This is a genomic window from Bacillus pretiosus (assembly GCF_052947655.1).
In genome coordinates this window covers 32,501-82,500 of sequence record NZ_CM129593.1, presented here as the reverse complement: position 1 = coordinate 82,500, position 50,000 = coordinate 32,501, and the positions used below count along the sequence as shown (strand labels likewise).

Genomic DNA, 50,000 nt, shown 5'->3' with positions numbered 1-50,000 from the left:
TTTTACGACCCGAAAGCCTTCATCACTCACGCGGCGTTGCTCCGTCAGACTTTCGTCCATTGCGGAAGATTCCCTACTGCTGCCTCCCGTAGGAGTCTGGGCCGTGTCTCAGTCCCAGTGTGGCCGATCACCCTCTCAGGTCGGCTACGCATCGTTGCCTTGGTGAGCCGTTACCTCACCAACTAGCTAATGCGACGCGGGTCCATCCATAAGTGACAGCCGAAGCCGCCTTTCAATTTCGAACCATGCAGTTCAAAATATTATCCGGTATTAGCCCCGGTTTCCCGGAGTTATCCCAGTCTTATGGGCAGGTTACCCACGTGTTACTCACCCGTCCGCCGCTAACTTCATAAGAGCAAGCTCTTAATCCATTCGCTCGACTTGCATGTATTAGGCACGCCGCCAGCGTTCATCCTGAGCCAGGATCAAACTCTCCAATAAAGTTAGTTTGTCTAGCATCTAAAAATAAAAATTGACGTTTCACGTTGTTTGTTTCGTTCAGTTTTCAAAGAACTAATCTGCCGCTCATAAGCGACTTTATTAATATAACATTTCGTTATATTTTCGTCAACAACTTTTTTCAATAAGTTGTTTTTCGTTTGTTTTGCTTGTTACCTTTCGTGGCAACGAATATAAATATACCAGTTTGATTATTAAAATGCAATAGTTTTTCTAATAAAATTTTTAACTTAGTAAAAAAGTATAAAAACAGCACATTTCTTCTATATAAATATAATTTCTCGCACCATCAAGAGCTACTATCCCTACGTAGCTCATACTCAAATAAAAAAAGCTTTGGAGAAATCTCCAAAGCTTAGTCTTGTTTATGACGCATAGCAGGGAATAATAATACATCACGAATAGATGGTGCATTCGTTAACAACATAACAAGACGATCAATACCAATCCCTAGCCCACCTGTAGGAGGCATACCGTACTCAAGAGCTTCAATATAATCATCATCCATCATGTGAGCTTCATCATTACCTTGTTCGCGCTCTTTTAATTGCGCTTCAAAGCGTTCTTTTTGATCAATCGGATCATTTAGCTCAGTGAATGCATTTGCATGTTCACGTGCAACGATAAATAATTCGAAACGATCTGTGAATCGTGGATCTTCGTCATTCTTTTTCGCAAGTGGCGAAATTTCTACTGGATGACCGTAAATAAATGTTGGTTGAATTAATTTATCTTCTACTTTTTGTTCGAAGAATTCGTTTATAATATGACCAACTTCCATCGTATCCTTAATACCTACATTATGTTCTTTTGCAAGTTCACGCGCTTCTTCTACACTCATTGGATTCCAGAAATCTGCTCCAGAATGTTCCTTGATTGCATCTACCATATGAAGACGTGTCCATTCTGGTTCTAGATTAATTTCATAATCACCATATTGGATTGTTGTTGTACCTAGTACTTGCTTCGCAATATGCGCAACCATATTTTCTGTTAGTTTCATAATATCTTTATAATCAGCATACGCTTCATATAATTCAATCATTGTAAACTCTGGATTATGACGAGTTGATACACCCTCATTACGGAATACACGACCGATTTCATAAACTTTTTCTAATCCACCCACAATAAGGCGTTTTAAATGAAGTTCAATTGCGATACGCATGTATAATTCCATATCTAACGCATTATGGTGCGTAATGAAAGGACGCGCAGAAGCTCCACCTGCAATTGCATGCATCATAGGTGTTTCCACTTCAAGATAACCATTGTCATCTAAGTATCTTCTCATTTCACGAATGATTTTACTGCGAGTAACGAATGTTTCACGGCTTTCCATACTTGTGATTAAGTCTAAGTAACGTTGACGGTAGCGTTGTTCAACATCTTTTAATCCATGATATTTATCCGGTAATGGACGAAGAGATTTCGTTAATAGTGTAAAGCCCGTTGCCTTCACCGAAAGTTCTCCAACGTTCGTTTTGAACACTTTACCTTCAATACCTACTAAATCACCTAAATCTGCTGTTTTAAATAATTCGTACTCTTCATCTCCAACAGCATCTTTACGAACATAAATTTGAACTTGTCCATGTAAATCTTGAATATGTGCAAATCCAGCTTTTCCTTTACCGCGTTTTGTCATAATACGACCAGCGATAGAAACAGAGATTTCTTTCTCTTCTAATTCTTCTTTAGAGAACTCTCCATATAAGCTTAATAAGTCATTTGTTGCATTTGTACGTTCAAATCGTTTACCAAACGGATCGATTCCTTGCTCACGTAAGTTATGTAACTTTTCACGACGAACAAGCAATTGGTCGTTTAATTCTTCGTGGTTCATGTTATCCATGGTATTGATATCACTCCAGCTCTATTAATTTTTACAATATATACAGTATAGCATTTTCTACTCAACTAGAAAAACTGCCAGCAACTAGCTGGCAGTTCTTCTTTCTTTCACGTAATTATAGGAAGTGTATAGAAGAATGTCAATCTTCCCTATCTATTATTAACCAACGTGAATTGTTTGTTGTTTCGCTTCTACTTCTTCTACAAATGCACCTAATACATTCGCAAGGTCCTCACGCGTATTACAAGCATTGATACCATTACGTACAGTTGCATTACCACGAACACCCTTTAAATACCAAGCTGCATGCTTTCTCATCTCTCTTACAGCGACATTTTCGTTCTTTAAATCGATAAGACGATCTAGATGCAACATACATACGTCAATTTTCTCACGCACTGTCGGTTCCGGCATTAATTCACCTGTTTCCAAATACTTTACCGTACGATAAATCATCCACGGGTCCCCAAGGGCAGCGCGACCAATCATAACACCGTCTACACCAATTTCATCAAGCATACGCTTTGCATCTTGTGGCGTTTCGACATCACCATTTCCGATAACCGGGATATTTACAGCTTGCTTTACTTGTTTAATAATATCCCAATCCGCTTTCCCTTCATACATTTGTACTCGTGTACGTCCATGAACCGCTACTGCTTGTCCGCCAGCACGCTCAACAGCTTTTGCATTCTCAATTGCAAAAATATGATCTGCATCCCAACCAATACGCATCTTAACTGTAACCGGCTTTTCAACAGCATCTACAACCGCCGCTACCATTTCATATATTTTATTTGGGTCTAAAAGCCACTTTGCTCCCGCGTCACACTTAATGATTTTCGGTACTGGGCAACCCATATTAATATCAATAATGTCTGCTGTCGTATATTTATCTACGTATTTCGCAGCATCTACAAGAGTTTCTTTCTCTCCACCAAAAATTTGTAAACTTAATGGCTTTTCTCTTTCATCAATATATAACATATCTAATGTTCTTTTGTTATTAAGTAATATCGCTTTATCACTTACCATTTCAGCACAAACTAAACCTGCACCAAATTCTTTTACTGTCAAACGGAATGCAGAGTTACACACTCCCGCCATCGGTGCTAATACAACCGGGTTTTTCATCTCAATATTTGCAATCTTTAACACTCGACTTACTCCTTCCTTCATAGTCACTTCGGCATTAATTCCTCCACTGAAACCTTTAATGCCTTAGCAACTTCCACTACAAAATCTTGGGAAGGCGATCGATTCCCTCTCTCAACTTCACCTAAAACAGATACAGATACCCCTAACTCTTTCGCAAAACCTTCTTGTGTATAACCTTTTAGCTTTCGAAAAGCACGAATGCGTCTTCCCCATTTTTCTGCTTCCATACCGTTACTCCCTCTCGCCTTTTCATTTCTTCTACTTGTGAACGTGAAATGTTTTGTTTTATATCTTGATTAATCTCTAACAACGGAACGATAACAAAAGCTCTTTCGAACATCCGCGGATGCGGAACAATAAGATTCTCTGCTTCAATATTTTCTTGATTATATAGTAAAATGTCAAGGTCGATGGTCCTCGGACCCCATCTAATTTCCCTTTTTCTTCCTAAATTATTCTCTACTCTTTGTGTGATTTTCAATAATTCTTGCGGTGATAAATTGGTAGAAATTTTTATAACTAAATTTAAAAAGCAACTTTGGTCAGTATAGCCAACTGGCTCTGTTTCATATACAGATGAAATATCGTTAACTTGGATATACGGGTTTTTGTTTAAAAACTGAATCGCTTCAGTTAAATACGTATAACGTTCTCCGATATTTGAACCTAATGCAATGTAAGCTATATTATTCATGGACGTTCTCTCGTAATTTCCACTGCTACAGCACGATAATGCCCAGGTATCGGCGGATCTGGTTTAATTACTTTAATTGTACAACGGAAAATACTCTCATATTGTTTTAATATATCTGCAGCAATATTTTCAGCGATACTCTCTACAAGCTTATACGTTCTATCTTCAACAACTTTTCTACATAACTCGAAAAGCTCTCCATAATTGACAGAATGCTCTAAGTCATCACTTTCTCCTGCCTGTTTCAAATCCAACTCCACCGTTAAGTCCACTTTAAATCTCTGACCCAATTTATTTTCCTCTGGGAATACACCATGATAACCGTAAAACTCCATATCATGAACATAAATTTTATCCAATTACTTTACCCCCTTACCAATCATCGCATCCATCATCTTAGCCATACGTGCCATTTCCTTCACATCATGAACACGAACAAACTCACAACCCTTTTCAATGCCGAGACAAACGGTAGCTCCTGTTCCCTCAAGACGTTCCTCTACCGGTAAATCTAACACATGTCCAATAAAGGACTTTCTTGAAGTACCTAAGAGAACTGGATAACCCAGTACGTTTAACTGTTCTAAATTACGCATCGCTTCTAAATTTTGTTCAGGTGTTTTAGCAAAACCGATGCCTGGGTCTAAAATGATATTCTCATCTGGCACGCCAGCATCTTTAGCAATTTTGATGCTTTCATATAAATCAGCAATCATATCAGCCATTAAATTGCGGTAATTCATGTTATCGCGATTATGCATCAAGATAATAGGTACATCATAATGAGCTGCAACTTCAGCGATTTTCGGTTCCGCCTTCGCTCCCCAAACGTCATTAATAATATGAGCGCCAGCTTCGATTGCTTGTTTTGCAACTTCAGCTTTATACGTGTCGATAGAAATAGGCAATTCCACTTCTTTTGCAACCGCCTGAATCATCGGAACAACTCGCTTTATTTCTTCTTCCACCGATACTTTAGCAAAACCCGGGCGAGTAGATTCACCGCCGATATCAATAATATGAGCACCTTCATCTCGCATTTCTTTCGCATGGCGCACCGCAGCCTCTACCTCGTTGTAACTCCCACCATCAGAAAACGAATCTGGTGTTACATTTAAAATCCCCATAATTAAAGTTTTTTCATTTAAGTTCAATGTATATTCGCCGCAGCGCAAATCATAATCCCACTTCAAACTACACATCTCCTCTTCGCAATTCATTTCTGCTCCACAATTTCTCTCTCTGCATTTCATAAAGACTCATAAATCTTTTTGTAACCATACCTACTTTACCCGGGAAATCTCGTCCCTCTATATGATAAAGCGGGACAATTTCTTGAATCGAGTTTGTTACGAAGACTTCATCAGCTGAAAGTAATTCATCTTTTGTAAAGAAACCTTCCTTTACTTCGATGCCCAGCTCTTCAGCAACCTTTATAATAAACGCACGAGTGATACCATTTAAAATCCCTGTTTTTAGCGAAGGTGTATACAAAATATCACCTTTCACGAAAAAGAGATTCGAAACAATACCCTCTGCAACATAACCTGTTTCAGTAAGGAAAATACCTTCCTTGTTCACAACATTTCCAATTTCACGTTTTCCTAAAATGTTATTTAAATAATGATGAGACTTTAAGCGAGACGCACCCTCTGGTGTATTTCGCACTTGTTTTAAAACAACCCCTTCTTTTTCCACTACACCTTCGGGGGCTGCTAAAGGTTTTATAAAAACAATAACAGACGGCTCTTCATACATTTCCGTTTGCAATCCAATTTCATCTATACCCGCTGATACATTAAAACGTACATATGCATGCTCTAATTCATTCTTAACGAGTAAATTCTTCAAAATAAGCAGTACTTCATCTTTCGTCATTGTCCATTTAATTTGCAATGTATCCAGCGCATCTATTAAACGGTCATAATGATCATCCAATAAGAAAGGATGACCATTATAAATACGAAATGTCTCAAAAACTCCAAGACCATATAAATAACCATGATCATAAGGAGAAATTCTCGCTTCACTTGCTTCTACATACTCACCATTTACGTAAATTAACACGATGTCACACTTGGGCTGTATTTACGAATGAAATTCTGCAACAACTCTTTCCCATGGGAAGTCATAATTGATTCTGGATGGAACTGTACACCTTCAATCGGTAATGTTGTATGACGGAGCGCCATAATTTCCCCTTCTTCTGTCCAAGATGTTACCTCTAAGCAATCAGGTAACGTCTCTTTCTTAACGATAAGGGAATGATAACGTGTCGCAGTAAACGGATTAGGGATATCCGAAAAAATCGTCTTTCCGTCATGATGCATAAGCGACGTTTTCCCATGCATTAAGCGCTCCGCACGTATAACCTCTCCGCCAAACACTTGTGCAATGGATTGATGTCCAAGACAAACCCCAAAAATCGGAATCTTTCCAGCAAAGTATTGAATAACCTCCATACTAATACCTGCTTCATTAGGACTACACGGACCTGGCGAAATCATTAAAAAGTCTGGTTTCATATTCTCAATATCTGAAATAGTCACTTCATCGTTACGTTTAACAACAAGCTCTTGTCCAAGTTCTCCAAGAAACTGCACTAAATTAAATGTAAAAGAATCATAATTATCAATCATTAATATCATTTCTCTCACCTAACCGTTTCTTCGCTACGTTCTTTTGCACGCCATAAAGCAATCGCCTTTTTTAACGACTCTTTATATTCATTTTCCGGATTCGAATCAATTACAATTCCCGCTCCTGCTTGTACATGCGCTTTTCCATCTTTAGCAAGCAGTGTTCTAATTACAATATTCAATTCTGTATCTCCAGAATAACCGATCCACCCGATTGAACCTGTGTAAATCCCTCGGCGAACAGGTTCTAATTCTTCAATAATTTCCATCGTACGTATTTTCGGGGCACCAGTAATTGTTCCCCCAGGGAATACAGCCTTCACTAAATCAAAAGCATCTTTATCTTCTTCCACCTCACCACGCACATTAGAAACAATATGCATAACATGTGAGTATTTCTCAATTACCATAAATTCATCTACTTCTACAGTGCCATATTTACAAACACGCCCTAAATCATTTCGCTCTAAATCCACAAGCATGACGTGCTCTGCTCTTTCTTTTTCGTTCTCAATTAACTCTTTTGCTAATTCTTCATCCTCTTGCTCATTCGCCCCTCTAGATCTCGTTCCAGCAATCGGTCTTGTACTTACTTCGGTTCCCTCTTTCTTAATTAGCAACTCTGGCGATCCACTAACAATTTGAAAATCCCCGAGCTCCAAGTAACCCATATATGGAGATGGATTAATCTCACGAAGACTTGTATAGATTTCTAGTGGGTGTGTTTGTAACGTTCTTTCTTGCCTTGTCGACAAGTTTACTTGGAACACATCACCAGCCCCAATATATTCTTGAATACATTCAACTGCCTTCATAAAACTTTCTTCTGTAAAAGCAACTGTTTCTCTTTTCTCTTCAGGGCATGCAAAAGGTATATTCACTTCTGGCGCTTCTGTCGCCCAAAGAATCTTCCATTCATTTAATCGCTCTTTTGCCTCTTCATGCTTATCTACATAATGTGTAATAATCCATAATACTTTTTCTTTTTGATCATAAACAAACACATCATCAAATAATAAAAAGAATATATCAGGTATATTAATGTCATCCTCCGCATGGGAAGGGAGTTTTTCAATATAACGGATGCAATCATAACTAAAGTAACCAATTGCACCACCTTGAAATGGAGGGTATTCCGGATTATAGTCCGTTTTCCATCGCTCCATATATTCCTGCATTAAATCTAATGGGTTTCCTTGTTTTATTGTTTCCTTACCACTTTCGCTTATATGTAACGTTTCACCCTTCCCTCGGATTACCGCTACTGGGTTCAACCCCACAATGTTATAACGACCGCCACGTCCACTCTCTAACAAAATATGTTGCGGTTTATCCTTAGAAAGAAATTTATACTGCTTAAAGAAATCTAACTGATATGGAATAGAAAGCGCTAAAGATTTTCTTCGTTGCATATCAACACCCCGTCTTCTTTTATCCCACCCTCTTAGATTAACCACCTCAAACTACATTCGTTATATATATAAAGTGGTTATACTCGAAGGCTAGTGAAAATAAATTAATTATACTACCTCTTATTTTACATGAAGTTTTCTAGTCATTCACTCTTTTCCTATTTCCAATCCAAAAAGAAAAAGCATCCTTTTCAAGGATGCTTTTTCAATCACATATAATTAAGACTCAAATTGATAAAGCGGTGTACTTAAATAACGTTCACCGTTACTTGGGATAATAACAAGTACCTTTTTCCCTTTACCTAACTTTTTCGCAATTTCTGTTGCTGCATAAATAACCGCTCCAGAAGAGATACCCACTAAAATACCTTCCTCTTTAGCCACTCTTCTTGCATATTCAAATGCTTGCTCTGCTTTTACTTGAATAATTTCATCATATACCTCTACATCCAATGTCTCTGGGATGAATCCCGCACCGATTCCTTGGATTTTATGTGGACCCGGTTTCCCACCAGATAGTACTGGTGAATCCGCAGGTTCTACTGCATAAATTTTAATATCTTTATACGCTTCCTTCAACACTTCACCAGCACCAGTAATCGTTCCACCTGTACCAATACCTGCAATAAACGCATCTAATTGGTCACCCATTTGTTCAACAATTTCCGGCCCTGTTGTTAAACGATGAATTTCTGGATTCGATTGGTTTTTGAACTGTTGTGGTATAAAGTAGCCATGCTCTTTTGCTAATTCAGTCGCTTGACGAATCGCTCCACCCATTCCTTCAGGCCCTGGAGTCAATACTAATTCCGCACCGTAAGCACGTAATAAATTACGACGCTCAATACTCATTGTTTCTGGCATTACTAAAATTGCCTTATATCCTTTAGCGGCCGCTACCATCGCTAAACCAATTCCTGTGTTACCACTTGTTGGCTCAATGATTGTATCGCCTTCTTTTAATAATCCTTTTTTTTCAGCATCTTCAATCATAGCTAATGCAATACGATCTTTAACACTGCTCCCTGGATTCATAAATTCTAATTTTAAGTATATATCTGCGCTGTTTGATTCTACGATGCGGTTCAACTTAACGATCGGCGTTTTCCCGATTAATTCTGAAACTGATTGTGCCACTCGCATTCCTGTCACTCCTAACACCGAGTATTTTTATTGGTTTTATCTATATTTAGATTTTGTCAGAAAATTCCCTGTTTGTCAATCTATTTAGAGGGTGGATTCCCTCACTTCCCTTATTACAAACTCTCAATTAAATTTGTAATATCTTCTTTAGAGAACTTGTATCGCTCATTACAGAAATGACAATGAACTTCTGTCTCTTCTTCTTCTTCGCGAATTTGCTCTAACTCTGTTTTACCTAAACTAATTAACACACTCTCAATACGTTCGCGTGAGCATGTGCAATTAAATTGAACATCCATCGTTTCTAACACTTTCACTTTATCTTCTCCAAGAACTGCATACAGTAACTCTTCTGGAGAAAGCCCTTGTTCAATTAACGTTGATACAGGAGGAATCTTCTGCAAACGATCTTCAATGAATGAAATTGTTTCTTCCTGTGCACCTGGCATAATTTGAAGGATAAATCCACCTGCCGCTAATACGCTGTCATCTCCATTTACAAGAACGCCAACTCCTACAGAAGAAGGTGTTTGCTCAGAAACTGCAAAATAATACGTGAAGTCTTCCCCTAATTCTCCTGAAACAATTGGAGATTGACCAATAAACGGCTCACGCATACCAATATCTTTAATTACTGTTACAAATCCCTCAGTACCTACCGCTTGATATACACGTAATTTCCCTTGTTCCGTTCCTTCAAAATCAACATGTGGATTCGTTACATAACCACGTACATCCCCATTTGCATGAGCATCTACTAAGATAGGACCAATCGGACCATTACCTTCTACCTTAATCGTTAACTTTTGGTCACCTTTTAACATCGCGCCCATCATTGTACCTGCAGTTAAAGAACGACCAAGTGCCGCCGAAGCTGTTCTCCATGTATCATGACGTCTTTGCGCCTCACTTACTGTGTTTGTAGTACGCACACTATATGCACGCACTTCTCCATCAAATGCTAACGCTTTTACTAAATAATCTTTCATACTCATTTATTCACCTTTCTCATGCTGTAAATTTGCATTACGCTCGTATAACATATACAAACCTTTTAATGTTAAAAATGGATCTACAACGTCAATTACATTCGATTCTTCTGAAATTAATTTCGCCAATCCACCTGTTGCAATAACTTTCGGTTCTTGTTTAGCTTCCTCTTTCATACGCTTAACAATACCTTCCACTTGTCCAACATAACCATAAAGAATACCAGATTGCATTGCACTTACCGTATTCTTTCCAACAACACTGCTTGGTTTTGTAATTTCAATACGAGGAAGTTTTGCCGCTCTACTATATAAAGCCTCTGCTGAAATCATAATTCCCGGCGTAATAACTCCACCCATATAATGCTTTTCTTCGTTAATATAACAATATGTAGTAGCCGTACCGAAATCGACAATAATAAGCGGACTTCCATACAAGTGGATTCCTGCTACCGCATTTACAATTCGGTCCGCGCCTACTTCACGTGGATTTTCATATTTAATATTTAGCCCCGTTTTTATTCCAGGACCTACTACAAGCGGTTTAATTTTAAAATACTTTTCACACATGCGCTCTAATGCAAACATAATTGGTGGTACGACTGAAGACACGATAATACCTTTCACATCTTCAAACGAAAGACCTTCATGCTCAAGCAACTGCTTTACAAGCATTCCATATTCATCTTCTGTCTTATGACGATCTGTTTCCATGCGCCAATGTTGACGAAGTTCCCCCTCTTCAAACACGCCTAGTACAGCATTTGTGTTCCCTACATCCAATACAAAAATCATATTCTCACCACTTATCTTATTTAATCTATATTTGTGCAGTATGTATAAAACTTATAAAAACATCATATCACACATACTTATATAATCAGCTTTTCTATCCTCATCATTTTACAAAAAGATTAAGCTCTATTTCAATTTTTAATACCAGATTTACTTAAATTTTTTTCTACTTCATTTCGTTCCACAAATAAAAAAGGAGTGACTATCGTCACTCCTTCATCTCTTACTTATCTTCTGATTCTTCATCGTCCTTCTTCATATTGATGTTTACTTTCACATCATCTGAAGATGTTGGACGCTCTGGCAATCTGCCGTAATCATATAAATGATTGATTTGCTCTGCATCTAACGTTTCTACTTCAAGTAACGTTTTCGCAATAATATCTAGCTTATCACGTTTTTCAGTAAGAATTTGTTTCGCGCGAGCATAACATTCTTTTATAATAGTTTGCATTTCCACATCGATTTCATGTGCAATTGCATCACTGTAGTTTTGTTCTGAATGGAAGTCTCTTCCTAAGAACACTTGACCACCTTGTGAGCTACCGAATTGCATCGGTCCAAGCTTATCACTCATACCGAATTCCGTAACCATACGTCTTGCAATACCAGTCGCACGTTGGAAGTCGTTGTGAGCACCTGTACTTGCTTCACCAAACACAATCTCTTCAGCTACTCGACCACCAAGTAAACCAGTGATTTTATCAAGTAACTCTGGTTTTGTCATGAAGTAACGATCTTCTTTCGGAAGCATTACTGCATATCCACCAGCTTGACCACGAGGGACAATTGTTACTTTATGAACGATATCTGCTTCATCAAGGACAACACCAATTACAGTATGGCCAGCTTCATGGAATGCAACGATATTACGTTCTTTTTCAGAGATAACACGACTTTTCTTAGCTGGACCTGCAATAACACGATCCGTTGCTTCATCAATGTCACTCATATCAATTTTCTTCTTATCTTGACGCGCAGCCACTAAAGCAGCTTCGTTTAATAAGTTTTCAAGATCCGCACCAGAGAACCCTGGTGTACGAGTTGCAATTGCTCTTAAGTTGATATGATCATCAAGCGGTTTATTACGAGCATGTACTTTCAGCACAGCTTCACGGCCATTTACATCTGGACGATCTACTGTAATTTGACGGTCAAAACGACCTGGACGTAATAACGCTGGATCAAGAATATCAGGACGGTTTGTTGCAGCGATGATAATAATACCTTCGTTTGCACCGAATCCATCCATTTCAACAAGTAATTGGTTCAACGTTTGCTCACGCTCATCATGGCCACCACCAAGACCTGCGCCACGTTGACGTCCTACCGCATCAATTTCATCAATGAAAATGATACAAGGAGCATTTTTCTTTGCATTTTCGAATAAATCACGTACACGTGATGCACCGACACCGACGAACATCTCTACGAAATCAGAACCACTGATAGAGAAGAATGGAACGCCTGCCTCACCTGCAACGGCACGTGCTAGTAAAGTTTTACCTGTACCTGGAGGTCCTACTAATAGAACACCCTTCGGAATACGGGCACCAACTTCAGCGAACTTACGAGGATCTTTCAAGAATTCAACTACCTCAACAAGCTCTTGTTTCTCTTCATCCGCTCCAGCAACATCTCTGAAACGAACTTTTTTCTTTTCGTCATTATATAACTTCGCCTTACTTTTCCCGAAGTTCATAACACGGCTACCGCCGCCCTGAGCCTGGTTTAATAAGAAGAAGAATAAAATGAAGATAATGACGAACGGAATGATAGAAGTAAAGAACGTTACCCAAGCACTTGTTTCTTCTGCTGGTTGATACTTAACTTCAGCACCTTGCGCTTTGTCATTAATTTTCTTTTGTAATTCCTCAGTATTTGGTGCATAAGTAACAAATTGTTCTCCTTGGCTAGAGTTGTTAAATTGTCCTTTTACCTCAAATACACCATTTTTCGGTTGAAGTTGCACATTACGCACTTCACCTTTTTCTAGTTTAGTAATGAATTTATCGTAGCTAACTGATGTCGTTTTTTGTGTCGAACCATTAAAATAGCTCACGATTCCAATTACTACTAGGAATATCAGTAAATAAAAGATGGTATTACGGAAGATACGATTCATTCCTAACCTCCTCTCACGGCATAAACACTATAGTAAATCGTAACATAGAAAAACTTTCCTATACAATTGTGACGCCTGTATTTAATTAATTTGAGTAAACACTTGGTTTTAATACTCCTACATAAGGAAGATTACGGTACTGCTCTTTATAATCTAATCCATACCCTACAACAAATTCATGTGGAACAGTAAACCCAACATAATCCGCTTTCAAATCTACCTTACGGCCTGTCGGCTTATCTAATAACGTAACAATTTTTACAGACTTCGCTTTACGATATTTGAATAGGTCTACTAAGTAACTTAGCGTAAGACCGCTATCAATAATATCTTCAACGATTAAAATATCGCGACCCTCTACAGAAGTATCAAGGTCTTTTAAAATTTTCACTTCGCCTGTTGAAACAGTAGAGTGACCGTAACTAGATACAGCCATAAAATCCATTTCAAGATATGTATCTGTTCTCTTTAATAAATCTGCCATGAATGGCATTGCGCCCTTTAATACACCAATCGCAAGAGGTATTGTGTTTTTATAATCCTCTGCAATAACCGCACCTAATTCGCGCACCTTTTCTTGTATTTGTTCTTCAGAAATTAATACTTTTTCGATATCTTGATTCATCATTTCATTATCCTCCCGGAAGACTCCTTGCTTTTGTAGTGAATAATCATATATTTATCCTTCTTTGCCGCCTCTTTCGAGATAGCAAATGCAGATCGCTTCAACAAGGGTACCCAAATAATATTCCCACTTGCATCACAAACGACCGGCCATTCTTCTCTTTTTTCTCTTGGTACTTTTGCTTCAATAAAAATAGTTTTTATCTTTTTTGTGCCATTCATACCTTGTATTGACATGCGATCTCCATTTTCTCTAGAACGAATACGAAGTGGATATGATATATCATTATACTTAGCAACAAATACTGTTTCATTCATGTTACTTGGTATGTCTTCGCTCACCTCTGTTACAAGCTTATCCCCGTTCGATAGCGTAATTGTCCCGGGCACTGATAAATCTTGTAAAAAAGGAGAAACAATTTCTTGTTTAAATCCAAAGCTGCACTCCTCGTATGCGCGAACAATTTTTAAATCACCTGGGAAATCAAGTGAACCCGAAGGTTGTGTCCGCTTAAAAAACTCGATCACTTTGTCAATATGTATAGAGGAAAGAGAAGATGGAATCTTATATTCATAAAGATAGTTTAATATTAGTTGAATCCCTCTTCTTTGTAAAGGCATAGACATGGATTCAAAGGCAGGAATTGATAAGCTAATTTGTTTATCACTTTTTTTTGTAATTACTTTATTCATTTTCTCAAAAGCTAATTCCTGCAAATACGCCTCATCCTCTTGCATCTGCATGCTAAATTTTTGGAATTTCTCATGCACTTGTGAATTTTCTTCTTTCAAATGAGGAAGAACATATTTGCGTAATCGATTCCTTGTATATACTTCCTTTTTATTACTTGGATCTATACGGGGAATTATTTTTAGCTTATTACAGTAATCAACAATCTCTTCCTTCGTTACTCCAAGTAACGGCCTAATTAAATATCCATTATGAAAAGGACGCTTCACTGCAATTCCTGCATATCCTTTCGGAGTACTCCCTCGTACAAGGCGCATTAAAATCGTCTCTACTTGATCATCACCATGATGTCCAAGAGCTACATATCTCGCATCATATTTCTTCATTATTCTTTCCAAAAATGCATATCTGCATTCTCTAGCAGCAACCTGTGCATTCATTCCGTGTTGCTGTTGATATTGCGACACATTAATCCTTATCGTTTCGCAAATAACTCCCAGCCCTTTACAAAGGTCCTGCACAAACTGTAGGTCCTCATGAGATTCATCACCTCTAAACATATGGTCCACATGTGCCACTACAATTTCGAACTGTTTTGCTGCTCTTTTTTCTAACAAATAATATAGAAGAGCCAAAGAGTCAGGACCACCAGAAACCCCTACAACAATTGTTGAACGTTCCTTTAATACATCATGCTGCTTTACAAAGTCATCTACCTTTTCAACAAATGTATCTTTCAACTTCGTAATCACCTTTCATTAAACAAGAACAGCAACGTTAGTTACCTTGTTTATAATGGTACAACTTTTACAAACATTGTGCAAAAAAAAGATATACAAAAATTACATTTTTATCTTACATCATCCGTACATATTCACAAAAGTAATAACATTATCTTTTAAAGTAAAAAAACCTAGGCATCCACCTAGGTTTTTAGAAAGAAACAGTGATAAAGAAACATCACACTTAAAATTTATTGTGCCTGCATTCCTACAATTGGAATCGTAGCCCACTTCGGCATATTTTTCTTCACTTTCGCCACAACGATAGTCATATCATCATTTATATAACCATCACAAGAGCGAATCACCTCTTCCATAATGATATCAGCAATTTCTTGCGGATCTTCGGTTTGTAATTCTTTAATTTTTCGTTTCATCCATAGTTCATGATTTTCTACATGTTGCGCTCCCTCGAAAATCCCATCGCTCATCATAATAAGGATATCGCCCGTTTTTAATTGTTCACCTACTACATCAACTTCAACATCCTCAATAATGCCCATCGGCAAATTACTTGCCTCAATTTTCAAAATATTATTCGCGCGTTTAACAAAACTCGGCGTCGATCCAATCTTTAAAAATTTCGCACTCGCATCCCGCAAATCCACCATAGCTAAATCTAACGTCGTAAACATCTCTTCTGTTGTTCTTAAAGAAAGAATAGAATTGATAGATTTAATCGCTATTTCCTCATCAATGCCTGATTGAAGTATTTTTTGTAATAATTTTACCGTTTCTTTACTCTCCATATGAGCTCTTTGCCCATTTCCCATACCATCACTAATTGCAAGCGCATATTTACCAACACTTAAATCCATCATCGCATAAGAGTCACCAGAAACAAACCCACCGCCTTTTGCAGCTGTGGCCAACCCAGTATCAAGAGAATACGTTTTTGCCGAACCAAATGATATTAAGCTGTGGCCGTTCGGATAAGAAGATTTTTCTTCATGTTTAACAACAATATTTTCCTTTAGAATGTCAGAAAGCATCGGCGCAACTAACTTTTCACATTCTCCATGTTCATTAGATGCAACTGGAATCAACATTTCAATATCAATACTTCCTCTATCTAAACAATATATATCAACATGCTCTACTTCTACGCCAAAATCACGAAACGCTTGCATAATCTGTTCTTCCTGCACTTGATGATTTTCTCGTTCTCTTTGGATCTCCTTAGCAAAATCCTCCATAACTTTTGATACACCTAATAGTTGCTCCGCTACTATTCTACGGTTTTCTTTCATTTGTTTTCGTAATTTTTGTCCTTCATAGAAGTGATCTAATTCACCCGCTACTAAATCCGTCACTTTCTTCCCTCTCACACAATGCTTGTCCCATTCACGAACTAACTTCCGATTATGCTGCAACGTCCCCTCTTCCGTTTCACTCATTATTTGTTTCATATAATCGTACGTTTTGTCGAAATTAACTACCCAGCATTGGTCCTTTTTAAAGCATGTTTGGCATGTTTTTGCAGTAATTGTACTTAAGAACAAATCCGCTTCTGTCTCTTTATCTTCCTCCTCCACATATCCATATACAGAAAAGCTATTAGATAAAGCAGCAAATACATTGGCAAATTGATTAATTTTATTCGCTGTAACATCACGCATCCTTCTTAAATACTGTTGTTGATCTTGCGAATGTTCCTGTGTGCCTGGCATGAATTTAGCAATACGATCCATAACAAGTTTCGGTGTTAATAAGAAGAACATAATCGCCACACCAGATTCAATTAAAGTTGTCACAATGTTTGTTTGCTTGTCTACATATAGCGTAATCAAGCTCGTCCCAATTAATAAACCTAAACTAACACCTAAACGCTTCCCTTCTTTTAACAAACCACCAAGCAACCCAGAAAAAGCAAGTAGACTAAGTTGAGACAAACTGGAGACATTGGCTAAACTTAATATTAATCCAGTGACGACCCCCACTGTAGATCCTGTAGCCGCCCCCGCAATAAATGCAAACACGAGCACTAAATACCTAGTAAAAATATGTTGAATAGAAGCGTCATATACAAACCAATCTGTTGTCCCTGTTAAAACAGATGCTAGTAATATAATTAAACAAACAATTTCTTCTGTCTCTAGCGCTTGTTGTTTACCTTTTCGTTCTACTAAAAGCGGAACACTTTGTAAAAATATCATAGTTAATACGAAGCTAAGCCCTGCCTCAATCGTACTAACGAGTAAATCGTACATGGTGACAGTTTGTTGCGCGAAATATACGACAACTAAATGTGCGGTTAATGCGGAGATAAATACTTGGAATGGAACAAGTCCAACAGTTTTACGTGTAAACCGACTAAAGAAGATATTATAAATGAAGAAAGTAAAAATAGATGCAAAGGTAAAGAATAAATTATCTATCGAAACTGAAAGTGCGCCCCCCATAAGAGCCAAGAACGCGAGCGGCATTTTATCCCGCTTCATAACATAAACAGCAGCAAAAAACGGCAGTGCAAACGGTAAAATATTTGTTAATATATATGCTCGTCCCAAAAGAAAACCAATAACAACAATAATAAATCCCCATCTAAAGAAAACCTGTTCAAACTTCATTCGCAACTTACTCGTCCACTTTACTGCTCCAAGCTGACTCTCATTCATTGCCAATGCACTTGTATTCATAGTATTCCTTCCTGCTTTAGGCATATTTTTAACACCACCTGCATAGTTTAATTACTGTCATTATAAAAGATGATTATTGGGATTTTTGTCAAAACAACAGTTTTCACTTTTATAATCGTTCGACTTTTTATTCGAAATAACTCTACATATATACACGGTATGTAATTTATTCTCACTATTTTAATTGAACATTCAGAAAATATAGGGTGATTTTGTAGAAGTGTTGTATGTCTTAATTTATTTAACAAAAAAAAGATCATGCAAATTTGCATGATCTTTTTAGGATGACCCGTACGGGATTCGAACCCGTGTTACCGCCGTGAAAGGGCGGTGTCTTAACCACTTGACCAACGGGCCGTTAAATTAAATATAGCGGCGGAGGGGATCGAACCCCCGACCTCACGGGTATGAACCGTACGCTCTAGCCAGCTGAGCTACACCGCCATGTCGTCTTATTTAACGGACAATTAGTATCTTACCTCAGATATATTTTAAAGTCAACACATCTTGAAAACTTTTTTAAAAATATATTTTCACATATAAAAAAGCACCCCGAGCAATCGCCCTGGGTACCTCTCTATATGCTAAGAATTAAACGTTCTTATTATCCGCGACGTGCGCCACGGCCACCACGTTTAGATTCTGTGTTACGCTTTAAAGAAGTTAAACGATCTTCACTGTCCTTTAAGAAACGTGCCATCTTTTGCTCGAATGTTTCTTTTGGAGCTCGTTCGTTACCGCCGCCACGGTTATCTCTGTTGAAAGAACGATTACGTTGTGGACGTCCAGAACGTTGTTGATCGCCACCGCCACCGCGTTGGTATTCACCACGTGGACGATCTCCTTCTGTTTTTTCACGCTCTTTCGCTTTTTTAATAGATAGACCGATCTTACCATCTTTTTCAACGTTAATAACTTTTACTTCTACTTGGTCGCCCACTTTTAAGTGATCGTTAATATCTTTCACATAATTATCAGCAACTTCACTAATATGAACAAGACCCGTTAAGCCTTCTGGCAGCTCCACAAAAGCCCCAAAATTTGTAATACCTGTTACTTTACCCTGTAACTTGCTGCCTACCTCGATTGACATAAAAAAAATGCTCCTCCTTAGTGGTTAAAAAGTCAAATTTTACTTTATTATATATAATCCTAAAATATAGTGTCAATAAGACATACTCTACTTAGAAACAGGAAAAATTATCTCCCCTTTTCCAGAGAAGAAATAATCCCTTCTAGCAATCTTTAATACGTACTCTTCATCATTCAACTTTTGAACTTCGTCTTTTAGACTCTTTTCTTTATTCGTTAATGAATCCAGTTCTTTTTTCATGTCCTTAACTTTTGCTTCTTTTGCTCTAATGGAACTGTTTTGTTGATAAAACGTTACACTAATACTCGCAATAATTGTAAAAGCAAAGACAAGAAAAACCGCTAAACGGCGATAAAGTCGCTTCCTGTTCTCATCCGTTTGTATTATATGCTCTTTAACAGGATTTGGACTCTGTTTTTCGATTGTTCTTTGTCTCAGTTCCCTCATTTCCGAGGTCCCCCTAACTTCTTTTTTATACGCCCCCATAATTGGAAGATGTGTCCCTTCAATTTTGCTATATATTGCAGGAACCCTACATGTTTCATTATAAAAAGTTTAACACGACTAGGGAGAAGTTTCCATATGAGCGAAGCAATAAATCGAACAGGCCAGAAAAAAACTTTCCATATGAAAAGTAATATCCAAATCACCATTTTCCATAACACATGTCCAATTGAAAGCAGTATACGAAATAAGAATAATATAAATGCAATAAATAGCTGCGCTATAATAATAACAGGTTTTATCATGAGTAGCTTTATAATTTGAACAAAAAAGTGTGTTGTTTGCATAAAAATATAGATGAGAAAATTTAACAGTCTCATGTATATTGCTTTCAATAAGCTTTGATATGCCGCAAAACCACATAATAATGCCAAAAATACATATATACGTAGTTCAGCTTCATTTACAAGAAGCAGTACATAAAAAACGAATAATGCTTGGACAATCCAAAATAGTATATCATGAATAAATACAAGCCAACGTTTACGTTCTTGCCGCTTTAAAAATCGTTGGTATGTATCTAAAGACGCTCCAATCCAAGCACCCATTCCGATCATTGAGAGCATCGTATACAACTGAATTGTTAGGCTCATTTAAACAACTTACTAAAGAATCCTTTAGTTTTCTCCCCTTGATTCTCATCAATATACAGCATCTCATGAACTTTCCCTTTAATCGATACAACACCTTTTTCTACATCTAAATTTTTCATTTGCAAATTTTGACCACGAATTGTTAAAAAACCCATTACGGTCTCAAGTAAAAACTCCTCGCTATCAAAACTCTCTACCTGCTTTACACCGGTAATATCAATTACACGCCTGCCACGCATAATAATATCATGCTCTACCGAAACATTTTGTTGATTAGAAGACATAGGTGAGTAACCATTATCCACGTAAATCCCCCCATAGATTTATACTAGCTAATAGTAATGTATGAAGGGATAATTGATTTTAGAACAAGCCTTCTTCAGCCTTTACTTTTTCTTCGCGAACTAAACTATACATATTTGCTGCATCTTCTTTTTTAGTCGTTTCTTTCAATTCGTTTATTTTTACAGTTACTATTTTTTGACCAAAACGAATTGTTAATTCATCAGCTACTTTTACATCTGAACTCGCTTTTGCCACTTGACCATTAATTGATATTCTTCCTTGATCAGCTACTTCTTTCGCTAATGTTCTTCTTTTAATTAAACGTGATACTTTCAAAAACTTATCTAGACGCATATCAAATCCCCCTATTAACGCTCTGTTTGTTTTGCCTCTTCCCATAAAACGTCTAACTGCTCTAATGATAAATCTTGCATCTCTTTATTCATTTCAGCTACCTTTGCTTCCATGTATAAGAAACGACCGACGAATTTCTCATTCGTTGAACGTAACGCCTCTTCGGGATCTATTTTATAATGACGAGCTATATTCACAAACGCAAATAGTAAATCGCCAAATTCACCTAACATTTTCGCCTCATCCATATTTGTAACTTCTTGTTGGAACTCTTGCCATTCTTCTAAGGCTTTCTCTATCATCGGTTGTACATCAACCCAATCGAAACCAACTTTGCCAGCTTTTTTCTGGATTTCATAGGCGCGTAGTAACTGTGGCAAACTTTTTGGAACCCCATTTAAAACAGATTCTTTCACGAATCCTTTTTCTTGTTTTTTAATTTCTTCCCAATTGGCAATTACTTCATCGGCATTATTTACATCCGTATTCCCAAATACATGCGGGTGGCGGCGAACCATTTTCTCAGATAAAGTTCGAATAATATCATCTATAGAGAACCAACCTTCATCCTCCCCGATTTGAGCATGCAACATAACTTGTAATAATATATCACCCAGTTCTTCTACTAAGTGATCATCATCCTCTTCATCAATTGCTTCCAACACTTCATAAGCTTCCTCAATTAAATACTTCTTTAAAGATTGATGTGTTTGCTTTTTATCCCACGGACAACCATTCGGTCCACGAAGGTCTGCAATAATTTCTCTAAGCACATCAAACTGTTGATACAAGGACGCACGTTCTTTAACTGGTGGTACATATACACTCGTTAAATTATTCAACTCTGTTTCATGATCTAACATGTACAACGGCACCTTTTTAACTTGTTCAAATGAAGTCCCTGCAGCTGTTACGATATACACTTCATAATCATCTGATAGCATCTCCATTAATGTTAATTTCACATCAGATGCAACGAATGCGTCATATACTTGGCAAAAGATTAAATGTTGACGTAATTCTAATTGTCCTCTTTCAAATGATGTGGCGTCAATTAATTGGAATCCTTCAATCGGATCAATCTTTAGACTCGCAAACATAGGATCAAGGAAACTTTGTCCACCTTCAATGCGCACTTCAACATTCGCTACTTCACCTTTTTCCAACAGTAGCTGAACCGTTCTTTCCGCTACAAGCGGATGCCCTGGCACGGCATAGATGATTTCTGTGCCTTCAGCTTGTTCTAACAATGTATTCGCGATTGTTTCATATACAATTTCAAATGTATCATGCGCTTCATATACACTGTCAAAGGCTGTATATTGTATACCTTCTTTCTCCAACTCTTCTATAACGGGATGTTCCTTCGTTCTAACAAACATGTGATCTGCTTCTTTTATTTTTCGATATACACCCATCGTTAACTGATCTAACTCACCAGCACCTAATCCTAAAATAGTAATGATTCCACTCACAACCTGCCACCTCTATCCACTCTTCTTCAATGAACCTTCTTTTTTCTCTTTTTTCATAACGGTTCCTATTTCCGCTTTTGTAAATACACGTAATTTTAAAATTAAAAACACATATGTTAATCCACCGATAGCTACACCTAACAATGCCTCAAGTGTTGCAATTCCTCTATGCCTTGTATCAATTACTAATCCAGACATTTGCATCAAACGTATAAATATTATTAATACAAACCCCATACCGATACCACTAATAACTACACCTAACATATTACGCTTATCGATAAGCGATTCGGATACAGCTTGCATAAGTAATGCACTATTTAGCACAGAAATTACAATTAACGCAACTAGTGTTGCAATTGCAGCTCCCTTCACACCAAAATACGGCATTAATGTATAATTTAAAGCTAACTTTAAACAACCCCCAAATATAACGAATATTGCTGGTTTTAATGTTTGTCCTAACCCTTGCAAAATAGAAGCAGTTGTAATCGACAATGAACTAAATAAAATAGATAAAGATAAAATGGATAAAACATCTGACCCATCACTATTTTCAAACAACATAATATTCGTAGGCTGAATAATACAAGTTAATCCAATGGCAGCTGCAAATCCAATAACAAATGTTATTTTCATTGCTAACTTTACCTTTTCTCGAATAAAGGAAAGATCTCCTCTTTCCTTCGCCGCTGTAATAATTGGAATAAGTGACAATGAGAAAGAAGTTGTCACGACAGTACCTAATTGCATAAGCGGGATACTTCTGTCGTAAACACCTTTTAATACCTTTGCACTTTCAGCTTGCTCTCCTGCCCCAATAAGTAAGGAATAGAAGGAAATGGAATCAGCCATTTGTATAAAAATAAGTACTAAGTTACTAACACAAATCGCCAATCCCTGCCAAAACAGAATTTTAATGATCCTCTTTTTCCCCTTAATTCTCTTTACACTCTTGAAAAATATAGAACGAAAGTCATGACGCATATAAAGTACAAGTACGATAATCCCAATTAGTCCGCCTGCGATTGAACCTAACATAGCACCTGCACCGACTGTATATAAATCAAATCCGCGAGCAATTAGGAATAGAGATAAAAATACAATAATAGAAACACGAATTGTTTGTTCTATCACTTGCGAAACAGCTGTTGGCATCATATTATTGAATCCCTGAAAATATCCTCTTGCTACAGATAAAAACGGCATCAATATGAATGAAAATGAAATAACACGTAATAACTTATCTAAGTGTATATCACCCATGGCTGCTGCAATTGTTTCGGCACCAAAAAACAATGTAAAAAAGCCTACGAAACCAATTCCTAATAAAAACCAAAAAGATACACAGATAATTTCTTCTGCTTCTTGTTGTTTCCCTCGCTCTAATCGTTCCGCAACCATTTTTGAAATTATAATGGGGAACCCATAAGTAGCTAAAATTAAACAAAATCCATAAAACGGATAAATTTGTTGGTAAATATAAAAACCAATATCACCCGCTATATTTTGATATGGAATACGGTAAAAAGCGCTTAATACCTTTGTAACAAAACTTGCGATTGTTAATATAATAGCCCCACGCCAAAAGGCTTGATACTTCTTCGATTCCATACAAGAAAACTCCTTTTTCTATTCTCACCCCTCGTATTATATCATAAAGAAAAGGACAAGCTTCCTTGCCTACACGAGTAATAATACGTTCGTGCAACGCTAGAAATGTTCAACGAAAAAAGGTAGCAAAGCGCTACCTTCATTCAATATACATATATCTCCAAATATTTGATTTCTCAAAAAGAAATATCATAATTAGGAAAGATTGCTACTTCTAAAATTCGATATAGCCTTACTGCTCCATTTGTTTCGCTAAAAAGCTTGCAGCTGTATTTACTGACTTATGCTCTACTTCACTTATAATATCCTCTTTAGAGAAGATAACAACAGCTCCAATTGGATCCCCATTCGCAACAATCGGGCCAATTGTATAGGAACTCACTTTTTCTGTTACTCCATCAATAATTGAAATTTCGCTTTCATCTGTCATAATTACAGACTTACGCTCTTCCATTGTCTTCTCAATTAAATCGCCAACACTTTTATTTAAGTATTCTTTTTTAGATACGCCTGCTACCGCGATAACAGAATCACGATCGCATACAAGCACATTATGTCCTAAGCTATCGTATAAAGCTTCCGTATATTCCTTTGCAAAATTACCTAGTTCACTAATTGGAGAATATTTTTTCAAAATCACTTCTCCATCGCGATCAACAAATATTTCTAGTGGGTCTCCTTCTCGAATACGTAAAGTTCTACGAATTTCCTTCGGGATTACTACCCTACCTAAATCATCAATTCGACGTACGATTCCAGTTGCTTTCATTCTAATGCTGCCTCACTTTCTACTGATGATCAAAGTGGTGAATTTACCTGTTCATGTAAAAATCACCAACTGTTAGACATAGTATTTTACACATTAGTTCTTCTATGCACGCCGAATTGTATTTTTTTATCTTATATTAGGCATTTATGACTTCTTTTTTTACATCTGGTAGGCCTTTTAATAAATTTTCAGCAATTGTTAACCACTTCGATGTCTCTAAACCATTTGTTTTCATAACGATTTTCAATTGCGATCCTTCCATTCCTAGACCAATCATACGTCCAAAACTATTTCCAAGCATGAATAATTTTCCGCCATCAATATTTTGACTTGCTTGTTCTGAGAACAGAATTGTCACTTCAAATTTATTTTGCTTAATTAACTCAATTTGTTCTTTCATTGCCAATACTTTAATATTTGCAATTTGCAATAAGTAACCAACTTCTTGCGGGTAATCACCAAATCTATCTATCATCTCTTCCTGCAACTCTTCAATATCCTCAATTGCAGAAACACCTCTAAACTGTTTATACATCATAATCTTTTGTTTACTATCTGAAATATAAGCATCTGGTAAATATGCATCTACTTCTAAATCAATTTCAACATTAACTGTATTTTCAACCCCATCTGTTCCTCTACGCTGTTCAATTGCATCTTTTAACATTTGAGAATATAGATCAAATCCGACAGAATCAATAAATCCATGCTGTTCGGCTCCTAACAAGTTACCTGCACCACGAATGGATAAGTCTCTCATCGCAATTTTGAAACCTGACCCAAGCTCCGTGAACTCTTTAATGGCTTGCAGACGCTTCTCTGCAACTTCTGATAACACTTTATCTCGTTTGTATGCAAAGTATGCATATGCAACACGATTAGAACGTCCAACACGACCACGAAGCTGATACAGCTGCGATAATCCCATACGATCTGCATCAAATACAATTAACGTATTTACATTCGGAATATCTACACCCGTCTCAATAATTGTTGTACTTACAAGAACATCATGCTGCCCTTCTAAAAACGATAGCATAACAGACTCTAATTCACCTTCGTTCATTTTCCCATGTGCATACGTTACACGCGCGTCTGGAACTAACATCGAAATTTCATCTGCTTTTCTTTCGATATCCTCCACACGATTATATAGGAAGTAAATTTGCCCACCTCTTGCAAGCTCTCGTTCTATCGCTTCTCGCATTAACGCTGGATTATACTCTACTACATACGTTTGGACTGGGAAACGATTTTCTGGTGGTGTCTCAATAACAGATAAGTCACGCACACCAAGCATAGACATATGGAGTGTACGCGGAATCGGAGTTGCCGTTAATGTTAACACGTCAACATTTGCTTTTAATTGTTTAATTTTTTCTTTATGCGTTACACCAAACCTTTGTTCTTCATCAATAATAAGAAGACCTAAATCTTTATAAGTAACGTCTTTAGATAAAATACGATGCGTTCCGATTACGATATCTACCGTACCATCTTTTAAGCCTTTAATTGTTTCATTTTGCTGTTTTCTCGTACGGAATCTACTTAATAATCCTATATTGATTGGATAATCTTGAAAACGCTCTCGAATTGTTTCATAGTGTTGTTGTGCAAGGATCGTTGTCGGCACTAAAATTGCAACTTGTTTTTCATCCATAATTGCCTTAAATGCCGCACGGATAGCTACTTCCGTCTTTCCATATCCTACATCACCACAAAGAAGCCTATCCATCGGACGTCCACGTTCCATATCTTTCTTAATCTCGTCAATAGAACGTAATTGATCCTCTGTCTCTTGATATGGGAAAGAAGATTCAAATTCTTGTTGTTCTGCCGTATCTGGTGTATATGCATAACCTTTTGAAGCTTCGCGCTCAGCATATAGTTTAATTAGGTCATCCGCAATGTCTTGTACAGATTTTTCAACTTTCGTTTTGACCTTTTTCCAATCATTTCCGCCCAATTTATAAACTTTAGGATCCTTACCTTCAGATCCTACATATTTCTGCACTTGGTCAATTTGTTCAATTGGAACGTATAACTTATCATTACCTTGATATTTAATATTCAAGTAATCTTTATGAACACCATTAATCTCTAGTGTCTCGATACCTAAGAATTTACCTATACCATGATTTACATGAACTACATAATCTCCAACTTTTAATTCCGAATAACTTTTAATACGTTCAGCATTAGATAACTTCTGCTTACGTTGTGATTTTTTAACTTTTTTATGAAAAAGCTCTTTTTCAGTAATAACAACAAGCTTTTGCATCGGCATTTCAAATCCTGCATGTAAATCACCTACAGCAATTTGCAACCTTCCAGGCAATAATATATCTGTGCCCTCTACGATATCTGCCTCAATATCATAATCACTTAAAATATGTTGTAGTTTTTTTACACGTTCATCATCTGTGCCGAGCACAACAGTCGTAAAATGCCCTTCGTTCCATCTATCAATTTCAGTTTTCAACAACTGCATCTGCCCATGGAAATCTTGCATTGTTTTACATGTCACATTCACAATATTTTGCGGATGTGTATGTGCTATATGACGTAAAAATAACGTTAAATATACAAAACTTCTTTTTTTATGATGAAGAAATTCCTCAAACGAGTGTGAGAAAGATAAATCTTGAATAATTGTTCCCTCACCAAGAAGTGATATATACCATTCTGCCTCTTCCGTTTCAAGATGTGATGCCGTTTCTTGAATACGAGAAATCTCATCCAAAACCACAATACCATCTTCAGGTAAATAATCTATCAGACTAGCAGGTTCTTTATAGAAAATAGATAAATATTTAAACATCTGTTCTATACTTTGCCCGTTTTTTAACATCTCAATTTCATGACTTACCGTTTCAAGCACTGTAGTCTTCAATTTATCATCGGAAAGTTTTTGCATCGTCTTAGTCAAGCCTTCCTCAAGATGCTCAATTCCCGACTTCAATTCTTCCTGTGAAAATAAAAACTCTGTTGCTGGACCAAATCTAACACTTTCTTTTTTATCTTGAGAGCGCTGTTCATCCACATCAAATAATCGAATAGAATCAACTTCTGTATCGAAAAATTCAATACGAAATGGTAACTCTTCAGTTAATGGGTAAATATCTAATATTCCCCCGCGCAAACTGAATTCCCCAGGAGCTTCTACCATCGACTTACGCTCATAACCAATATGATGTAAAGTATGCAAGAATGTATCTAAATCAATCTCTTGCCCTAGATTGATTTCGATTTGCCTTTGCTTCCACAACTCTTTCATTGGTAAAAATCTGCGTAGTCCTGCAACTGGCGCTACAATAATCCCGTTCTCTCCTGCCGCTAAACGATTCAATACTTCAATACGTTGCGCCTTCAATTCTGGGCTTGCAACACCAATTTCTGATGCTATCAATTCATTTACTGGGTATAACCACACATCTTTTTCACCAAGTAACGCCACTAAATCTTCATGCACTTTTTGTGCTTGATATAAATTATGCGTCACAATAAGTTGTGATTTTTTTGTTTTTTTATATAAGGCCGCCATTAATAACGAACGAGAAGAGGTTGCCATACCTGATACAAGTTGTTCTTTTAAACCATCTTCTAGTCCATTAATAACCGATTGGATCTCTTCATTTTTATAAAATTGCTCTAATAAACCTATCATTTTCAAAACCCCTCTCAACATAAAGAGCAAGCCACTATATTTTATGCAAATATTTTGGAAAAAGAAAACAGAAAAATGCTTTGGACATGCCAAAGCGACAACATTTTATTGCAGAAATTTTTCATATTCATAATACTCAGGATAAGATGCGAGCGTTTCTTGACACGATTCACAAATCGTTTTTATATATATATTTCCATTCTCATGAAAATGAATCATCTCTACTACTTCTTGCTCTGTTAGTTGAAATAAAACGTCGCTATACACTTTTTCTGCAGTAACGGAGCCTACATTACTCCCGCAATGTCTGCAATAATAATACCCTTCCATACTAGCCTCCTAAAAATCCAATTACTACTAGTATGGGTAAAAACAAGACAAAATATTCCCAATCATACCCTTAACTATTGAAGGTATTCATGATTTGAAGAAAAGGTTTATTTAACCATTCTTCACATGCATCCGCTGCTTTTTCAATAGAATGACTCACATCAGGAATTTCTTCCGATGTAAAACGTCCTAATACGTAATCTACTACCTTCATGCCATTTTTCGGACGATCAATTCCCATGCGGATACGTTGAAACTCTTGTGTTCCTAAATGTGAAATTGTTGATTTCACACCATTATGTCCACCAGCACTACCTTTCATACGAAGGCGTAATTTACCTACAGGGATGTCTAAATCATCGTACAGAACAACGAAGTCCTCAACATCAATTTTATAGTAATCCATGAGTGGTCGAATACTTTCCCCAGATAAATTCATATATGTAAGTGGCTTTAATAAGATTACTTTTTCTCCATTAACAAATCCTGCACCAAATACTCCTTTAAATTTTTGTTCATTCAAAGAAATATTCCAACGCTTTGCAAGTTCATCAATCGCCATAAATCCAATATTATGCCTTGTTAATTCATATTCTCTACCTGGGTTCCCAAGTCCTACTATCAATTTCATTCTTGTACCACTACTTTCTTTTTTCGATACGAAAAGACGTAACCAATCTTGGTTACGTCTCATTCTATCCAATTAATTGAATAATACACTTACAGATTCTTCTTCGTATACACGAATGATTGCTTCTCCGATTAGTGGAGCAACTGAAAGTTCATGTACTTTGTCGATTTTCTTCTCTTCTGGTAATACGATAGAGTTCGTTACAACTAACTCTTTAATATTTGAGTTTTGGATACGCTCAATTGCTGGACCAGATAATACTGGGTGTGTACAGCAAGCATATACTTCAGAAGCACCGTTCTCAACAAGAGCGTTTGCTGCTAATGTAATTGTACCAGCTGTATCAATGATGTCATCAATTAAAATTGCTGTTTTACCTTCAATATTACCGATAATGTTCATTACCTCTGATACGTTCGGACGAGGACGACGCTTATCAATAATAGCGATTGGTGCTTTTAGGCGATCTGCCATTTTTCTAGCACGAGTTACCCCACCGTGGTCTGGTGACACGATTACGATATCTTTAAGACCTTTTGTTTCAAAGTAATCTGAAAGAATCGGTACACCCATTAAGTGGTCGATTGGGATATCAAAGAACCCTTGAATTTGTGGAGCATGTAAATCTAGAGTGATTACACGAGTTGCACCTGCTGTTTCAAGCAAGTTTGCTACAAGTTTCGATGTAATTGGTTCACGAGAACGCGCTTTACGGTCTTGACGCGCATAACCATAGTAAGGAATAACAATATTAATTGTTTTTGCAGATGCACGTTTTAATGCATCGATCATAATAAGTAATTCCATGATATGTTCGTTTACTGGGAAGCTTGTAGATTGAATAATGAATACATCGCAACCACGGATACTTTCTTCAATGTTAATTTGAACTTCTCCATCACTAAAACGATCAACAGAACATTTTCCTAGTCCTACTCCAATGTGCTTTGCAATTTGCTCAGCAAGTTCCTTATTAGAGTTTAAAGAGAATACTTTCAAATTAGAATTTAGATATTGAGTCGACATCTAGATTAACCCTCCACATTATGATTTTTTCTTATTCAGCAATTGATCAACATAGTCTTCTTTGTTAACTTGACGTGCACGTGCTACAGATAATGCTTTTGATGGAACATTCTCTGTAATTGTAGAGCCTGCTGCCACATAAGCACCATCTTCAACTGTTACAGGAGCGACAAGGTTTGAATTACATCCAATAAATACCCCGTTACCAATCACAGTTTTGAATTTATTCTTACCGTCATAGTTCACCGTAATTGAACCACAACCAAGATTCACGTCTTCTCCAACTTGTGCATCCCCGATATAACTTAAGTGTGAAGCTTTACTTCTATTACCAAAAACAGTTTTTTTGATTTCCACGAAGTTTCCAACGCGTACTTCATCTCCAATAACTGAATCTGGGCGAATATGTGCAAATGGACCAACCGATACTTCTGTACCAAGTTTACTATCATGTACAGTAGATTGTCGAATTGTCGTACGATCTCCAATTTCACTATCGCGAATTACTGTGTGCGGTCCAATTTCACAATCAGAACCAATTACAGTATTCCCCTCAATAATTGTTCCTGGATGAAGAACTGTATCACTACCGATAATTGCATCAGCAGAAATATACGTGTTACTTGGATCAATAATTGTAACACCATTTACCATGTTTTTACGGTTGATACGGTTTTTCATAATAATTTCCGCTTGCGATAGAGCGACTCTGTCGTTAACACCTAACGTTTCATCGAAGTGCTCTGTTTGATAAGCCGATACGATATGACCTTCATTTTTTAAAATCTCAATAACATCTGGCAGGTAATATTCACCTTGTACGTTATCATTTGAAACTTTAGAAAGTGAGGCGAATAAAGCTTTATTATCAAAACAATACGTACCTGTATTGATTTCTTTAATAGCTAATTCTTTCTCATTTGCATCCTTATGCTCAACAATCTTTTCAACATGACCATTCTCATTACGAACGATACGACCATATCCAGCAGGTTCTTCTATGTAAGCTGTTAGCACCGTTGCCATTGCCCCTGCTTCTTTATGTTGCTGAAGCAATGCTTCCATCGTTTCAGCAGTTATTAGCGGCGTATCACCACAAATAACTAAAGTTGTTCCTTCTTCATTTGCAAGTACACTTGCAGCTTGATCTACAGCATGTGCTGTACCAAGTTGTTCTGCTTGTAATGCAAACTCACTTACGTTTCCTAGCTGTTCTTGTACCATTTCAGCACCATGTCCTACGACTGTTACAAGTTTCTGCAATCCTAATTGCGTTACTTGATCGACAACATGTTGTACCATAGGTTTTCCACATACAGGATGAAGCACTTTGTATAGCTTAGACTTCATACGTGTGCCTTTGCCTGCAGCTAGAATCACTGCAAATCTGTTTGACATATAGACCCTCCATCGCAACCTATTTATCCATTAACGATATTATCCTAAATCATCATATATTTCAAGAAACACATTTTAACTATTAAATTTTACCATAATTCTTATACGATGTTTTACTCTTTAGTATCTTTTTTAAGAAATAAGCTATACTATTTAAAATGATTTTGAAAAAATTAGAAGTTTTCCTCTTCACTTTAATAAATTCAGAATTTTCCGTGCAAAATAGATAAAACCACACAAAAAAACAAACTCCTGTAAATGCTTACAGGAGTTTGTTGCAAAATTATAGGGATTTCTTTAAAAAGCCCTTTTCATTCGAATTTTACGAAGCACCCGCTTCTTCAAACTCAACCTCTTCTAACTCGCCTAAACGATGATACTCTGTTAAAACCGCATCTTGAATTTTAGAGCGTGTGTTAGAATTAATTGGATGTGCAATGTCACGGAATTCTCCATCTGGAGTACGTTTACTTGGCATTGCTACAAATAATCCATTATTACCATCAATTACACGAATATCATGAACAACAAATTCATGGTCTAGAGTAATAGAGGCAATTGCTCTCATGCGGCCTTCTGTGTTTACGCGGCGTAATCTTACGTCAGTCACTTCCATCTTGTGTTCACCACCCTTTTCTAAATAAGCGATATATTTGTATAAATTCCACAAAATTTCTATTTTCCCTTTAATTTTTTAAAAATTTTTAAGATAAAAATTTTTAATGTAATTGAATATAGAGATTAGTGGAGGTTATCGCTTACAAAAGATTACTTAACTAGGGCAATTACTTCGATTTCAATTGAAACATCTTTCGGTAATTTTGCTACTTGTACACAAGAACGAGCTGGCTTATGGGTAGAGAAATAAGAGCCATATACTTCATTAACAGCATTAAAATCATCCATATCTTTTAAGAATACTGTTGTTTTTACTACTGTATCAAATGAAGCACCTGCTTCTTCTAATACCGCTTGTAAATTTTGAAATACTTGCTCTGTTTGTACTGTCACGTCTCCTGCTACAAGCTCTCCACTTGCAGTTAACGGAATTTGTCCTGAACTGTAAAACATATTATTTACAATAATCCCTTGTGAATATGGTCCAATTGCTTGTGGTGCATTGCTTGTTTGAACAACTTTCATATTTTTCCACCCTTTTATTATTTATTTTTACTCTTTAAAAATAGTGCACGAAAAGCAGTTTGTCCATCTATTTTATAATTTATAAATAGAATAAAAAAAAGATAAAGCGATCTGCTTTACCTTTTTACTCAGCCTCTACAAGCCCTTCATCAAATGGTGCCAGTGAATAATTTCCCTTTTCCACTTGAATCGCTTTTTCTTTCACATCAACTTCTGATAGACGAATTAATGATACAAAATTATTAATTAGTCGTTCTTCAATATCCGTGGATTCTACTAATACACCAATACCAACAACATTAGCCTTAAACTCTTCTAACATACTCATCATACCTTGAATTGTCCCGCCAGCTTTCATGAAGTCATCAATAATTAAAACATTTGATCCCTCTGGAAGGCTACGCTTTGCTAACGTCATTGTTTGAATTCGCTTAGAAGAACCTGATACATAGTTAATACTAACAGTTGGGCCTTCTGTTACCTTATTATCTTTCCTTGCAATTACTACCGGTACATCTAAGTAATTTGCCACCGCATAAGCAAGTGGAATCCCCTTCGTTGCCACCGTCATAACCGCATCAATTGGTTGCCTAGCAAAAACAGAAGCAAACAAACGACCTGCGCCATTAATATGGCGAGGATTACTTAAAAGATCTGTCATATATAAGTAACCACCAGGCAAAATACGATCTGGATTTTCAAATAAGCTACAAAGCTCACCAATAATTAGATCTGCCTCTTCCTCACTTATATATGGTATATATTTCACTCCTCCTGCTGCTCCTGGTACCGTTTGCAATGTGCCGACCCCTTGTTGTTCAAACGTTTGCTTAATAATAACTAAATCTTCACTAATGGAAGACTTAGCTGATTGATACCTTTCAGCAAAAAAAGTGAGAGAAACTAGCTGACGAGGGTTTTGTAACAAGTAATACGTCATATCGACTAATCTTGTACTTCGTCTAATTTTCATACTCTCACCTCAAATCACGAATATTCTAAACAAATCATAACGTATTATACGTCTTTATTCAAGCGTTTCTCGCTCTCCTAATAAACGTACTGCGTATACTTGTTCACAAAATCCTTTTAATCCGTTATATATACGATGCATTCGCGAATCATGGTGCACAAGACCAAATACGGTTGGGCCACTTCCACTCATTAATACGGCATCCGCCCCAAATCGCTTCATCTGTGCCTTAATACGTGCAACTTCAGGATGCATCGCAAACGTTACATCTTCTAAAACATTACCAACAGTATCACAAATCCCTTTGTAGTCCCCAGCATTTATGACGTTAACCATTTTCTCTACATTTGGATGTGTAACTCGATTTAACTTTAAATTTCCATACACATCAGCAGTAGATACACCAATATGGGGTTTTGCTAAAATAACCCAACAAGAAGGTGGAGTTTTTATGTGCTCAATTTGCTCTCCTCTTCCAGTGGCAATTGCTGTCCCACCATATACACAAAACGATACATCTGATCCGATTTTTGCGCCAAGCTCTGCTAACTGATCAATTGTAAGCCCTAAATTCCATAATTTATTAAGGCCACGTAATGTCGCTGCTGCATCACTACTTCCACCTGCTAATCCAGCTGCTACTGGAATCGTTTTTTCAATAGTAATAGATACGCCTTTTTTCACATTAAACTTCTCTTTTAATAATTTCGCTGCTTGATAAGCTAAGTTTCTTTGGTCGTCTGGGACATACCGATTATGGGATAAAATTTCAATACGGTCTTCTGCTAATTCCATTAGTTCTAAACGATCCGCTAAATCAATTGTTGTCATAATCATTTTCACTTCATGATATCCGTCTTGTCTTTTTCCCAGTACATCTAACGACAGATTAATCTTTGCTGGTGCTTTCACTAGTAGCTTCAATCTATTCACCCACTCTATGTACTCAATCTTTTATCGTTTATTTTACCATAAATTTATAGTAAGACGATGACACTTCCCTAATTATAACGAAAAGCATTCAGAATGAAACTACTTATGTAAAATGATGGCACCTTTTCGAGTACAAAAAGCCGAGGAATCACTCCTCGGCTACCGTAGCATAGAAAGTATCTTACAACTACTGGTTTTGTTTCATTAATTGCTGTTCTGCAATTTCTATAGCACGTTTCACCATGTTACCAGCATCTTTCGCACGAATTCCGCCCCATCCTTCTTTCTGAACAACATCATAAAAGCCTAGCTCTTTTGCAAGCTCTTCTTTAAATTGATTTGACATGACACCTCTTCGTCTACTCAATGCAGAGTCCCTCCTTATTTTGCTACGGTATAATTAGTATGCAAAATAATATAGCTTTTCATTTGTGGGAATATATGTAACGATACATGAATTATAAAATCACTTCATTATGAGGTTCACCATAAAACGTTAGCTCTACTGTCTCTGTTAAAACATCCGCATAGCTATATGATACACGTTGCAACGCATCTTCTTGCTGATCCAATTGTACAACAAAAACAGAACGGTACGTTTCTGCAAGTACACCTGATTGTTCTACTGTTTTTCTTCTCCCACTATTCGCCTTTAACATCAGTCTCTGTCCAAGATGGTGATCTAATTCGCTTTTAATTTCATCTAAACGTTTTGACATATACTTCGTTACACCTCGCTGTAATTTAGATTGAACACTTAAAACACGATATATCTATCCCAATTATTAACCGCAACTCACAGACAATATCATTATAAAAGCATCATGCGTTCAAATAGATAGAAGAAATACTATATTGTAAAAGTATCATTATGTAGTCTGCGCGTTCTTGTCTCTTTTTATCCAAGCTGATTTAAATCCTTCCCATACAAAAAAGCAAGATACATATGTACCTTGCTTATTCTTCATAATGTTGAAAGGGTAATCCAGTTCGTAAAATCCCCCTCGTCTCAATCCCGCCAAGTCCCTTTTCGCCGGTAATCGTATTACGTACAACATCCCATACATTTACTCTTTCCATAAATGACGTAAAACTAATTTTACCAACCACATATACAGGATCTAGTGCGTGAATATTAATTCTAGATGGTGAACTAGCAAAGTTAGCACCCGCTCGAATTAATGCTTCAAAGTGTGATTGGCATGCCCCAGCAAAAATAACGAGTTGATCCAATGATGGATATTTTTTTCTCACTTCTCGAACAGCCTGTACAAAATGCCTTGAATGCCTATATGCTGCTAAATCTCCCTTTACCCCTTTTGATTTTGTATATGCATCGTGCCCCGTAATAACTAAAATGTCTGGACGAAAATGATCTATTAAATCTACTACCTTTTCATGCATCTCTGTTTCTTTACAATGAATACCTTGTACAGGAACACCAATTTTATTATATAAGTCTAAGCACTTGCGCAAATATAACGGGTCCCCATCTATATGCAATACACGTCCTGGCATTTGAAAATAATTCACCTCACTTGTATATCCACCCGTTGAAGTGTGTTCATGCCTTTGTTTCATTAATACATAATCTTGTTGAAACAAACGATACGTACGCTCCATCGTTTCTTTCTCACGCTTCGCTCTTTTTTTATGCTCTCGTTGATCTATACTAATTAAATCTTCAAGTGGCGCATCTGCCACCAGTCTAATTTCCTCTCCAAATAATATAGCTATCTCGCCTTTTATTTCTATAATACGAAAAAGGATATCCCTATTATGAGAATATCGTTCCACTAATTCTCCAACATGTAAAGCCATTCTCCTACCTCCAAACTCGTTAGGCCATCTTACCTGTTTTTAAAGTATGAATGTAGGAGAGGAAAGGTGACAAAAGGGACAGTTCAAGTTGAACTGTCCCTTTTCTATTCTTATGACAATTTATGAAGAACTAATGCATTACTTAATGTTGCAAACTCCTCGATAGATAGCGTTTCGCCTCTTCGTTTTGGATCAATTCCCACTTCTGTTAAAATTCGATCCAACAGCTCTTTATCTTTCGGGAAACCATTTAAATTATTTGATAAATTATTCATTAAAGTTTTACGACGCTGTGCAAAACTTGCTCGTACTACTTCAAAGAAGAATGTCTCATCTGTTACTTCTACAACTGGTTTCGGGCGCTTTAGGAGACGAATAATCGCAGAATCAACATTTGGTTGTGGCACAAACACTGTACGTGGTACAGTCATAACTGTTTCCACCTCTGTATAATACTGAATAGCAATGGATAAAGAACCATACTCTTTCGTTCCAGGTTTAGCAGCTAAACGATCTCCAACTTCTTTTTGCATCATAACAACAAATCCACGAACCGGTAATTTCTCTTCCAACAATTTAAATAAAATTGGCGTTGTAATATAGTACGGTAAGTTCGCTACTACCATTACATCTTGCCCTTCCTCAAATTGCTCACTAAACACCTCATGTACATCTGCCTTTAGTACGTCTTTATTTATAACTGTAACGTTGCTATATGGAGCTAACGTCTCATCTAAAATCGGTAATAACCTCTGATCAATTTCAAAAGCTACTACTTTTTTAGCACGCTTCGCTAATTGTTCTGTTAACGCACCGATACCTGGTCCAATTTCAATTGCACCACTTTCTGAACCAATTTCAGCGTGATCGACAATACGATTTAATACATTCGTATCAATTAAAAAATTTTGTCCTAAACTTTTTTTGAATGAAAATCCATACTTTTCAACAATGTCTTTCGTACGATTTGGCGTTGCGATATCCTTCATTTTCTTTCCTCCTGTATGACTTGCTTATAAGCTTCTGCAAAAGATTCTTTTGAAACTTGAAACATTTGTAAACGTTTATGTAACTGTTTTGCGTTTGTATAACCAATCTTTAATAGCTTACCCATTCTTTCTCTGCGACTCTTTGCCATTTCTCCGCCCACTAAGCCTGCATCGACTAAATCGCTCCAACTAATTTCACTTGTGTAAGCTTCCATTTCTTCATGTATATTCTCTAAAGCACGGCGAATTGATTCATTAGAAGCATGTTCAATCCCGACACCCTTTTTCCTTTTGGCAAGTGCTTCTTCCTTCGGTAAAAAAGCATGTTTACATCCAGGCACCTTATCAGAAATAATTTTTCGAATACGCTCTCCAGGATAATCCGGATCTGTGAAAATAATAACGCCCCGTTTTTGCAGCGCTAATTTAACTTGCTCAATAACATGATCACCGATTGCTGAACCGTTCGTTTCAATTGTATCCGCATCAACAGCACGCTTAATCGCAACTGTATCATCTTTACCTTCTACAACGATAATCTCTTTAATTTTCATGCTTGCCTCCACACTCGTTTCGTCTCTACTTAGTAAAACAAAAAAATGACGACTTTTCCATTATTATTTTCCCCATTCTTACATTTTAAAAAATAGAATGTCCAAAACTTTGTTCTCTCTCCTTATTGTAACACTTCCTCATTCGCCCTTATTTTTTCACAAAAATAAAAAAGAATGGGTTCTCCCACTCCTTTTTATTCAACACCAAATAAAGCTTTTGCATTTTTTGTTGTTATTTCTGCTACTTCCTCATAAGAAATTCCTTTTAAATTCGCAATTTCTTCTGCTACGAGTTTTACATAACTCGGTTCATTTCGTTTTCCTCGAAATGGATGTGGTGTTAAATATGGACAATCTGTCTCTATTAACAATTTCTCTAATGGAATCTCCACAGCAACTTCTTTCGGCTTCTTAGCATTTTTAAATGTAACTGGTCCGCCTAATGAAATTAAAAAGTTCATATCAACACATCGCTCTGCTACTTCTACGCTGCCGCTAAAGCAATGCATAATGCCTCCCACTTCAGCTGCATTCTCCTCTTCTAGAATATCAACAATATCTTGAGTTGCATCGCGGTTATGTATAATAATCGGCAATTTCACTTTTTTGGCTAATGCAATTTGTTTACGGAATACTTCCTTCTGTATTTCTTTTGGAGATTTATCCCAATGATAATCTAATCCCATCTCTCCAAGTGCAACGACTTTAGGATGAGAAGCAAGTTCTTCTAACCAAGCTAGATGTTCTTCTGTCATGTCAATTGCATCAACTGGATGCCATCCAACCGCAGCGTAAATAAAATCATAAGTTTCAGCTAATTCAATCGCCTTTTTTATCGTTACTTCATCAAAACCAACAACAACTGTATAGGTAACTCCCGCTTCTTTCATTCGTGCAATAACCTCTTGCAAATCTTCTTCAAATTGCTCTGCATTCAAATGTGAATGTGTATCAAACAACATAATACATAACTCCTTTTATATTGAAATCAAGTTTATTCTAAAAAATAAGCTCTTTAATAAATTAACGATAACAATACTATAATTTTAATGCAAAAATAGAGAGTGTAAAAAGAAAAAAGACGCTTCACACATGTTACACGTGAAACATCTCTTTTCTTGTCTTAATTACTTGATTTTTGTACCATTTGGTAGATTTTGGTCGATTGATGCTAATGACAATACGCCATTCTCTTCACCCGCTAAAATCATACCTTGTGATAATTCACCGCGTAATTTTACAGGTTTTAAGTTTGTTACACAAATAACCTTTTTACCTTTTAGGTCTTCCGGCGAATAGAATTTTGCAATTCCTGAAACAACTTGACGCTTTTCTGTACCTAAATCCAGCTGAATTTTTAACAACTTATCTGCTTTTTTCACAGGTTCAGCTGATAGTACTTCAGCTACGCGTAATTCTACTTTAAAGAAATCATCAATTGTAATTTCTTCTGCTTTCGGTTCTTCTTCTTTTTTCTCTTCTACTTTAGGAGCAGAGCTTTTCATTTGTTCTTTAATGTACCCTACTTCTACTTCCATTTCTAAACGCGGGAAAATCGGGTTTCCTTTTTCTACTTTTGTTCCAGCTGGAATACAGCCAATTGTAGATAGGCTTTCCCAAGATTTATGTGCCTCTTCAGTAAGTCCAAGCTGAGCAAACATCTTACTTGGTGCTACTGTTAGGAACGGCATAAGCATAATACCTGTTTGACGAAGCACCTCTGCTAAGTGAGCCATTACAGAAGCTAATTTTTCACGATCATTCTCATCTTTCGCTAATACCCACGGTTGTGTTTCATCAATATATTTATTTGCACGGCTAACCAATTGCCAAATTGAGCTTAGCGCTACAGAGAATTCCATATTCTCCATTGCCTCTTCTACTTTTTTCAATGTATCTTTTGCAAACGTTACTAACGTTTCATCGAATTCCGTTACATTTTCTTTAAATGCAGGGATTTCTCCGTTAAAGTACTTATCAATCATAGCTACTGTACGATTTAATAAGTTACCTAAGTCATTTGCTAAATCGAAATTAATGCGCTCCACAAATCCTTCTGGTGTGAATACGCCATCAGATCCGAATGGAACTTCACGAAGTAAGTAATAACGTAATGCATCTAATCCGTAACGATCGATTAAAGTAACTGGATCTACTACGTTTCCTTTTGACTTACTCATCTTTCCATCCTTCATTAAAATCCAACCATGAGCAAAGATTTTTTTCGGAAGAGGTAAATCTAATGCCATTAAAATGATTGGCCAATAAATTGTATGGAAACGAACGATTTCTTTTCCAACTAAATGTACATCAGCTGGCCAGAATTTCTTATACATCTCTTCATTTTCTGTTCCATAACCTAATGCTGTAATGTAGTTAGATAATGCGTCAACCCATACGTAAATAACGTGTTTCGGGTTACCTGGAACACGAACTCCCCAGTCAAATGAAGTACGAGAAACAGCTAAATCTTCTAGGCCTGGTTTAATGAAGTTATTAATCATCTCATTCTTACGAGACTCAGGCTGAATGAAATGTGGATTATCTTCATAGAATTTTAATAGTCTGTCGACATATTTACCCATTCTAAAGAAATACGATTCTTCACGAACAAGTTCTACATCATGACCACTATCTGGGCTTTTTCCTCCAACTACTTTTTCACCTTCCATAATTGGATCTACTAATTGATGCTCTGTATAGAATGTCTCATCTTGTACAGAATACCAACCTTCATATTCATCAAGATAAATATCACCTTGATCTACTAGTTGCTTGAAGATTTTTTCAACAACATCTTTATGACGATCTTCAGTTGTACGAATAAAATCATCATAAGATATATCCATTTTCTCCCAAAGTTCTTTAATTCCTGCAACAATGTTATCCACATATGCTTGTGGTGTAACATTTAATTCTTCTGCTTTCTTTTGGATCTTCTGTCCATGCTCATCAGTTCCTGTTAAATAATGAACATTGTATCCTTGCATACGCTTATATCGTGCCATCGCATCTCCTGCTACTGTTGTATAAGCATGTCCAATGTGTAATTTTCCACTTGGATAATAAATTGGGGTAGTAATATAAAAGGACTTATTTTCCTCTGTCATTGTTTTGGACCTCCCGGATAACCTCATATGTATTTATAAATAGTATATCAAAAACTTATATATAAAGTGAAACTTTAATCTGTGTGGGGGTGTTCACTCCTGCGGATTATTAGCCCGCACCAATCAGGCTTTTACGAGCAATCCGACTCCAACTTAACTTCTTTGCTCCACCCAAATTTTAAATTTAGAATCTTACTGCTTGGCAAATAGTGGGATAAAAATGAGTTAATACTTAATATCTTTATCATCTATTGCTCATATTTCAAGAAAATATACAGTCCTTACTTACAATCTATAAATTTTTCTGAAAATAAAGTTAAATAATAGTAGAAATTACTCTCATTCTATTATATATAAGAAGTAAGAAATCTATAAATCTTTTTAAAAAATATAGAATTAAAGAATTGACGGAAATGTAAATGATTGGTATCATATGTCCATAGGGTATTTTGTCGAAAAATGACGAATCTAGAAAATAGACTCGAAACTTATAAACTATTTCTTTAGGAGGAAAAGAATTATGAAATCTACTGGTATCGTTCGTAAAGTTGATGAATTAGGTCGTGTAGTAATTCCAATCGAATTACGCCGTACTTTAGGTATTGCAGAAAAGGATGCTCTTGAAATCTACGTTGATGACGAGAAAATCATCTTAAAAAAATATAAGCCAAACATGACTTGCCAAGTAACTGGTGAAGTATCTGATGGTAACCTATCTCTAGCTGAAGGTAAAATTATCTTAAGCAAAGAAGGCGCTGAGCGAATCTTAAACGAACTTCAAGATTATATCGAAACAGCAAAATAAGCTTCTCAATTATGAGAAGCTTATTTTTTATCGACATGATAGATTTGATATACATCGCGTTTCGACAAATCTCGATCTTTAGCGACTGTTTTTATTGCCTCTTTTGAATTCATACCTTTTTCGTTTATATAATGTTCAATATGATCATATACAGAAATAGATTCCCACCATTGTTCTTCTGGGGTAGGTTCTTCCGTTGAACCAGCTACTAAAATACAAAACTCGCCACGAACTTCATTTTGTTTCGTCCACTCAATTGCTTCCTCAACTGTTCCACGAATAAATTCCTCAAATTTTTTCGTTAACTCTCGACATAATACAATTTCTCTATTTCCCAACACTTCTTGCATCGAGATTAAAGTATCATCTAAACGATGGGGCGCTTCATAAAACATCATTGTAGTTTGTACATAACGAAGCTTCTCTAACTCCATTTTTCTTTCTTTTTTATTTCTTTGTAAAAATCCATAGAAATAAAATTGTTTTGTTTCAAGACCTGATGCAATTAATGCTGTAAGGGCTGCATTTGCCCCAGGAAGCGGGATTACATGATACTGTTCTGCTACAGCCTCTACAACAATATCGTAACCTGGATCGGAAATACAAGGCATACCAGCATCACTAACAAGTGCTACAGTCTTTCCTTCGTCTAACTTCCCTAATATTTTCTTACCACTTACTTCCTTATTATGCTCATGGTAACTCATAACGGGGGTTTCAATTTCGAAATAATTACAAAGTTTTTTCGTTTGTCTCGTATCTTCAGCAGCAATTAAATCAGCTTCTTTTAAAATTCGGATTGCACGAAATGTCATATCTTCTAAATTTCCAATAGGAGTTGGTACTAAATATAAAACTCCCTTTTCATTTTGTTGAAAGCTTTTTTGTTGCCACATAGCGTTCTCCTTTTTGCATATATTCTTCTTTTTGTTTTCTATTTAACTGCTTAAAATAATACTCTGCTTGCATAGCTGTACGCTTATCTTCATGAAATTCTATGTATTTTAAAACAACAGGAAGTCTAGCACGCGTATACCTAGCCCCTTTTCCACTATTATGGGTCTGGATCCGCTTCTCTATATGATTTGTATATCCTGCATAATAACTTCCGTCAGAGCACTCTACTACATAAAAACAATGCTTATTCTTCTCCATATAAAATTGAACGAATCTCCTTTGTATATTCATTATTTTCTTCATATACAAAAAGGGGTGGCAATATTTTCAAATCTGCGTTTCCATCCTTAATCCCTTCAATTAACAATGTATTCGCTTCTTTCCCTGCCTTAGGATAAACAAATCGTACACGCTTTGGTTCAATTTTGTATTTACGCATTAATGTAACAATATCTAGCAAACGACCTGGACGATGTACAAATGCTACTTTCCCGCCTTGCTTTACTAATTGACTACTTGCAGATACAACATCCTCTAATGTACACATAATTTCATGACGAGCTATCGCTAAATGTTCATTCATATTTTTCTCAGAAGTTGCAGGTGTTTGAAAATAAGGGGGATTACATGTAACTACATCATATTGATGACGTCCAAGTTTCTCCGGCATATCTTTCAAATCCCCATGTATTAAGTGAATTCTTTCTTCTAACTTATTGTATTGAACGCTTCTGATTCCCATATCATATAAACGTTCTTGAATTTCTACACCTGTAATGTTTCCCTTTGTTCTTGTACTTAATAAAAGGGGGACAACTGCGTTACCTGTACACAGATCAAGTACATTACCTTTTTGAATCGGCACCCAAGCAAAGTCTGCAAGTAAAACAGCATCTAACGAGAAATTGAATACTGATGGGCTTTGTACAATCTTCATATCTTGCGCTAATAAGTAATCTAAACGTTCATCTTCATATAAATTCATATGTTACTCCTTTTCTTACACTTAACCTACCCTATTTCTTCTTCTACTAATAAAAAAAAATATTTCATTCTACTCTCATGTATAAAAAATTACCTTTCCAATTATCATTGGAAAGGTAATTTCACTTTTTATTTAAAAATGACAGGCAGAATAAACAATCTCCCTCTTTACGTACACTTCCATAATGCAGATTACAAATATGAAAACCTTCTTGATATAGCCTTGCTAAATTATCGTAGCCTTCGCCAATATCAGTTGTCTTCGGCTTCACTTCTTTACGTTTTTGAGTTTTTTGTTTTTCCTTAATCTGCACTTCTTCAAAGCGGTGTCGCAAATTTTCATTTTCCATTTTTATATGTTGGTTCTCTTCCAACAACTCTGCAAGATGTTGTTTTAATTCTCCCAACTGTTTGTATAAATGTCCAATTTGCTCTTCCATACTAGAAACCGATGCAAAAATATCTTTTTTCTCCACAAGCACCCACCTCATTAATCTGTGGTTTGACTCGAAACGACCCCTTTATTCACTAACTCATCTAACGTATATTCTACTATCCGTTCCTTGTCTACTAGTTCCACTTGAATTAATCTTTCTAAAATATTTAATCCGATAACACGGCCAGTACCATGCGGGGTTTGTATACGTTGATCTAAATCAGGAAGTTGTTCCTTTGCTGCCTCATATTCATCATTCTCATATTTTAAGCAACACATTAAGCGACCACATAAACCAGAGATTTTTGCAGGATTTAATGATAAATTTTGATCCTTTGCCATCTTAATGGATACAGGTTCAAAATCTCCTAAAAAAGTAGAACAACAAAGCATACGACCACATGGACCAATACCACCAAGCATCTTCGCTTCATCACGAACACCAATTTGTCTTAGTTCAATTCTTGTCCTAAAAATTGCCGCTAAGTCCTTCACTAGTTCGCGGAAATCAATCCGACCATCCGCAGTAAAGTAGAAAATAATCTTATTGCGATCGAACGTATACTCTACATCTACAAGTTTCATATCAAGATTATGCTCTACTACCTTTTGCTGACAAACTTGATATGCTTCTTTCGCAGCATGTTTGTTCTCTTCAACAATGGTACGATCATTTTCATTTGCAATACGAATAACCTTTTTTAGCGGTAATACAACGTCGTTTTCATCAACTTGCTTTTTGGTAATAACTACTTTTCCGTACTCAATACCTCTTACTGTTTCTACAATTACAAACTCATTTTCAGAGATATCGAACTGATTCGGATCGAAGTAATACACCTTTCCGGCCTTCTTAAAGCGAACACCTACTACATCATACAAAACGGTCATCCCTCCTGCAACCGCAACACTAACTGTTCGAACACAAGCTGCGCATTTACATTAGCGTTGATTCTATTTTTTGCCTCTAATATATTAAAGAGAGCTGATACAATGCGCTTCTGAGCATAGGAGAAAGATTCAAACATCTCTTTCTGCTCATGAAAAACAAGACGATCTTCTTCTCCAAGTTGAACATATAATAAATCCTTATAAATAAGGAGCAACATATCTAAACCTTGCTGTAATTGTTCTTTCTCTCTAAAGTGTTTCCCCCATTTTTCTTGTACAAAAAAAATAGAGGCTTTATCCTTTTCGAGCGCTTCACATAATTTTATCACTAAAGCTCGTGCTTGTGCAAACCATTCATCACTACATAAAGCTAAAGCTTCATCAAAACTATTCGTGAGTTGCGCAGCAAGTGTCGATAAAGATGCCGTAATACCTTCATCCTGTAATCTTCTAATTAAAGATTCCGTAGGTAACGGTCTAAATGTAACAACTTGACAGCGAGATAAAATCGTATTTAAAATTTGATGACTTTGTTCAGTAAGTAAAATAGCTGTTGTATCACTACTTGGTTCTTCTAAAAATTTTAAAAGTGTATTCGCTGCATTTGCTGTCATACGATCTGCGTGCTCAATAATATATACTTTTTTATTTGCTTCTAATCCTGTTTTTGAAAACTCTTCTTGTAAATCATGAATTTGCTGCTTCTTAATAGATAATCCGTCTGGTTTTACAATATGTAAGTTAGGGTGGTTACCTGAATCAATTCGCTTACAATTTGTACATATGTGACAAGGCTCTACCCCATTCCGCCCAGAACAGAGGAAACTCTTTGCCATTTGAATTGCCGTTGCAAACTTTCCAGTCCCTTTCCCTCCCTCTAACAAGTAAGCGTGGGATATACGCTCTTTTGCAATGCTATTCATCAACATTTTTACACCGATGGGTTGTATAGCAGAAAGCTGCTCCCACGTCTTCGTCATAATGCATACCTCACTTATTTCATTCTTTCCTTCTATTATAACAATTTATCTTCTATAATCTGAACAACTTCTTCTATAAGTTTTTCCATTGGTTGATCAGCATTTACCAATACAATACGATCTGAGAAACGTTCTACAACTTGTAAATATCCTTCACGGACACGTTTATGGAAAGAGATATCTTCCATATCTAATCGATTCACTTCACGTCCTGCATCTTTTTCAATGCGAGCTAAACCAATCTCTGGTTCAATGTCTAGGTAAATCGTTAAACTAGGCATACAGTCCTCTGTTGCGAAACGATTTATTTCAAATACTTTATCCATACCTAATCCTCTTGCATATCCTTGATACGCTAAAGAGCTATCTATAAAACGATCACATAATACAAGGTAGTCCTCGTTAAGTGCCGGCATAACCTTTTCCACCAAATGTTGTCTACGCGCAGCAGCATACAGAAGCGCCTCTGTACGGGCCTCCATCATCGTATATTCTTGTTTATGTAAAATTGTTCTAATATCCTCTGAAATTGCAATGCCACCTGGTTCTCTCGTCGCCATTACCTTTTGTTCTTTTTGTTCAAAGTATGGCAATAAACTTTTAATTAACGTTGTTTTACCCGAACCTTCTGGACCTTCAATTGTTACAAATAATCCCTTCATTCTAAAACCTACTTTCTATATCATACACTTTCATATATTTCGTGTTACCTTGAAAACGAGCGCCTGATTGCTCTAAATACATAATTTGCTCTTTATGTTCTGAAGTAATTCTTTCTCCATACATAATCAATGGAATTCCAGGTGGGTACGGAATTACCATTTCTGCCGCTATCATCCCAACTGCTTCTTCTACAGATACTACTTTTGTTTCATATCCTTCCAGTTGTTTATATGTATACGGTAAAGGAGAAAATTCTCCTTTATAAGTATAACGAATAGATTCCTTCTTGTCTTTCACCTCATAATATTGCAATGCCTCTCGGATCATCTCTATAGCCTTCATATACTCCTTATTTACTTGCAAGGGCAAAATAAATAGGACATTATATGGATCCGCCATTTCTGTATATATACCGACCTTTTCAAATACAGACTGTAATTCGTATCCTGATAACTGACAACGTGTCTGTACAGTAACCTTTAACTCGTCTTGTAATGGATATTGTAAAATAGCTATTTGTGGAATAGAACACAATTCGTCTTTAAATCCCCGTAAAAACTCGACAATTTCATCATGTCCCTTTTCTTTTATACGTGCTATTGTAAAGCGTGCAATATCAAGAGAAGTCATAATTGGATACGATGGACTACTAGATTGTAGCATACTTAAATAGGTAGAAACTTTTTCTTCTTTCACTAAGCGACTATTTATATGTAAATAGGACCCCATTGTCATCGCGGGTAATGTTTTATGTGCAGAATGAACTACAATATCTGCACCATATGCTAATGCTGACTTTGGAAATGCTCCCCCTAAACAAAAATGGGCTCCATGTGCTTCATCTACTAAAACAGGGATTTTATGTGCATGTGCATAAGCGATGCTTGCCTCTAGATCCATCCCCATACCATAATAATTAGGATGCGTTAAAATGAGTGCTTTAGCATTTGGATATTTTTCAATTGCTTCCTTAATAATTTCATCATGAATTCCCACTGGTACATTATAAGCTTCATCAATCCATGGATCTAAAAAAATTGGATTTGCGCCCGCTAATTTTAAACCATTAATAATTGATTTATGACAATTTCTTTGTACAAGAACAATATCATGTTCTCCACAACAAGACAAAATCATTGCTAGGTTCCCTACCGTTGAACCATTAATTAAAAAATAACTTTTGTTCACTCCATATACATCAGCTAATAACTGTTGTGCCTCATCTATACATTCAAACGGACTATGTAAATCATCTAACCCTGACAACTCAGTTACATCGATAGATAGTATATCTTTAAACTCCCCTACAGCTTCCTGAGGGAAGTTTAAACCATTTTTATGACCTGGAACATGAAAGGATAACGGCTCTCTTTCTTTAAACCCTGTTAATGCCTCATATAAAGGTATGCGATTTTGATTCATTTATATCTCTTCCTTATTAGTTCATTCTTCCTCTATTATACAGAACAAAAAAAATAATAGGCATATGCCTATTTAAAAATATGATACTTCTAATTTCCGAAGCTGTTTTAAATAATATATATACTTCGGATCATTTGTCTCCGTATTCACCATATCCTTTTCACATTCATAACATATTAAATTATTATAAACATATATCCCTTCTTTTCTTTCTGTCTCACAAACAATACAAACTTCATTTTGTGCTTTCATAACCTTCCCTCCCTATTTAAATGGACATATTTTATACTTCTATTCCTTAACAATTTACAGAAAAATATACATCCATCTCTTATATAATATGATTAACCCTTGGGCAACGTGTTTGTATTACCATTACTTCTTTTTTCGTACTGTTTGAAAACAGAAAAAAACACAAGTCAAAAGACTTGTGTTTTTAGTTGCTTGGCGACGTCCTACTCTCACAGGGACAAGGTCCCAACTACCATCGGCGCTAGAGAGCTTAACTTCCGTGTTCGGTATGGGAACGGGTGTGACCTCTCTGCCATCATCACCAAACTATGAAGGCATATTCCTTCAAAACTAGATAACATTGCTACATATTATATGGTTAAGTCCTCGATCTATTAGTATTCGTCAGCTCCACATGTCACCATGCTTCCACCTCGAACCTATCAACCTGATCATCTTTCAGGGATCTTACTAGCTTACGCTATGGGAAATCTCATCTTGAGGGGGGCTTCATGCTTAGATGCTTTCAGCACTTATCCCTTCCGCACATAGCTACCCAGCTATGCCCTTGGCAGAACAACTGGTACACCAGCGGTGCGTCCATCCCGGTCCTCTCGTACTAAGGACAGCTCCTCTCAAATTTCCTACGCCCACGACGGATAGGGACCGAACTGTCTCACGACGTTCTGAACCCAGCTCGCGTACCGCTTTAATGGGCGAACAGCCCAACCCTTGGGACCGACTACAGCCCCAGGATGCGATGAGCCGACATCGAGGTGCCAAACCTCCCCGTCGATGTGGACTCTTGGGGGAGATAAGCCTGTTATCCCCGGGGTAGCTTTTATCCGTTGAGCGATGGCCCTTCCATGCGGAACCACCGGATCACTAAGCCCGACTTTCGTCCCTGCTCGACTTGTAGGTCTCGCAGTCAAGCTCCCTTATGCCTTTGCACTCTACGAATGATTTCCAACCATTCTGAGGGAACCTTTGGGCGCCTCCGTTACACTTTAGGAGGCGACCGCCCCAGTCAAACTGCCCACCTGACACTGTCTCCCGGGTCGATAAGACCCGTAGGTTAGAATTTCAATACAGTCAGGGCGGTATCCCACCAGCGCCTCCACCGAAGCTAGCGCTCCGGTTTCAATGGCTCCCGCCTATCCTGTACAAACTGTACCAAAATTCAATATCAGGCTACAGTAAAGCTCCACGGGGTCTTTCCGTCCTGTCGCGGGTAACCTGCATCTTCACAGGTACTATAATTTCACCGAGTCTCTGGTTGAGACAGTGCCCAAATCGTTACACCTTTCGTGCGGGTCGGAACTTACCCGACAAGGAATTTCGCTACCTTAGGACCGTTATAGTTACGGCCGCCGTTTACTGGGGCTTCAGTTCAGAGCTTCGCTTACGCTAACCCCTCTCCTTAA

The 50,000-nt window shown here is 36.8% G+C and carries 50 protein-coding genes, 2 tRNA genes and 3 rRNA genes (2 of these 55 running past the window's edge); 1 reads left to right on the top strand and 54 read right to left on the bottom strand.

Going from position 1 to position 50,000, the window contains the following annotated elements:
* The 43 genes from ACU8YW_RS00435 to metG form a co-directional block, all read right to left on the bottom strand.
* A 16S ribosomal RNA gene (locus tag ACU8YW_RS00435) occupies positions 1–441 on the bottom strand; it reaches 1,111 nt to the left of the window's first position.
* A gap of 373 nt (positions 442–814) precedes the next feature.
* Positions 815–2,314, bottom strand: coding sequence for a lysine--tRNA ligase (lysS, locus tag ACU8YW_RS00430; protein ID WP_000369672.1), 1,500 nt, complete (start codon positions 2,312–2,314; stop codon positions 815–817).
* Between the two features lie 159 nt (positions 2,315–2,473).
* Positions 2,474–3,472 (bottom strand): tRNA dihydrouridine synthase DusB, encoded by a 999-nt coding sequence (gene dusB, locus ACU8YW_RS00425; RefSeq protein WP_000912237.1) that lies wholly within the window; start codon positions 3,470–3,472, stop codon positions 2,474–2,476.
* Between the two features lie 23 nt (positions 3,473–3,495).
* The gene (locus ACU8YW_RS00420; protein ID WP_000387029.1) at positions 3,496–3,699 is read right to left on the bottom strand and encodes a helix-turn-helix domain-containing protein; all 204 of its coding nucleotides are present in this window, start codon (positions 3,697–3,699) and stop codon (positions 3,496–3,498) included.
* A complete protein-coding gene (folK, locus tag ACU8YW_RS00415; RefSeq protein ID WP_088061469.1) occupies positions 3,651–4,166 on the bottom strand; it encodes a 2-amino-4-hydroxy-6-hydroxymethyldihydropteridine diphosphokinase in 516 nt (171 codons plus the stop codon). The genes ACU8YW_RS00420 and folK overlap by 49 nt, the downstream gene beginning before the upstream one ends.
* Positions 4,163–4,525 (bottom strand): dihydroneopterin aldolase, encoded by a 363-nt coding sequence (gene folB / locus ACU8YW_RS00410; RefSeq protein ID WP_000358076.1) that lies wholly within the window; start codon positions 4,523–4,525, stop codon positions 4,163–4,165. The genes folK and folB overlap by 4 nt, the downstream gene beginning before the upstream one ends.
* Positions 4,526–5,386: a dihydropteroate synthase gene (folP, locus tag ACU8YW_RS00405; protein ID WP_142291659.1), complete on the bottom strand. Its 861-nt coding sequence runs from the start codon at positions 5,384–5,386 to the stop codon at positions 4,526–4,528.
* Positions 5,361–6,233, bottom strand: a complete 873-nt coding sequence (pabC, locus tag ACU8YW_RS00400) for an aminodeoxychorismate lyase (protein WP_048567316.1) — start codon at positions 6,231–6,233, stop codon at positions 5,361–5,363. Before pabC ends, folP begins: the two co-directional genes overlap by 26 nt.
* Positions 6,227–6,814, bottom strand: a complete 588-nt coding sequence (gene pabA / locus ACU8YW_RS00395; RefSeq protein WP_000602298.1) for an aminodeoxychorismate/anthranilate synthase component II — start codon at positions 6,812–6,814, stop codon at positions 6,227–6,229. The genes pabC and pabA overlap by 7 nt, the downstream gene beginning before the upstream one ends.
* Positions 6,815–6,819: 5 nt before the next feature.
* Positions 6,820–8,217, bottom strand: a complete 1,398-nt coding sequence (pabB, locus tag ACU8YW_RS00390) for an aminodeoxychorismate synthase component I (protein WP_088061465.1) — start codon at positions 8,215–8,217, stop codon at positions 6,820–6,822.
* A gap of 219 nt (positions 8,218–8,436) precedes the next feature.
* Positions 8,437–9,360 carry a cysteine synthase A gene (cysK, locus tag ACU8YW_RS00385; RefSeq protein ID WP_087983740.1) on the bottom strand — a complete coding sequence of 308 codons (924 nt, stop codon included), beginning with the start codon at positions 9,358–9,360 and terminating at the stop codon, positions 8,437–8,439.
* A 113-nt stretch (positions 9,361–9,473) separates the two neighbouring features.
* On the bottom strand, positions 9,474–10,349 hold the full coding sequence (gene hslO, locus ACU8YW_RS00380) for a redox-regulated molecular chaperone HslO (RefSeq protein ID WP_075313525.1): 876 nt from the start codon (positions 10,347–10,349) through the stop codon (positions 9,474–9,476).
* Positions 10,350–10,355: 6 nt separating this feature from the next.
* Positions 10,356–11,144 carry a type III pantothenate kinase gene (locus tag ACU8YW_RS00375; protein ID WP_000578367.1) on the bottom strand — a complete coding sequence of 263 codons (789 nt, stop codon included), beginning with the start codon at positions 11,142–11,144 and terminating at the stop codon, positions 10,356–10,358.
* A 223-nt stretch (positions 11,145–11,367) separates the two neighbouring features.
* Positions 11,368–13,269 carry an ATP-dependent zinc metalloprotease FtsH gene (gene ftsH, locus ACU8YW_RS00370; protein WP_001079657.1) on the bottom strand — a complete coding sequence of 634 codons (1,902 nt, stop codon included), beginning with the start codon at positions 13,267–13,269 and terminating at the stop codon, positions 11,368–11,370.
* A gap of 85 nt (positions 13,270–13,354) precedes the next feature.
* Positions 13,355–13,897 carry a hypoxanthine phosphoribosyltransferase gene (gene hpt / locus ACU8YW_RS00365; RefSeq protein ID WP_000981845.1) on the bottom strand — a complete coding sequence of 181 codons (543 nt, stop codon included), beginning with the start codon at positions 13,895–13,897 and terminating at the stop codon, positions 13,355–13,357.
* Entirely contained in the window at positions 13,894–15,324 is a 1,431-nt protein-coding gene (gene tilS, locus ACU8YW_RS00360; RefSeq protein ID WP_000655443.1) for a tRNA lysidine(34) synthetase TilS, read from the bottom strand. Before tilS ends, hpt begins: the two co-directional genes overlap by 4 nt.
* A gap of 233 nt (positions 15,325–15,557) precedes the next feature.
* Positions 15,558–18,029 (bottom strand): stage II sporulation protein E, encoded by a 2,472-nt coding sequence (gene spoIIE / locus ACU8YW_RS00355; protein WP_001123543.1) that lies wholly within the window; start codon positions 18,027–18,029, stop codon positions 15,558–15,560.
* 261 nt (positions 18,030–18,290) lie between these two features.
* Positions 18,291–18,362 (bottom strand) — tRNA-Glu (locus tag ACU8YW_RS00350).
* Between the two features lie 13 nt (positions 18,363–18,375).
* Positions 18,376–18,449, bottom strand: a tRNA-Met gene (locus tag ACU8YW_RS00345).
* Between the two features lie 160 nt (positions 18,450–18,609).
* Entirely contained in the window at positions 18,610–19,098 is a 489-nt protein-coding gene (locus ACU8YW_RS00340; RefSeq protein ID WP_000021454.1) for a S1 domain-containing RNA-binding protein, read from the bottom strand.
* An 87-nt stretch (positions 19,099–19,185) separates the two neighbouring features.
* Positions 19,186–19,545 carry a cell division protein DivIC gene (gene divIC, locus ACU8YW_RS00335; protein WP_001208737.1) on the bottom strand — a complete coding sequence of 120 codons (360 nt, stop codon included), beginning with the start codon at positions 19,543–19,545 and terminating at the stop codon, positions 19,186–19,188.
* A complete protein-coding gene (yabQ, locus tag ACU8YW_RS00330; RefSeq protein WP_426934650.1) occupies positions 19,542–20,195 on the bottom strand; it encodes a spore cortex biosynthesis protein YabQ in 654 nt (217 codons plus the stop codon). Before yabQ ends, divIC begins: the two co-directional genes overlap by 4 nt.
* Complete coding sequence (gene yabP / locus ACU8YW_RS00325; protein ID WP_000368630.1) at positions 20,192–20,500, bottom strand: sporulation protein YabP; 309 nt, start codon at positions 20,498–20,500, stop codon at positions 20,192–20,194. Before yabP ends, yabQ begins: the two co-directional genes overlap by 4 nt.
* A 58-nt stretch (positions 20,501–20,558) precedes the next feature.
* Positions 20,559–20,834, bottom strand: a complete 276-nt coding sequence (locus ACU8YW_RS00320) for an RNA-binding S4 domain-containing protein (RefSeq protein ID WP_001234876.1) — start codon at positions 20,832–20,834, stop codon at positions 20,559–20,561.
* 14 nt (positions 20,835–20,848) lie between these two features.
* Positions 20,849–22,309, bottom strand: coding sequence for a bifunctional methyltransferase/pyrophosphohydrolase YabN (yabN, locus tag ACU8YW_RS00315; RefSeq protein WP_000014264.1), 1,461 nt, complete (start codon positions 22,307–22,309; stop codon positions 20,849–20,851).
* 12 nt (positions 22,310–22,321) lie between these two features.
* Positions 22,322–23,923, bottom strand: coding sequence for a putative polysaccharide biosynthesis protein (locus tag ACU8YW_RS00310; RefSeq protein ID WP_097891834.1), 1,602 nt, complete (start codon positions 23,921–23,923; stop codon positions 22,322–22,324).
* Positions 23,924–24,155: 232 nt separating this feature from the next.
* Complete coding sequence (spoVT, locus tag ACU8YW_RS00305) at positions 24,156–24,692, bottom strand: stage V sporulation protein T (protein ID WP_088061461.1); 537 nt, start codon at positions 24,690–24,692, stop codon at positions 24,156–24,158.
* A gap of 136 nt (positions 24,693–24,828) precedes the next feature.
* Positions 24,829–28,359, bottom strand: a complete 3,531-nt coding sequence (mfd, locus tag ACU8YW_RS00300) for a transcription-repair coupling factor (protein WP_000579706.1) — start codon at positions 28,357–28,359, stop codon at positions 24,829–24,831.
* A 105-nt stretch (positions 28,360–28,464) separates the two neighbouring features.
* On the bottom strand, positions 28,465–28,689 hold the full coding sequence (locus ACU8YW_RS00295; protein ID WP_000399441.1) for an anti-sigma-F factor Fin family protein: 225 nt from the start codon (positions 28,687–28,689) through the stop codon (positions 28,465–28,467).
* A 70-nt stretch (positions 28,690–28,759) separates the two neighbouring features.
* Positions 28,760–29,320: an aminoacyl-tRNA hydrolase gene (pth, locus tag ACU8YW_RS00290; RefSeq protein WP_080377450.1), complete on the bottom strand. Its 561-nt coding sequence runs from the start codon at positions 29,318–29,320 to the stop codon at positions 28,760–28,762.
* A 72-nt stretch (positions 29,321–29,392) separates the two neighbouring features.
* A complete protein-coding gene (locus ACU8YW_RS00285) occupies positions 29,393–30,346 on the bottom strand; it encodes a ribose-phosphate diphosphokinase (RefSeq protein ID WP_000107420.1) in 954 nt (317 codons plus the stop codon).
* 18 nt (positions 30,347–30,364) lie between these two features.
* Positions 30,365–31,744 (bottom strand): bifunctional UDP-N-acetylglucosamine diphosphorylase/glucosamine-1-phosphate N-acetyltransferase GlmU, encoded by a 1,380-nt coding sequence (gene glmU / locus ACU8YW_RS00280; RefSeq protein WP_000071045.1) that lies wholly within the window; start codon positions 31,742–31,744, stop codon positions 30,365–30,367.
* Between the two features lie 322 nt (positions 31,745–32,066).
* A complete protein-coding gene (gene spoVG / locus ACU8YW_RS00275) occupies positions 32,067–32,360 on the bottom strand; it encodes a septation regulator SpoVG (RefSeq protein ID WP_000454042.1) in 294 nt (97 codons plus the stop codon).
* Between the two features lie 152 nt (positions 32,361–32,512).
* The gene (locus ACU8YW_RS00270; RefSeq protein ID WP_000869826.1) at positions 32,513–32,887 is read right to left on the bottom strand and encodes a RidA family protein; all 375 of its coding nucleotides are present in this window, start codon (positions 32,885–32,887) and stop codon (positions 32,513–32,515) included.
* Positions 32,888–33,011: 124 nt separating this feature from the next.
* Positions 33,012–33,860: a pur operon repressor gene (gene purR, locus ACU8YW_RS00265; RefSeq protein WP_000702481.1), complete on the bottom strand. Its 849-nt coding sequence runs from the start codon at positions 33,858–33,860 to the stop codon at positions 33,012–33,014.
* A 54-nt stretch (positions 33,861–33,914) separates the two neighbouring features.
* Complete coding sequence (gene ispE / locus ACU8YW_RS00260; protein ID WP_137013689.1) at positions 33,915–34,784, bottom strand: 4-(cytidine 5'-diphospho)-2-C-methyl-D-erythritol kinase; 870 nt, start codon at positions 34,782–34,784, stop codon at positions 33,915–33,917.
* A 196-nt stretch (positions 34,785–34,980) separates the two neighbouring features.
* Positions 34,981–35,160, bottom strand: a complete 180-nt coding sequence (gene sspF, locus ACU8YW_RS00255; protein ID WP_001985066.1) for an acid-soluble spore protein SspF — start codon at positions 35,158–35,160, stop codon at positions 34,981–34,983.
* A gap of 91 nt (positions 35,161–35,251) precedes the next feature.
* On the bottom strand, positions 35,252–35,512 hold the full coding sequence (gene veg, locus ACU8YW_RS00250; protein WP_000044349.1) for a biofilm formation stimulator Veg: 261 nt from the start codon (positions 35,510–35,512) through the stop codon (positions 35,252–35,254).
* A 238-nt stretch (positions 35,513–35,750) separates the two neighbouring features.
* Positions 35,751–36,614 carry a sporulation peptidase YabG gene (gene yabG / locus ACU8YW_RS00245; RefSeq protein WP_001173738.1) on the bottom strand — a complete coding sequence of 288 codons (864 nt, stop codon included), beginning with the start codon at positions 36,612–36,614 and terminating at the stop codon, positions 35,751–35,753.
* A gap of 110 nt (positions 36,615–36,724) precedes the next feature.
* Positions 36,725–37,603 (bottom strand): 16S rRNA (adenine(1518)-N(6)/adenine(1519)-N(6))-dimethyltransferase RsmA, encoded by an 879-nt coding sequence (gene rsmA, locus ACU8YW_RS00240; RefSeq protein ID WP_000651555.1) that lies wholly within the window; start codon positions 37,601–37,603, stop codon positions 36,725–36,727.
* Positions 37,600–38,157 carry a ribonuclease M5 gene (gene rnmV / locus ACU8YW_RS00235; protein WP_000692830.1) on the bottom strand — a complete coding sequence of 186 codons (558 nt, stop codon included), beginning with the start codon at positions 38,155–38,157 and terminating at the stop codon, positions 37,600–37,602. Before rnmV ends, rsmA begins: the two co-directional genes overlap by 4 nt.
* Positions 38,158–38,351: 194 nt before the next feature.
* Positions 38,352–39,119 (bottom strand): TatD family hydrolase, encoded by a 768-nt coding sequence (locus ACU8YW_RS00230; RefSeq protein ID WP_000895836.1) that lies wholly within the window; start codon positions 39,117–39,119, stop codon positions 38,352–38,354.
* 165 nt (positions 39,120–39,284) lie between these two features.
* Entirely contained in the window at positions 39,285–41,267 is a 1,983-nt protein-coding gene (gene metG, locus ACU8YW_RS00225) for a methionine--tRNA ligase (RefSeq protein WP_048542191.1), read from the bottom strand.
* A gap of 520 nt (positions 41,268–41,787) precedes the next feature.
* Between metG and abrB the strand changes: the two genes are divergently transcribed.
* On the top strand, positions 41,788–42,072 hold the full coding sequence (gene abrB / locus ACU8YW_RS00220) for a transition state genes transcriptional regulator AbrB (protein ID WP_000843039.1): 285 nt from the start codon (positions 41,788–41,790) through the stop codon (positions 42,070–42,072).
* 20 nt (positions 42,073–42,092) lie between these two features.
* Here the strand turns inward: abrB and rsmI are convergent, their stop codons facing one another.
* The 11 genes from rsmI to ACU8YW_RS00165 form a co-directional block, all read right to left on the bottom strand.
* Entirely contained in the window at positions 42,093–42,968 is an 876-nt protein-coding gene (rsmI, locus tag ACU8YW_RS00215) for a 16S rRNA (cytidine(1402)-2'-O)-methyltransferase (RefSeq protein WP_000267812.1), read from the bottom strand.
* Positions 42,937–43,227, bottom strand: a complete 291-nt coding sequence (locus ACU8YW_RS00210) for a GIY-YIG nuclease family protein (protein WP_000414343.1) — start codon at positions 43,225–43,227, stop codon at positions 42,937–42,939. The genes rsmI and ACU8YW_RS00210 overlap by 32 nt, the downstream gene beginning before the upstream one ends.
* Positions 43,214–43,954, bottom strand: a complete 741-nt coding sequence (locus tag ACU8YW_RS00205) for a tRNA1(Val) (adenine(37)-N6)-methyltransferase (protein ID WP_060486369.1) — start codon at positions 43,952–43,954, stop codon at positions 43,214–43,216. Before ACU8YW_RS00205 ends, ACU8YW_RS00210 begins: the two co-directional genes overlap by 14 nt.
* A 121-nt stretch (positions 43,955–44,075) precedes the next feature.
* Positions 44,076–44,429, bottom strand: a complete 354-nt coding sequence (yabA, locus tag ACU8YW_RS00200; protein ID WP_000412057.1) for a DNA replication initiation control protein YabA — start codon at positions 44,427–44,429, stop codon at positions 44,076–44,078.
* A 14-nt stretch (positions 44,430–44,443) separates the two neighbouring features.
* Positions 44,444–45,271, bottom strand: coding sequence for a PSP1 domain-containing protein (locus ACU8YW_RS00195; protein WP_000272429.1), 828 nt, complete (start codon positions 45,269–45,271; stop codon positions 44,444–44,446).
* 5 nt (positions 45,272–45,276) lie between these two features.
* The gene (gene holB / locus ACU8YW_RS00190; protein ID WP_088061451.1) at positions 45,277–46,260 is read right to left on the bottom strand and encodes a DNA polymerase III subunit delta'; all 984 of its coding nucleotides are present in this window, start codon (positions 46,258–46,260) and stop codon (positions 45,277–45,279) included.
* A 35-nt stretch (positions 46,261–46,295) separates the two neighbouring features.
* Positions 46,296–46,922 carry a dTMP kinase gene (tmk, locus tag ACU8YW_RS00185; RefSeq protein WP_000677225.1) on the bottom strand — a complete coding sequence of 209 codons (627 nt, stop codon included), beginning with the start codon at positions 46,920–46,922 and terminating at the stop codon, positions 46,296–46,298.
* 1 nt (position 46,923) lies between these two features.
* Positions 46,924–48,345, bottom strand: coding sequence for an aminotransferase class I/II-fold pyridoxal phosphate-dependent enzyme (locus ACU8YW_RS00180; protein ID WP_097891841.1), 1,422 nt, complete (start codon positions 48,343–48,345; stop codon positions 46,924–46,926).
* A gap of 72 nt (positions 48,346–48,417) precedes the next feature.
* Positions 48,418–48,597: a sigma factor G inhibitor Gin gene (locus tag ACU8YW_RS00175; protein WP_000647291.1), complete on the bottom strand. Its 180-nt coding sequence runs from the start codon at positions 48,595–48,597 to the stop codon at positions 48,418–48,420.
* 190 nt (positions 48,598–48,787) lie between these two features.
* Positions 48,788–48,903, bottom strand: a 5S ribosomal RNA gene (gene rrf / locus ACU8YW_RS00170).
* A 48-nt stretch (positions 48,904–48,951) separates the two neighbouring features.
* Positions 48,952–50,000, bottom strand: a 23S ribosomal RNA gene (locus tag ACU8YW_RS00165) (it continues 1,873 nt past the right edge of the window).

Coding starts and splice junctions, on each gene's coding strand:
- lysS (WP_000369672.1), bottom strand. CDS start 2,314: ATGGATAACATGAACCACGAAGAATTAAACGACCAATTGCTTGTTCGT.
- ACU8YW_RS00420 (WP_000387029.1), bottom strand. CDS start 3,699: ATGGAAGCAGAAAAATGGGGAAGACGCATTCGTGCTTTTCGAAAGCTA.
- folK (WP_088061469.1), bottom strand. CDS start 4,166: ATGAATAATATAGCTTACATTGCATTAGGTTCAAATATCGGAGAACGT.
- folP (WP_142291659.1), bottom strand. CDS start 5,386: ATGAATTGCGAAGAGGAGATGTGTAGTTTGAAGTGGGATTATGATTTG.
- pabA (WP_000602298.1), bottom strand. CDS start 6,814: ATGATATTAATGATTGATAATTATGATTCTTTTACATTTAATTTAGTG.
- pabB (WP_088061465.1), bottom strand. CDS start 8,217: ATGCAACGAAGAAAATCTTTAGCGCTTTCTATTCCATATCAGTTAGAT.
- cysK (WP_087983740.1), bottom strand. CDS start 9,360: ATGCGAGTGGCACAATCAGTTTCAGAATTAATCGGGAAAACGCCGATC.
- hslO (WP_075313525.1), bottom strand. CDS start 10,349: ATGAAAGATTATTTAGTAAAAGCGTTAGCATTTGATGGAGAAGTGCGT.
- ACU8YW_RS00375 (WP_000578367.1), bottom strand. CDS start 11,144: ATGATTTTTGTATTGGATGTAGGGAACACAAATGCTGTACTAGGCGTG.
- ftsH (WP_001079657.1), bottom strand. CDS start 13,269: ATGAATCGTATCTTCCGTAATACCATCTTTTATTTACTGATATTCCTA.
- hpt (WP_000981845.1), bottom strand. CDS start 13,897: ATGATGAATCAAGATATCGAAAAAGTATTAATTTCTGAAGAACAAATA.
- spoIIE (WP_001123543.1), bottom strand. CDS start 18,029: ATGCCTAAAGCAGGAAGGAATACTATGAATACAAGTGCATTGGCAATG.
- ACU8YW_RS00340 (WP_000021454.1), bottom strand. CDS start 19,098: ATGTCAATCGAGGTAGGCAGCAAGTTACAGGGTAAAGTAACAGGTATT.
- divIC (WP_001208737.1), bottom strand. CDS start 19,545: ATGAGGGAACTGAGACAAAGAACAATCGAAAAACAGAGTCCAAATCCT.
- yabQ (WP_426934650.1), bottom strand. CDS start 20,195: ATGAGCCTAACAATTCAGTTGTATACGATGCTCTCAATGATCGGAATG.
- ACU8YW_RS00320 (WP_001234876.1), bottom strand. CDS start 20,834: ATGCGTCTAGATAAGTTTTTGAAAGTATCACGTTTAATTAAAAGAAGA.
- ACU8YW_RS00310 (WP_097891834.1), bottom strand. CDS start 23,923: ATGGAATCGAAGAAGTATCAAGCCTTTTGGCGTGGGGCTATTATATTA.
- spoVT (WP_088061461.1), bottom strand. CDS start 24,692: ATGAAAGCAACTGGAATCGTACGTCGAATTGATGATTTAGGTAGGGTA.
- mfd (WP_000579706.1), bottom strand. CDS start 28,359: ATGATAGGTTTATTAGAGCAATTTTATAAAAATGAAGAGATCCAATCG.
- ACU8YW_RS00295 (WP_000399441.1), bottom strand. CDS start 28,689: ATGGAAGGGTATTATTATTGCAGACATTGCGGGAGTAATGTAGGCTCC.
- pth (WP_080377450.1), bottom strand. CDS start 29,320: ATGAAATTGATAGTAGGACTTGGGAACCCAGGTAGAGAATATGAATTA.
- ACU8YW_RS00285 (WP_000107420.1), bottom strand. CDS start 30,346: ATGTCGACTCAATATCTAAATTCTAATTTGAAAGTATTCTCTTTAAAC.
- glmU (WP_000071045.1), bottom strand. CDS start 31,744: ATGTCAAACAGATTTGCAGTGATTCTAGCTGCAGGCAAAGGCACACGT.
- spoVG (WP_000454042.1), bottom strand. CDS start 32,360: ATGGAAGTGACTGACGTAAGATTACGCCGCGTAAACACAGAAGGCCGC.
- ACU8YW_RS00270 (WP_000869826.1), bottom strand. CDS start 32,887: ATGAAAGTTGTTCAAACAAGCAATGCACCACAAGCAATTGGACCATAT.
- purR (WP_000702481.1), bottom strand. CDS start 33,860: ATGAAAATTAGACGAAGTACAAGATTAGTCGATATGACGTATTACTTG.
- veg (WP_000044349.1), bottom strand. CDS start 35,512: ATGTCAAAACGTTTAGATGAAATTAAAAGCGAATTAGATCACCATCTT.
- yabG (WP_001173738.1), bottom strand. CDS start 36,614: ATGGCTTTACATGTTGGAGAATTAGTGGAACGATATTCTCATAATAGG.
- rsmA (WP_000651555.1), bottom strand. CDS start 37,603: ATGAAGGATATCGCAACGCCAAATCGTACGAAAGACATTGTTGAAAAG.
- rnmV (WP_000692830.1), bottom strand. CDS start 38,157: ATGAAAATTAAAGAGATTATCGTTGTAGAAGGTAAAGATGATACAGTT.
- ACU8YW_RS00230 (WP_000895836.1), bottom strand. CDS start 39,119: ATGTTGTTTGATACACATTCACATTTGAATGCAGAGCAATTTGAAGAA.
- metG (WP_048542191.1), bottom strand. CDS start 41,267: ATGACAGAGGAAAATAAGTCCTTTTATATTACTACCCCAATTTATTAT.
- abrB (WP_000843039.1), top strand. CDS start 41,788: ATGAAATCTACTGGTATCGTTCGTAAAGTTGATGAATTAGGTCGTGTA.
- rsmI (WP_000267812.1), bottom strand. CDS start 42,968: ATGTGGCAACAAAAAAGCTTTCAACAAAATGAAAAGGGAGTTTTATAT.
- ACU8YW_RS00210 (WP_000414343.1), bottom strand. CDS start 43,227: ATGGAGAAGAATAAGCATTGTTTTTATGTAGTAGAGTGCTCTGACGGA.
- ACU8YW_RS00205 (WP_060486369.1), bottom strand. CDS start 43,954: ATGAATTTATATGAAGATGAACGTTTAGATTACTTATTAGCGCAAGAT.
- holB (WP_088061451.1), bottom strand. CDS start 46,260: ATGACGAAGACGTGGGAGCAGCTTTCTGCTATACAACCCATCGGTGTA.
- tmk (WP_000677225.1), bottom strand. CDS start 46,922: ATGAAGGGATTATTTGTAACAATTGAAGGTCCAGAAGGTTCGGGTAAA.
- ACU8YW_RS00180 (WP_097891841.1), bottom strand. CDS start 48,345: ATGAATCAAAATCGCATACCTTTATATGAGGCATTAACAGGGTTTAAA.
- ACU8YW_RS00175 (WP_000647291.1), bottom strand. CDS start 48,597: ATGAAAGCACAAAATGAAGTTTGTATTGTTTGTGAGACAGAAAGAAAA.